The organism is Mycobacterium sp. IS-836, from assembly GCF_001954275.1.
Classification (GTDB): Bacteria; Actinomycetota; Actinomycetes; order Mycobacteriales; family Mycobacteriaceae; genus Mycobacterium.
The window spans coordinates 1-57,671 of the sequence record NZ_MBEU01000071.1; the positions used below are offsets into that span (position 1 = coordinate 1).

The window sequence follows — 57,671 nt, forward strand, 5'->3', positions numbered from 1 at the left end:
CCCCCCCCCCTCTCCGCCCCCCCCCCCCCCCCCCCCCCCCCCCCCCCCCCCCCCCCCCCCCGCGCCGCGCGCCCCGCCGCCCCCCCCCCCCCCCCCCCCCCCCCCCCCCCCCCCCCCCCGGCCGGGTCTTCGAGGGCTTCGTACGCAAACCGGTCGAACGGCCCGCGCATCGCTGGGTCGTGGTGGAGCCCGATCGACCCGCCGGGGCCGCGTCGTCCGGTCAGGTTGAGTTGCAGGGGCAGGAACCGGCAGCATAGGGGTATGACGTGGGCCGACGAGGTGCTCGACGGGCATCCCTTTGTCGTAGCCCATAGAGGGGCGTCGGCCGCTCGTCCCGAACACACGCTGGCCGCATACGATCTCGCGCTCAAGGAAGGCGCCGACGGCGTCGAATGCGATGTGCGGCTGACCCGCGACGGGCATCTGGTTTGCGTCCACGACCGTCGCCTGGATCGGACCTCGACCGGTGCGGGTCTGGTCAGCACGATGACCCTGGAGCAGTTGCGCGAGCTCGAATACGGTGCGTGGCACGACAGTTGGCGTGCGGACGGCACGCACGGCGATACCAGCCTGCTGACGTTGGACACGCTCGTCAGCTTGGTTCTGGACTGGCACCGGCCGGTGAAGCTGTTCGTCGAGACCAAGCATCCGGTTCGGTATGGCTCGCTGGTGGAAAGCAAGTTGTTGGCGCTGCTGCACCGGTTTGGCATCGCCGCGCCCGCCTCGGCCGCCCGGTCCCGGGCGGTGGTGATGTCGTTTTCGGCGGCCGCGGTCTGGCGGATCCGGCGGGCCGCGCCGATGCTGCCGACGGTGCTGTTGGGCAAGACCGCCCGGTACCTGGCCAGCAGCGCGGCCACCGCGGTCGGGGCCACCGCCGTCGGGCCGTCGCTGGCGGCGTTGAAGGAGTATCCGCAACTCGTCGACCGCTCCATCGCCCAGGGCCGGGCGGTCTACTGCTGGAACGTCGACGACTACGACGACATCGACTTCTGCCGGGAGGTCGGGGTGGCATGGCTGGCCACGCACCACCCGGGTCGCACGAAGGCCTGGTTGCAGAACGCCCGCACCGACCGAGTCGGCGACTAGTTCGGCCGACGGCGGTCGTTACTGCTGTCCCTGCAGCGCCTCGCCGGGCACCGGACTGTCGGAGGCCAGCGCGTCGAGCAATTTGGCGGCCACGTCGTGGTTCCACACCACCACCGCGCCGGTGTCGCCGCTGCTGAACTCACCGATCGGGACGGTCACCGAGGTGGTGGTCCCGTGCAGCGCCCAGCCGAGCCGGGCGAGGTCCCACACCTGATCCCCCTGATCAACGGTCAGGGCGTCGGCGGCCGCGCGCGGCACCGAGTACCAGCGCACCGGATCCAGCCACACGGCGGGGCTGGACGCGCGGCGCAACAGCGCCGACATGAACTGCCGTTGGTTGACCATCCGGTCCAGGTCCGCCCGCGGTGTGGCGCGGGACCTGACATACCCCAGCGCGTTGCGGCCCTCCAGCTTCTGGCAGCCGGCGGGCAGGTCAATGCCGGCCAGTGGGTCGGTGATCGGCGCGACGGGGCACACGGTGATGCCGCCGAGCGCGTCGACCAGCGCGGCGAAGCCGCCGAACCCAATCTCGATGTAGTGGTCGAGGCGCAGGCCGGTGGCTTGCTCCACGGTTTGAGTCAGCAGGGCCGCCCCGCCCATCGCGAACGCGGAGTTGATTTTGTCCCTGCCGTGACCGGGGATCGGCACGTACGAGTCGCGCGGTATCGAGACCATCGTCGCCGGGGTGCTCGAGCCGAACGACGGCACATGCACCAGCAGGATGGTGTCGGTGCGACCGGCGCCGACGTCGCCGCCGGTAGACAGATCCTGCTGCTGATCGGCGGTAAGGCCCTCGCGGCTATCCGAGCCGACGAGCAGCCAGTTCGTCCCGCGCCCGGCCGCGGGCCGGTCGGGGTAGTCCGCGAGCACCGCCGCGCGGTGCAGCGTTTTGTCGAACCAGATGGCCCCGCCGATGAGGCCCGCGCCGGCCAGCAGCGCGCCGATCAGCAGACCAAGGGCCAACCTCCGACCCCAGCGGCGCTTGCCGCGCTTGCGGCCGGTCCGCGGCGGGATGGGTCGCGGTGGGGGCTGGGACGGGTGCGGTGCGACGCGTTGCGGGGCGGCGGCGTTGACACGGGAGACGGGCGCGGGCATCCGGCGCTGCGGCACCGTCTCGGCGCTCGGCGACGGCGCACCGCGGTGGATTACCTGTGGTGGCTCCGGGCGGGCCGGGCGCGGCGGGACCGGGTTTTCAGGCCGTCGTGAGGGTCGGTCGCCGGTCACCCAGATAACTTACCGGCGGGCGCGCAGCCCGTTGATGAACGGGCAGCCCATCAGCACCCGGATCGCCTGTCTCAGCCCGACCATGTCGTCCACCGGTTTGTGGAAGGGCAGCCGGACGTCATGGTCGCCGTCGTTGCCTTCGATGCGAAACCGCATGCCGTAGCGATCCAGCCCGAGCGGCCGAACGCGGCCGCGGCGCAGCGGCGTCGGCAACCGGGACACCAGCCGCGCGACCACGTCGCCGTGGGCCTTGTCCAGGTGCCACAGCAAGCTCGACTCGACCTCGCAGAAGGGGTCGGGGCGAGCCGCGAGCAGGTCCGCCACGCTGATGGCCTCGGCTCCGGTGGCGTCGGTCACCACCACGGACGCGATCTCGAGTCGCAGCAGCGTATACCGCTGATCCGTCCCATCCGAAGGCATCGACCGGGGGGTATCGATTTGCAGCAATGCCGGATCCGGACACTCGGTGGCAATCAGATCGAGGACCTTTGTCACGGCGCCCGGCGGGACCTGCTGCAGGCGGCCGCGAACCCACACCAGGGACCGGACGGGTTCGCGCAGTGGCAGCGGCGCATAGTCGGTCAGCTCGAGCAGCGCCTGCGAACCATCGACGCCGGCGCCCCCGCCGTCCCGGTCGGCCGGCAGCGCCACGGCGAAGGACCCGTCGTGCATGAGGTGATGCACCGGCGTGGCGACGGGTTCCTCGCGCGCGTTCTCGTTCTCGATGGCCAGGAGCGCGCCGCCGGCCCGGGTGCAGGCGCTGCGAATGCGCTCGGCAGTCGTCGGCGCGGCACTGGTCAGCGGTAACATCATTCTCCAATCGAATTAGGCAAGCCTAAGTTAACTTAGATCACGGGGCGCCGCAAGCCTTGTTCGGCGGTGGCCGCCGTTAGGGTTGGAGCGTGGTCCGCATTGCCTATCTGGGTCCCGAAGGGACCTTCACCGAGGCGGCGCTGCTCCAGATGACGTCGGCGGGGCTGGTTCCCGACCAGGGGCCGGATGCCTTGCGCCGGTTGCCGATCGAGAGCACGCCGACGGCGCTCGACGCCGTCCGCAACGGCGACGCCGACTACGCGTGCGTGCCGATCGAGAACTCGATCGACGGGTCGGTGATGGCCACCCTGGACAGCCTCGCCATCGGTTCGCCGCTGCAGATTTTCGCCGAGACCACGCTGGACGTCGCGTTCAGCATCGTCGTCAAACCCGGGCGCAGCGCCGCCGACGTGGGGACGGTGGCGGCGTTCCCGGTGGCCGCGGCCCAGGTGCGGCAATGGCTCACCGCGCACCTGCCCAACACCGAATTGCGACCCGCCTACTCCAACGCGGACGCCGCGCGACAGGTGGCCGAGGGCAACGCCGACGCCGGGGTGACCTCGCCGCTGGCCGCCGCGCATTGGGGGCTCGCGGCCCTGGCCGATGGTGTCGTCGACGAACCCAACGCCCGCACGCGGTTCGTGCTGGCCGGACTGCCGGGACCGCCGCCGGCCCGCACCGGCGCCGACCGGACGTCGGTAGTGTTGCGCGTCGACAACCAACCCGGGGCGCTGTTGGGCGCCCTCGCCGAGTTCGGCATCCGCGGCATCGACCTCACCCGGATCGAGTCCCGGCCGACCCGCACCGAGTTGGGCACCTACCTGTTCTTCGCCGACTGCGTCGGCCACGTGGACGACGACGCCGTCGCCGAGGCACTCAAGGCGCTGCACCGTCGTTGTGCCAACGTGCGATACCTGGGTTCGTGGCCGACGGGCGAGGCCGCCGGGGTGGTTCCGCCGCCGGCGGACGAGGCATCACGCTGGCTGGCGCGCCTGCGGGCGGGCAAATCGGAACCGGCCCAGGATGCGGCGGCGGGGTTTGCGCAATGAGCGGTCGTCTGGTGCTGGTGCGACACGGCCAGTCCTACGGCAACGTCGAGCGCCGGCTGGATACCCGGCCGCCCGGTGCCGAGCTGACGCCGAAGGGCCGCGACCAGGCGCGGGCGTTCGCCCGCGGGTCCGGCCGGCCGGCGATGATCACGCACTCGATCGCCACCCGGGCGTCGCAGACGGCGGCGGTGATCGGTGCCGCGCTCGACGTCGCCGCGCACGAGGTCGCCGGCATCCACGAGGTGCAGGTCGGGCAACTGGAAGACCGCAGCGACGACGACGCCGTCGCGGAATTCAACGCCATCTACGACCGCTGGCACCACGGCGAACTCGACGTGCCGCTGCCCGGCGGCGAGACCGGCAGCGAGGTGTTGGACCGCTACGTGCCGGTGCTCACCGACCTGCGGATGCGCTACCTCGACGACGACGAGTGGGACGGCGACATCGTCGTCGTCAGCCACGGCGCGGCGATCCGGCTGGCCTCCGCGGTGCTGGCGGGAGTGGACGGAAACTTCGCGCTGGACAACCACCTGGACAACGCGCAGTCGGTGGTGTTGGCCCCGATCACCGACGGACGGTGGAGCTGTGTACGGTGGGGAACGCTGACGCCGCCGTTCTACCCGCAACCCGAAGCCACGCCGGTCGCGGACGCGGTGCGGTCAAGCACCGACCCGATGGGCTGACGGGGCGATCAAACGGCCAGGGCGACCGAGTCCTCGGCGCAGCCGCAGCCGACGGCGTCGCAGTCGATGACGAACGCGTGCGGCAACAGTTCGGGACTGGCGCAGTCCGGCTCGGTGCACTCCGAGCGATGCAGCCAATGGCGAATGATGGTTCCGTGGCAGTGATCTAGTCCTGCCCGGCAGTCGCGGCAGTCCGTGTTCATGAGTGAGTTCATAGCACCCGGCGCGGACAAATCCGGGATGCCGCGCCCGTCAGGCCCAGCCCAGTTCGTGCAATCTGTCGTCGTCGATGCCGAAGTGGTGGGCGATTTCGTGGATGACCGTGATCGCCACCTCCTCGACGACCTCCTCGTCGGATTCGCAGACGTCCAGCAGCGCCTCGCGGTAGATCGTGATGGCGTCGGGCAGCGCTCCGCCGTAGTCGGAGTCCCGCTCGGTCAGCGCCACGCCTTCGTAGAGGCCGAGCAGTTCAGTGTCCTCGGGATGGCGGGCTTCGACGAGCACGACGACGTTGTCCATCGCCGCCGTCAACTCGGGCGGGATGAGGTCGAGCGCGTCGGAGACCAACTCGTCGAACCGCTGCGGATCCATCCGCACGGCCACCGGTTACCCCGCGGGTGGTGCGGCCGGCGCGGGCGGCGGTTCCGGTGCGGGCGGCGGTGGCGGCGGAGGAGGTGGCGGTGGCGCCTCGGGAGCCGGAGGGGGCGGTGGCGGCGCTCCGCCGTCCGCCGGGGGCGGCGGGCCTTCCGGAGGTGCCTGCGTGGCCGGAGCCTGCGACGCCGGCTCGCGGGGCGGCGTCACGACCGGCTGTTGTTGCGGAAGGTGCTGATTGTTCGGCGGGATGGCGTCCGGCGGCGAGCTGGGCTCCGGCGCCTGAACCGGAATGGGCGGCATCGTGAGCCGCTCCTCGGGGATGTCCGGCGGTGGGACCGGGGCCTGACCGTTGATCAGCAGCTGCCCCTTGGCGTGGTTCACCAGCGTGGCCCAGCCCCCGTTGCCCAGGCTGGCGCCGATGCTGCAGGCCACCTCACGGCTGCCCGCCTGCCAGCTGGGCAGCGACACGGTGGGGTAGATCAGCGTCAGGGTGGTGGTGCGCAACTTGACGGGCGCGAGGAAGGCGTCGGTCATCTTGGTGCAGGAGTCTTTGATGAAGGCGTCCTGCTCGGGCTCGGCGGGCAGCGCACCGCGGAACCTCTCAGCAAGATTGACCGTGCCCGTGATCTCCATCGCGTGCGGCGCCGCGCAGTCGACGGGAACGTCGATGGGTTGGTTGGTCGCCGGGTCGATGCTCAGGCAGGTGCCGGCGGGCCAGACCTTGGACTGGTCGATGTCGGCGACCTTGCCCTTGAACGCGGCCTGTTGGTTGTTCAGCCCGGGCAGCTGCAGGCCGCACAGCATGCGGCGCTCGCCGGCCTGGCGCCACGCGCGGTCACCCGACCACAGCATGCTGACGATGAACTTGCCGTTGGGATCGAACTTGGGCCCGAGGTAGCGGTGCGCCGCTGCCTCGCACTGCTCCTGGCTGATCTGCTGAATACGCGCCGGCGACGGCGGGGCCGCGTTGGGCCCGTACTCCGAGCCGGGGAACGTCCGCATGTCGACGGACTCGGCGACCTCGAACTTGTGGTCGTCCGCGCAGTTGACGATGCTCGCCGACTCCGGCGTGATGTCGGGCCACATCAGGCAGTCACCACTCTTGGCGCGGTTGAAGGCGGCGTCGCTCTTGGCCCCGGTGCTGGGCACCGGACCGCTGTCGAGGTAGCCGGCCAGCCGCCCCTGCCCGCCGCCGACCGGGATCGCCGTCACCAGCCCGGCGATCAGCAGGCCGCCGAGCGCGAAGAGGAGCAACGCCCGCCTGGTCGCGGTCGCCTGCAAGCCGCGCGGCCACCGGAACGCGGCAGCCGGCTGTCCCGCCTCGCCGGCGGCGGGGCCGGGCGGGGAGACTTCCGCTTCGGGGGTATCCAACATCGGCTCCATTCTGACAGGAGCCGCGGAGCCGCGTGACGGATGTGGCGCATGTAGCGTCGTGTGATCGTCTGCGGCGGTGCTGTGCGGCGCCGCCGCCGGGCCAAAAGTAGTCTTCAGGCCGTGATCGACCTGAAGCTGCTTCGCGAGGACCCCGACGCCGTACGCCGTTCCCAACTCAGCCGCGGGGAAGACCCGGCGCTGGTGGACGCCCTGCTGACGGCCGACGCGAATCGCCGTGCCGCGATTTCGAACGGCGACGCACTGCGCGCCGAACAGAAGTCCGCGAGCAAGAGCGTGGGCGCGGCGTCGGCCGAGGAGCGGCCGGCCAAGCTCGCGCGCGCCAAAGAACTCGCCGAACAGGTGAAGGCCGCCGAAACCGCCCAGACGGAAGCCGAGGCGGCGTTCACCGCGGCACACATGGCGATCTCCAACGTCATCATCGACGGAGTCCCGGCGGGAGGGGAGGACGACTTCGCGGTCCTCGACGTCGTCGGCGAAGCCCGGGCGATCGAAAACCCTAGGGACCACCTGGAACTCGGTGAGGCACTGGGCCTCATCGACATGCAACGCGGCGCCAAGGTGTCCGGTTCGCGGTTTTACTTCCTGACCGGTCGGGGCGCGCTGTTACAGCTGGGCGTGCTGCAACTGGCGCTGCGGCTAGCCGTCGACAACGGGTTCATCCCGATGATCCCGCCGGTGCTGGTGCGCCCAGAAGTGATGGCGGGCACCGGATTTCTGGGCACCCACGCCGACGAGGTGTATCGGGTGGAAGCCGACGACCTCTACCTGGTCGGCACCTCCGAGGTACCGCTGGCCGGCTACCACGCCGACGAGATCCTGGACCTGTCCGGCGGCCCGCTGCGCTACGCCGGCTGGTCGTCGTGCTTTCGCCGCGAGGCCGGCAGCTACGGCAAGGACACCCGCGGCATCATCCGGGTGCATCAGTTCGACAAAGTGGAGGGCTTCGTCTACTGCACACCCGCCGACGCCGAGGCGGAGCATCAACGGCTGCTGGGCTGGCAGCGCGACCTGCTGGCGCTCATCGACGTGCCGTATCGGGTAATCGATGTGGCCGCAGGCGATCTCGGCTCGTCGGCCGCGCGCAAGTTCGACTGCGAGGCGTGGGTTCCCACGCAGGGGGCCTACCGCGAGCTGACGTCGACGTCGAACTGCACCACGTTTCAAGCGCGCCGGCTGGCCACCCGCTACCGCGACGACAACGGCAAGCCGCAGATCGCGGCGACCCTCAACGGCACGCTGGGCACCACCCGGTGGCTGGTCGCGATCCTGGAGAACCACCAGCAGCCCGACGGCAGCGTCCGGGTCCCCGACGCGCTGGTTCCCTTCGTCGGCACCGAGGTGTTGGAGCCCGCCGGCTAGTGGCGATCGCAAGCGCGGCGGAGCCGGGCGAAGCGGGTCGCCACCATTGATCAAGCGCGGCGCGCGCCCGGGGTATGCCCAAACGCGCGCCGGTAGGTGTCGATGAAGGCGCTGGGCGTGGCCCAGCCGCATTGCAGCGCCACCGAGGTCACGTCGTGGCGGTCGGCGAGCAGCATCAGTGCGTGATGCAGGCGTAATTGCGTGCGCCATTGCGGGAACGTCATGCCCAGCTCGTCGCTGAACAGGCGGCTCAGCGTGCGCTGACTGACGCCGATCCGACGGCCGATTTGCTGCAACGTCAGCGGCTCGGTCAGGTTGTCGGTGATCAGCGCGCACGCTTGGCGCAGGCGGCTGTCGACCGGTGTCGGAATCCACAGTGGCTCATGGATGTTCGAGTCCCGCACCTGATCGTGCAGCACGGCCAGCATCCGGTGGTGTTCGTCGGTGTCGGTGCCGTCTGTCTGCGAGCTGGCGATGATGAGTTCGCGCATCAGCGGATTGACGGCGAGCACGGTCGGTGTTGCCGGACCGCCACGGTAGCGGCGCGGGTCCAGGGCGACCCCGTGGAATTGCGTCTGGCCGTGAAACTTGTGCTCGTGCCAGCAGCCCGCCGGTATCCAGATGGCGCGATTCACTGGCGTGATCCAGGTTCCCGCGGGGGTGGTTACCGACACCGCACCGGAGGACGGGTAGACGATCTGGTGCAGGGGATGACAGTGGCGCTCGATTCGCGCGCCGGGCGCGAGCGACTGCGACGACGTGGCCCTCCCGTGATGGCGGTTTTCCGACATAACTCGACAGAATATCGGAAGCCCGCAACCTTGGCGTCCGCCTAGCGTTCTGTGTATGGCAATGAATCTCCTTCACCGGCGCCGGTGTAGCTCGGCGGACTGGGCCAAGATGGTGGCCGACAAGTTGCTGCCCTGGTCGCTGAGCGACGTCGAATTAGGCTCGCGCACACTGGAAATCGGCCCAGGCTACGGCGCGACGACACGCGCCCTCCTGGACCGGACCGACTCGCTCACCGCCGTCGAAGTCGACCGTTCGATGGCCGATGACCTGAACCGCCGCTATGGCGAACGGGCGCGCATCATCCACGCCGACGGCAGCAGCACCGGGCTGCCCGACGACCACTTCTCGTCGGTGGTGTGCTTCACGATGCTGCACCACGTGCCCAGCGCCCGGCTGCAAGATCAGCTGTTCGCCGAGGCTTTCCGGGTGCTGCAACCGGGGGGTACCTTCGCCGGCAGCGACGGTGTGCCGTCGCTGACATTTCGGCTGATCCACATCGCCGACACCTACAACCCGATCGCGCCGCCGGATCTCCGCCGGCGGCTTCGAGCGGCGGGATTCACCGACATCCGGGTCGACGCCAAGGGCGGCCGACAGAGATGGCGGGCGATCAAACCGCTTGCCGCGTAACGGGGCCTAAGCGCTCACCGGCTCGCGGGCCTGCTCGTGGCGGCGCTGGCGCTCTATGGTCGCGAAGTAGAAGGCGAACGCGAACGCGAAGCTGGTGAACAGGCTGGACACGAAGTACAGCCACGGGTGCCGCAGGCCCCGGCGATAGCCGTCGACAATCGTAAAAAGCGGCAGCAGAATGACATTCGCGATCGTGTAGTCCTGGCTGGCCGAGCTGGCGGCGGGGTTGGTGAACATCAACTTCATGTATTCGACCCAACTGCCGTGTTCGCCCCACAGCGGATTGGTCGATCCCCCATGCGAGTATTCCTCCACGTAGGTGATGTTGAAATACCAACCGAGCCCGACCGACGCGATGCCGACGACGTAGTACACGATTTCCATCGGCGAGAAGACGGGGCCGGTGGCGGGGCGGGCGAAAACCTTTGAGTTGGCCCTGACGATCCAGACGATGACCGCCAGTCCAAGTACCGCGTGCGAGAGTAGCGAGACCATGGGCGAAGTCTCGCTCGTGTTCCGAAGTTTTGTCAATATTGACACAACGTGAAGGGGTACCTTACTGGCATGGTCCGGCCCGCTCAGACGGCGCGCAGCGAGCGCACGCGCGAAGCGCTGCGCCAGGCCGCTGTGGTGAGATTCCTGGCCCAGGGGGTCGAGGAAACGTCGGCCGAACAGATCGCGGCGGACGCCGGGGTGTCGCTGCGGACGTTCTATCGCCATTTCCGCTCCAAGCACGATCTGCTGTTTGCCGACTTCACCGGGCTGCACTGGTTTCGCGCCGCGCTCAACGACAGGCCGGCCGGCGAACCGATCATCGATTCGGTGCAGGCCGCGATCTTCGCGTTTCCGTATGACGTTGAAGCGGTTACCAAAATCGCCGCGCTGCGGGGCGGCGAGCTGGACCCGGGCCGCATCGTCCGGCACATCCAGGAAGTCCAGGCCGACTTCGCCGACGCCATCCAGGCGCAGCTGCAGCGCCGTGGCCGGACGGGGCACCGGACGACGGACGAGCGGCTGCGCATCGCGGTGACCGCGCGCTGCATCGCAGCCGCCGTCTTCGGTGCTATGGAGGTCTGGATGCTCGGCGACGACCGGTCCCTGGGGGAACTGGCGCGGGTCTCCCACACGGCGCTGGAGTCGCTGCGCGCCGGCATCACCGATGCCTGGGCACCCGACAAAGTTTCGTCATAATTGACAAAACTTTGCGTCCGTGTCAGCCTGCGTGCGGAGGGACGGACATGACTGGATATGACGCGATAGTTATCGGCGCCGGGCACAACGGCCTGGCCGCGGCGGTGTTGCTGCAGAAGGCGGGCCTGCGGACCGTGTGCGTGGACCCCAAGCTGTACGCCGGTGGGATGGCCTCGACGGTGGAGCTGTTCGACGGGTATCAGTTCGAGATCGCGGGCTCGGTGCAATTCCCGACGGCTTCGGTGGTCGTCGAGGAACTCGGCCTCGACACCCTGGAGACCATCGACCTGGACGTGATGTCGGTGGCGGTGCGCGGTGTGGGCGACGACCCGCTGGTCCAATACAGCGACCCGGTCAAGCTGTTCACTCACCTCAACGAGGTGCACGGGGCCGACGCGGTCAACGGCATGGCGGGGCTGATGGCCTGGAGCCAGGCGCCGACGCGGGCACTCGGCCGCTTCGACGCGGGTGCGCCGCCCAAGACCCTCGACGAGATGTATGCCTGCGCCACAAACGAATTCGAACGCTCGGCGATCGATGACATGCTGTTCGGTTCGGTTACCGACATCTTGGACCGCTATCTCCCCGACCGCGAGAAGCACGGCGCCCTGCGCGGCTCGATGACGGTGCTGGCCGTCAACACCCTCTACCGCGGGCCGTCGACGCCGGGCAGCGCGGCCGCACTGGCCTTCGGGCTGGGCGTTCCCGACGGGAACACCATGCAGATGAAGAAGCTCCGCGGCGGCATCGGTGCGCTCACCGCGCACCTGTGCACACTGCTCGAGAGCCACGGCGGCGAAGTCCGGCTGCGCACCAAGGTGACCGAGATCGTCGTCGCCGACGGCCGCGTGAGCGGGGTGCGAACCGAGGCCGGGGAGACGCTCACGGCTCCGATCGTCGTCTCCGGCATCGCGCCCGATGTCACGCTCAACGAGCTGATCGATCCGGCCGCGCTGCCGGCCGACATCCGGGAACGCTATGCGCGCATCGATCACCGCGGCAGCTATCTGCAGATGCACTTCGCGCTCGACGAAGCCCCGGCGTTCAGCGCGCCGTACGAGGCCCTCAACGATCCGGCCATGCAGGCCTCGCTCGGTCTGTTCTGCACGCCGGAGGAAGTCCAGCAGCAGTGGGAGGATGCCCGGCGTGGGATCGTTCCGGCCGACCCGACGGTGGTGTTGCAGATCCCGTCGCAGAACGACCCGGACCTCGCGCCCGAGGGCAAGCACGCCGCATCGGCGTTCGCGATGTGGTTCCCCATCGAGGGCAGCGCCGACTATGGCAAGGCAAAGGTCGAAATGGGTCAGCGGGTGATAGACAAGATCACCCGGCTCGCACCGAATTTCGAACGCAGCATCATCCGGCACACCACCTTCACGCCCAGGCACATGGGCGTGATGTTCGGCGCCCCGGGCGGCGACTTCTGCCACGGGCTGCTGAATCCCAATCAGATCGGCCCGAACCGGCCCGGCCCGAAAGGCTTTCTCGGTCAGCCGATCCCGATCGAGGGACTGTACCTGGGCAGCGCGGGCTGCCATGGCGGGCCGGGAATCACGTTCATCCCCGGCTACAACGCCGCTCTCGCTGCGCTGGCCGACCGCTAGACTCTCGGCGAGCGTGTACTCAGTGCGAAAAAATGACCAAAATCTCGCCGTGAGTGCACGTTCGGCGCGCTGGTACTAACCCAGCCCGCTCAGCAACACGTCGAGCAGTGCGGTGAACTCGTCCGGTCGCGCCGGCGTGAACGCGGGGCTCGGCCAGGTTCCCGGGACGTCCAGGGTGATCAACGTCGACTTGAGTGGCCGTTGCACGTCCAGCGGCAGCCAGCGACGAAAGTCGGAGCTGCCCCAGATGCGGAACCGCTGCATGAACATGCCCAGCGATTCGACTTTGTACCCGCGGATCGTGTCCAACGCGATCACCTTGGACGTACCGGAGGGAAAGTGATAGCGGCGCAACGTGATCGCCCTGCGGTCCAGCTGGACCAGGCCGTCGTCGTACGTCTCGCTCATGCCCGGGAGCTCCGCAGCTGATGTCCCCGCGAGGTCAGGCACCGGCCGTCGTCCAGACGCCACTGCCATCCGTGCAGGTTGCAGGTCAGCGTGTTGCCTTCCACCACACCGAATTTCGATAGGTCGGCCTTCAGGTGCGGGCAGCGGCGCTGAATCTCCCAGCCGTCCAGGGTGACCGAGGCGGAGTCGTCGTGGGTCTCGGCGAACCAGCCGTCGGCATAGGCGATCCGTTCGTCGGTAAGGCACTTGAAGAAGGTGTAGAGGTATTCGTTGTAACCGCCGACCCGCCATGCGCTGAACCGGGTCGACAGGAAGATGGTGTTGACCCAGTCTGGCTCGTGGTCGCGCAGCACCGTGCGCACCAGCTCGGGCGCGATCGCAAAACCATAGCGGACCTTTTCGTCGGGAATCCGTTCGCGCACGGCACGTTTCGGAAAGTCCAGGATCACGGTCTCCGGGCCGATCACCAGTTCGACGGGGTAGCCGATGCCGTCGCAGATCTCGTCGCTTTGCAGCATGATCGGCTCGAACAGCGCGCGCAGCCCGTCCAGCAGCGGCTCGCCGGTGGCGGGGGCCCAGCTGGCCCGCTCGGCTGCCAGGACGGGCGCCATCCGCTCGGCGTAGTCGGCGATGTAGGCCGCCTTGCCCGTGGTGAAGATGTCGTCCACCTCGGCGGTGGGTAGCGGGTGGCGCAGTGAGTTCAGTTCCGTGCCGGTGAAGTCCGCGGTCGATCCGGGAATCATCAGCAGACCGCGATCGTGCCCGTGGCTGCGCATCTGGTCGAGGAACACCATTTGGTCGGGGAAGATGTTGGCCGGGTCGCCGTGATCGTCGTTGAGGTGGCGCAGCTCCGGGTCCAGGAAGCACGGCGGCCCCGCCGACGGCACCACCCAGGTCGCCCCCACCTGGGCGATGTATTGGCGGGCACGGTCCATTTGGCGCTGCCGCTTCTGGGTGCCGAACGACTCCTTGGCGCGGGCCGGCATGTCGTAGACCATCGGGTACCAGATCGCCCCCGAGTACTGCAGCAGGTGCACGTCGATGTGCCCGAACTCGGATGTCAGCACATCCAAATCCACCGGCCGCGCATCGTTCATGTTGAAAACCGTTGTGGCGCCGTCGGAAACCACCAGCGCCGAATCGCCGATCGGGCCGTCCGCGGGCGCGCGCAGCGCGATGACCATGACGTCAAGGTCGCCCTTCGGGCCGGTGATCCGGTGCTTGACAGAGTCGGTGGTCTCGAAGAACCTGTGAAAGCCCAACTCCTGCAGCGCATTTCGCAGGTCGGGCACCGGGTAGTCGGGCAACAGCACCACGGCGTCTTTGTTGACGTGCGCGCTGAGGTGCTTCGCGTCGAAGTGGTCCTTGTGCAGGTGCGAGACGTAGAGGTAGTCGCAGTCGCCGAGCGTGTCCCAGTCCAGTGCGCTGTTGTCCGGGAACGGGAACCAGGATGCGAAGTAGGCCGGGTTCACCCAGGGGTCACACAGGATGCTGCCCGCATGGGTCTGGATCAGAAATCCGGCGTGACCTACGCTCGTGACCTGCACAAATGCCTTTCTCGGGGTTCTGGGGATCGTCCCAAGTTTAGCGTGGGGCCGCTGCCGGGGCCCGGCGCACAGGCGGGAGCATTACGCTGAATGGCTGTGGAACCGGTATACGGGACTGTCATCCAGCTTGCCCGGTTGGTCTGGCGCATCCAGGGCCTGAAGATCACCGTGTCCGGGGTCGAGAACCTGCCGACCAGCGGTGGGGCGGTCGTCGCGATCAACCACACCGGCTACCTCGACTTCACCTTCGCCGGTTTGCCCGCCTACAAGCAGGGCCTGGGCCGCAAAGTGCGATTCATGGCCAAGCAGGAGGTCTTCGACCACAAGATCACCGGGCCGATCATGCGCAGCCTGCGGCACATCTCGGTGGACCGGCTGGATGGGGCCGCGTCGTACGAAGAAGCCGTCCGGATGCTGAAGGACGGCGAGCTGGTCGGGGTGTACCCCGAAGCCACGATCAGCCGCAGTTTCGAGATCAAGGAGTTCAAGTCGGGGGCCACCCGGATGGCGGTCGAGGCCGGCGTGCCGATCGTTCCGCACATCGTCTGGGGTGCGCAACGGATCTGGACCAAGGGCCATCCCAAGAAGCTGCTTCGCCCGAAGGTACCGATCACGGTGCTGGTCGGCGAACCTATCGCGCCGACGCTGGCGATCGAGGATTTGAAGGGCCTGCTGCACTCGCGCATGCAACACCTGCTGGAGCGGGCGCAGGAACAGTATGGGCCGCATCCCGCCGGGGAGTTCTGGGTGCCGCACCGGCTGGGCGGCGGCGCTCCGTCGTTGGCCGAGGCGTCCCGCATCGAGGCCGAGGAGGCGGCCGCGCGGGCGGCCCGTCGCGCCCAGGCCGCAGGAGCGTCGGAGTCGTAATCGATGGTGGAGCCGACCTTCCGCACGCTCGAGATCATGGCGCAGCTGGTCGTGATGGCGACGGGTACGCAGATCACCTACCGCGGCGAGGAGAACGTTCCCGCCCGCGGCGGCGCGGTCGTCGCGATCAATCACACCAGCTATGTCGACTTTCTGCCGGCCGCGCTGGCCATGCACCGCCGCGGCCGCCGACTGCGGTTCATGATCAAGGCGGAAATGCAACGGGTGAAGGTCGTCAACTTCCTGATCAAGCACACGAAGACCATCCCCGTCGATCGAGACGCCGGAGCCGCCGCCTATGCGGTGGCCGTACAGCGGCTCCGCGAGGGGGAGCTGGTCGGGGTCTACCCGGAGGCCACCATCAGCCGAAGCTTCGAGCTCAAGGAATTCAAGACCGGGGCCGCCCGCATGGCCCTCGAAGCGGATGTCCCGATCGTTCCCGTGATCGTCTGGGGCGCGCAGCGGATCTGGACCAAGGACCACCCGCGACACATCGGCCGCCACAAGGTGCCGGTGATCGTGCAGGTGGGACCGCCGCTGCGAGCCGCCGACGACATGGCGCGAACCAACGCCGCGCTTCGCGAGTCGATGAGCGCGCTGCTGGATCGGGCCCAGCACGGGTATCCGCGTCCGCCCGGCGCCTATTGGGTGCCGCGGCGGCTGGGCGGTGGCGCACCGACGTTGGCCGAGGCGGCTCAGATCGAAGCCGACGAGGCCGCGGCCCGACTGGCCGACAAGGCCGCAAACCATACCCCGCATCGATCGCGGTAGGGCGAAGGAGAAGGACATGGCAAACGCCTTTTACCGGTTCGGCGAATTGATCGTCCCGCCGGTCGTCGCGATGCAGGGAACCAAATTCAGCTACCGCGGCCTGGAGAACATTCCGCAGCGCGGCGGCGCGATACTCGCCCAGAACCACACCAGCTATCTGGACTGGCTTCCGACGATGCTCGCCGTTAAGGAACGCGGCCGTCGCATGTACTTCATGATCAAGGCGGAGATGGGCGAGGTGAAGTCGGTCAACTACGTGATCAAGCACGCCCGGCTCATCCCGGTGGACCGCAGGAGCGGACACGGCGCTTTCGACGTCGCCGTGCAGCGGCTGCGCGAGGGCGAACTCATCGGGATGCATCCGGAGGCGACCATCAGCCGCAGCTTCGAGCTCAGGGAATTCAAGAGCGGTGCCGCGCGGATGGCGCTGGACGCCCAGGCGCCGATCCTTCCCGTGGTCGTCTGGGGCGCGCACCGGATTTGGCCCAAGGATCATCCGAAAAAGGTGTGGCGCAACAAGGTTCCGATCACCGTGGCGGTCGGCCGGCCGCTGCCGCCTCGCGGCACCCCGGAGCAAATCAACGTCGCACTGCGCACCGCGATGAACGAGTTGCTCTATCAAGTGCAGGAGGAGTATCCGCACCCCGAGGGCGAGTACTGGGTTCCGCGGCGCCTCGGAGGCAGCGCGCCCAGCCGGGAAGATTCCCAGGCGATCCGGTTGTCCGAGTTGCAGGAGCGGATCAAGCGGCACGGAACCGACGGCGTGACCAGGCCGGGGCAACCCCAAAGCGGATTGCATTGACCGACCCAACATTGCCGGCGCTCATCGCATGCGACGTCGACGGCACCTTGTTCGACGGAAACGAAACCATCTCCCCACGCACCCGCGCTGCGATACGCGCCGCGGTGGCCGAGGGCGCTCAGTTCGTCGTGGCCACCGGCCGCCCCCCGCGCTGGATACGCCCGGTCGTCGACGCCCTCGGGTTCGCGCCAATGGCGGTGTGTGCCAACGGTGCCGTCGTCTACGACCCCGCGTCCGATCGGGTGGTGTCCGCGCGCACCCTGTCCGTCGACACCTTGGCCGAGTTGGCCGAGATAGCGAGGCGCTCCATCCCGGGCGTGGGCCTGGCCGTCGAGCGGATCGGTGAGCGCGCGCATGACACCGCAACGCCTCAGTTCATCAGCTCGCCGGGCTACGAGCACGCGTGGCTCAACCCGGACAACACCGAGGTGTCGATCGAAGACCTGCTCAGCGCCCCGGCGATCAAGCTGCTGATCCGCAAGGCCGGTGCCCGCAGCGAGGATATGGCGGCCGAACTGACCAAGCATGTCGGCATCGAGGGCGACATCACCTTCTCCACCAACAACGGGCTGGTGGAGGTCGTCCCGCTCGGGATCAGCAAGGCCACCGGCGTGGCGGAGGTCGCCAAACCGCTGGGCATCGCCGATCACGAAGTGGTGGCCTTCGGCGACATGCCCAACGACGTGCCGCTGCTGCTGTGGGCGGGGCACGGCGTGGCGATGGGGAATGCGCATCCGGATGTGCGGGCCGCCGCCGACGAGGTCACCGCGACCAACGACGACGACGGGGTCGGGCGGGTGCTGGAACGCTGGTGGCACTAGCGACCGACGGGCCGGGAAGTTCACCGCCCGCACGGGTAGCAAATGTGGCAGACTGCCCGCGTGCCCGCGGATCAAAAGCCGCCGAACGGCGGCGAGCCCGACGGCGATAAGCCCGCGCCGGTCGAGCCACCCGAGGGCGACGACGCCAGCTCGGAGGAAGACGACTCCGAGCAGTTCCCGTCCGGCGGCAGCATGGAGTTCCAGGACGCGGCGACGACCAAGCCGCGCCCCGCAACGCCAGCCGAGTTGCGCGCGCGGGAGAAGTTCGCCAAGAAGCAGCAGGAGGCCGAGGAGGCGCGACTAGAAGCGGAAGCCAAGCGGCGCCGGCAGCGCCGGGTGCTGATGGGTTCCGCGGCCGCCGTGGGCGTGGTGGGAGTCGTTGCGGCACTGGGATACTGGGCGTTGTCGACGCCCACCGTGACCGCCCAGTGCGTCCGGGATGACCCGAACGGCCAGCCGGTGATCGTGCCGGACAGCTACTGCACCGATCACACGGCCGGCCTCAACGGCTTCTTTTTCTACGGCGGACACCAGTACCGCTACTACTACGGCAGCTCGGGGTCGGTGGGTTCGCGCCCGATCGGTGGGACGACGAGCGCGCCCAAGGGCGCAACGGTCAAGACCAAGTCGGGCTCCACCATTTCCCGTGGCGGGCTGGGCGGCAAGCTCGGCGGCGGCAAGGGCAGCGGCTCGTGAAGCGTGGCAGGGAAAAGCCGCGGCCGAACTGGCGGTCGATCGTCGAATCGCAGGGGCTGGTGTACGGAACACCGGCCCGTGACGCCCGCGGCGCGGACCGACCGTATTGGGACGAGTCGGTGTATTACGAATTCGAGATGGACGAGATTCTTGCGCTGGAAGCCGACGTCGAACTGCTGCACTCGATGTGCCTGAACGCCGTCGAGCAGGTGGTGCTGATGGAGCGGTACGCGGATTTCGGCCTGCCGGAATGGAGTTGGCAGCCGATCGCAGAATCGTGGCGCCGCTCCGACCCCCATGTGTACGGCCGCTTCGACTTGCGCTACGACGGGAGACGGCCGGCGGTGCTGCTCGAGTACAACGCCGATACACCCACGACGCTGCTGGAAGCCGCCATCCTGCAGTGGTATTGGCTCAAGGACAAGTTCCCCGGCGACGACCAGTGGAACTCGTTGCACGAGCAGCTCGTCGCCCGCTGGAAGCAGTTGCGGGACCTGCTGCCCAACAACGAGCTGCACTTGAGTTGGTCCGGGGTGGAGGCCACCGGCGAAGACCAGATCACGACCACCTACATGCAGGAAACCGCGGCCGAGGCGGGCTTTTCGACCGTCGGCTTGATGATCGAGGACCTGGGTTGGGACTCCGCGCTGCAGCGTTTCGTCGACCTGGAAGAGGATCCGATACACGCGATCTTCAAGCTCTATCCCTGGGAATGGGTGCTCGACGACGAGTTCGGCCACCACGTCGTGTCGAGCCTGCCGCAGACGATGTGGATCGAGCCGCTGTGGAAGACGCTGCTGTCGAACAAGGCGATCCTCGCCATGCTGTGGGAGATGTATCCGGGCCACCCGAACCTATTGCCCGCATACATCGACGACCCGCACGAGCTCACCGAGTACGTCCGCAAGCCCAAGCTCGGCCGCGAGGGAGCGAACGTCACCGTCGTCGGCGCCGGATTGGAGACCGCCACCGGCGGGGTCTACGGCGAAGAGGGGTTCGTTTACCAATTGCTGGACCCGTTGCCGGAGTTCGACGACATGCGGCCCGCGCTGGGGGCCTGGATCGTCGGCGATTCGGCGGCCGGGCTGGGCATCCGCGAGACCGGCGGACTGATCACCGACGACGGCGCAGCCTTCGTCCCGCATCGAATCCTGCAGAAATGAACGGAGTTGATCATCGATGACAACAATCGCCGCGCTGAATTCGAGCTACTGGGATGCGGGCTACATGGCCGTGCTCGGCCGCGGTGCCGGGGCGATCTTCTTGTACGCGATCGTCGGCTTGGTGCTGATGATGATCGGGTTCTACGCGATCGATCTCACCACGCCGGGACCGCTGCGCAAGATGGTGGACGGGGGAAAACCGAACGCCATCATTGTCGCGGCGGCCGGCATGGTCAGCATGGCGCTCATCGTCGTGCTGGCCATCTACTCGTCGTCGGGAAAGCTGCTCGAGGGGCTGGTGGGCTCGGCGGTCTTCGGGATCGTGGGGATCGTGGCGCAGGTGGTGATGATGCGGATCGCGGCGATGGTGATCGGGATCGACATGGACGCCTTGTTCGCCTCCGAGGAGTTCAACTACGAGGCGCTGATGGTGGCCGCGGCGCAGTTCGCGCTGGGCATCGTGGTTGCCGTCGCGATTCTCTAACGCTGGCGAGCGGGCTTGTCCCGCAGCGACTTCGGCGGGATCGTGGCTCCGACGAGCGTGTCGGCATCGATCGTGCGGGGTCGATAGGCCAGCGACGCCAATCTCGCTGACATCACGGCGACGGGATCCTCGCAGACGTGGTCCAGCCCCGATAGGAATGCCCACTCGTGCTCGTCGCTCCCGAAATAGACGACGGTGTCGAATGTTTCGTGAAAGCGCCGCCACGACGCGTGCAGCGACTGGTTCCGCCACAGCGTCGGGCAGCCGGCCTGGCCGATGACGACGCTGCCGATCTTGCGGCATCGTGCCAGGAAGTCGGCGTCGTAGAGCCGGTTGTGCTGCGCGGGCGCCGTCCGCTCGTCGGGAAGGTCGACGACCACGATGTCGTACCGCGTACCGCACCGGGCGACGAAGTTCCAGCCGTCGCCGTAATGCATCGCGACCGGGCCGAGTCCGCTTTCCGCCCTGCGCAGTTCGTCCACCGTGTAGCCGTAGGGCAGATGCTGCGCGCACAGCCGGACCGCTTCGCGATCGATGTCGACGTGATCGACGTGCGTCGCCCCGGCGGCGACGGCGAGCTGGCTTGTCACGCCCTCGCCGGAGCCGATGACGAGTACCCGCTCGATGCGGGCAGCCAGCAGCAGCGCCGGCACCAGCAGCGCCTCGTGGTAGACGAGCTGGCTGAGCTCGGTGCTCTGACGCTCGCCGTCGGTGAACAGTGTGATGCCCTGTTCCGTGCGGCCGATCACCAGATGCTGAAACTCGGTGCGCACGTCGCAGCGGACATCCGACAGCCGCCAGTTTCGGGTCAGCCCCGGGGCCAGCGGCTCGATGATTTCGTGGCCGGGTAACCCTTTCACGGGCGCATTAACGAAATGGGTTGGCAGCGGCGGGAATCCGTTGAAGGCAACCGACGCGTAGCTCGCGGTGTACGCGCCGGCATCGTCGATCTCGACCCGGTCGCCGGGCCGCAGCGTCACGGGAAGCGGGTAGTGTCGGTAGAGCACGTCGTCGCCGTCGCACGTCGGGCCCGCGACCACGGCATCATCGAGTGGGTCGCCGTCCCGGCCGGTCCGCAGGCGGTACCGGATGTACTCGTTCTCGGTTTCGGCCAGGCCCCCGTAACGACCGACGTCGAGGTAGACCCAGCGCCGCTCGTCGGTACCGGTCCGGACCGCTACCACCTCGCACCGGATCGTGCCGGCCGAACCCACCAGCACTCGTCCCGGTTCGACCACGAGCCGCGGCGGATCGGCGCCGAAGTGGCGTGTCAGGACCGACGCCAAGGCCTCGGCGAACGCCTCGAGGGGTGGCGCGTCGGCGGCATACGCGAGGGGGAACCCGCCCCCGACGTTGATCGTCGCGAGGTCGCCCGTTGCATCGAATACCGTTGCAGCGGCGCGTATTCCGAGCTCCCACGCGGCCGGGTCGAGTTGTTGCGAACCGACGTGGAACGACACCCCGTCGGGCCGCAGCCCGAGGCGGCGGGCGTCGCCGAGCAGCTCCGCGGCCTGCGTGGGGGCGCAACCGAACTTGTCGCCGAACGGCGTCACCGACGACGGGAAGCCCGCGGCGATGCGGCATTCCACGGCCGCCCCGGGGGCGTGGGCGGCGATCGTCGTCAGACCGTGCTCGGTGTCGAACGCGAACCGCCGAACCCCGCGCGCATAGGCCCGAGCCACCTCTGCGGGTTTTTGGATGGTGTTGCCGAAGCTCAGCAGGCCCCCGTCGATGCCGGCGTTAACACACGCGTCGACCTCGCCGATGGAGGCGACGTCGAACGCGGCGCCCTCGCCCGCGAGCAGACGCAGGATCGGCTCGGCCGGGTTTGCCTTCACCGCGTAGCGGATCCGGGCGCCGGGCAACAACGCCCGCAGCGTCCGGAAGTTCCTTCGCACCCGGTCGAGATCGATCGTCAAATACGGCGTCTCGGGCACAGCTCGCAGACTAATGCTCCGCGCACGCGGGGGAAAACCTGGTCTAGGTGGCCGCCGGGTGCGCGGGCAGCGAGAAGTGTTCCGGCGGGACGGTCGGGCCGCTCGGCGACTCGGTCGACAACGGCGTGGTGATGCCGTCCACGACCTCGGTGATGTCTCCGGTGAGCCGCTCGAAGTTCAAGGTGCCATGCTGGAAGTTCTGCGTAATCCGCAGCGGTTCTTGGATTTCCGCGCTGGTCGGCAACCCTAGCGGACCTCGCTCGAAGCTCAGCGAGGCCCACGCCTCGTAGATCGCGCCGGTGACCGGCTGCGCGCCCGTCTCGGGTGACCAATACATCGCGCCCCTGGCGAAGGTGGCGTAACGGGAATCACCCTCGCCGCTGTCTTCCGGCGAGGTCGGCGCGCCGAGAACGCTGTTCATGCCGCCGATGGCCTGCCAGTGCTCATAGATCGCGCCACCCTGCAGTGCCTTGATCAACTCCTCGGGCGGATCGTTGAAATGCGATGCGATGTCCCGGATTTCGTCCATCAGCGCGTAGGCGGCGTTGCCTGGGCAGTCGGTGTTGCCGACGTCGCGGTGGGTGAAGATGGTGGGCAGTGTCGCGACGGCCCCGGCCGGAAAGGTGGTGTAGTGGCTGCCCGCCGATTCGAGCGCCACCGTGCCTTTGGGGTCGACGTCGTCCAGACCCAGCCGCCAGCCCAGCAGCCGGCCCACGGTTCGCAGCTGCACCGGCGTCGGCGGTACGTCGTCGAAGTTGCCGATCATGGCCACACCCCAGGTGTTGCGGTTGAATCCGCCGGTGTGGAAGCCCTCGACGGCCTTGGTCAGTCCGCCGGCGCTGCCCTCGAACACCTGGCCGTATTTGTCCACCAACACGTTGTAGGCGATGTCGCACCAGCCCAGCGTCTTGCTGTGGTAGGTGTAGATGGCCTTGACGATCCCCGCCGATTCCAGCGGCGAGTAGTCGTTGCTGCCCGCGGTGTGGTGGATGACCGCGGCGCGAATCCCGTTGTCGTACTGGGGACTACCGCACCGCAGCGCTTCGTCGGCGCCCCATTCGGCCCGGCTGATGATGGGAGGCGCCTGCCCCGGCATCACGACCCCGGACGGCGGCGTCCACTGCGTGTGGGCCGGCGCCTGCGGCGGAGAGATGAGGATCGCGGAGATGTTCTGGCCGAACGGCTGTTCCCTGGACGCCGGCTTGTATCCGAGGTCGTTTGACGCCGGCGGGTCGGTCGGCGGCGGGGCTTGGGTCACCCTCGCATCGAGGGGGCGGGTGACCGCGATCTGCACCGTGGTGGTGGTGCCGACGAACACCGGATCCGTGCTGCGGGGGCCTTCGGTCGGGCCGGCCGGCGGCGCCGACCCGGCGGATCCCGCGGCCGCACCGTCGTCGGGCGCGGCGGTCTCGTACTCGGTCTGATACCAGGGCCCCCACGACCCGTCGGCCCGCTTTGCCCGCACCCGCGTCGAGGTGCCGGCCAGGTCGCCGCTCAGCGCGACCAACGAGAAGGGCTGGTCCTGGCTGACTTCGCGGACCGTGACACCGGCCCCGAGCCCGATCAGCGGCTGCTCGCTCAGCTGGGTGTCGTGGGCCGGCGGCGTGGTGTGGACGCCGCGCTCGTGGTTTGCCTCCGCCACCGCCGAGACGATGACGACCGTCGCCGCGATGGCGGTGAGCAGCATCGTTGGCGTGCGACTACGAGACGACACCAGCTGATGTTACTTGTGTGTCTATTGTTATTTGTGAGGCGACACGAGTGTATGCGTGTGGAACCTCACGAAACCTGTTCGACGGCACCGCAGAGTCACGCGCGGATTCGGGAGCTAGCCACCCGCCCGGCGACAACACCTCTGCGGTGCCGTCAGGTGACAGGTCCCCCGAAGCTCTAGACCGGAGGCAACGCCGGCGCAGCGGCCGGCAAGGCACCGGCGGCCGCCGGCAGGGCACCGGCCGCGGCACCCGGCAGGGCACCCGCGGCACCCGGCAGGGCACCCGCGGCACCCGGTAGAGCACTGGCCGCACCCGGCAGGGCACTGGCCGCACCCGGCAGGGCACTGGCCGCACCCGGCAGGGCGCCGGCGGCGGCCGCTGGCGCGCCCGCGCCACCGTGCACACCCTGCATGATCGCGGGCATCACCAGGCCCTTGAGCAGGTCGATGGCCTGACCGGCGCCCAGCTGGTTGGCGGCTTGCATCACGTCGTTGACGAGCCCGCCACCGCCGCTGCTACCGCCGCTGGTGCCGGCACCACCGAGGCCGCCCGTCCCGATCGGGGAGGCGCCGCCCAGTGTCGACGGGTCACCAAGGATCGGGTAGGTGCCGTCGGCACCCGGGTCCAATCCGGCCGGCGCGGCACCGATCGGCACCTCGCTGGGAGTGGCCCCGGTGCCACCCAGGCCCGGCGCGAGTCCAGTCGGGCTGGTCAGACCCGGGTTAGACAGCGCGGGGTTCATCCCCGCGCCCGGCGTGGTCGGCAGCGCACCCGGCGCGGTCAGCCCGGGCGTCCCCGGCGTCGTGCCCGGGTTGGCCAGCCCCGGCGTGCCAAAACCCGGTGCGCCCAGGCCCGGGGTGGTCGGCCCCGGTGTACCCAGGCCCGGTGTACCCAGGCCCGGGGTACCAACGCCCGGGCTGGTCAGCCCAGGACTGGTCAGCCCGGGACTGGTCAGGCCCGAAGTTCCCAGCCCCGGGCTGGTGAGGCCCGGGCTGGTCAGGCCGGTGGTGGTGCCGCTGTTGCCGCTCAACGCGGGCACCGGCGGCAGGTTGATCCCGAACTGCGACAGCCCCTGCGACAACGCGCCCATCAGCTCGCTGGGCAGGTCGCTCATGACCGCCGCTTGCTTGAATTCGCGGTGCTCAGGCTTGCTGCCCGCAGTCGATTCGTAAACCAGGAAGTATGCGCAAGGACTCGCGACTGCCAGGGCGGCGACCGCGCTCATGGCTGTCGAGAGCTTGCGTCGGCGTCGGTTCGGCACGGAAGTCTCCTCAATCTGGACTATGTGTTTCCTCGGCGTGTGCTGCCTGTCCTATCCGGCATGAACCACACAGAGTCGATGGTACGAGTGAGATTGCTGTGACTAGAGTGGTGATATTGAATCGTGAGGCAATTGCGACCACGGCCGTAACCTCCGACACCGATTCCAGGGCGTCGCCGAATCGGGATACGCGCCGGGGTCAGATACCCTAGGCAACCGATGACAGCTCGTTTTGACCTCTTCGTCGTCGGCTCTGGATTCTTCGGCCTGACCATTGCCGAGCGCGTGGCTACCCAACTCGGCAAGCGCGTGCTAGTCGTCGAACGGCGTCCGCACATCGGCGGCAACGCGTATTCCGAGGCCGAGCCTCAGACGGGTATCGAGGTCCACAAGTACGGCGCGCACCTGTTCCACACCTCTAATAAGAGGGTCTGGGAGTACGTGCGCCAGTTCACCGACTTCACCGACTACCGGCACCGCGTGTTCGCGATGCACAACGGGCAGGCATACCAGTTCCCGATGGGGCTGGGCCTGGTGTCGCAGTTCTTCGGCAAGTACTTCACGCCGGCCGAGGCGCGGCAGCTCATCGCCGAGCAAGCCGCCGAGATCGACACCGCGGACGCGCAGAACCTGGAGGAAAAGGCCATCTCGCTGATCGGCCGGCCCCTCTACGAGGCGTTCGTCAAGGGCTACACGGCCAAGCAGTGGCAGACCGACCCCAAGGAGTTGCCCGCGGCCAACATCACCCGGCTGCCGGTCCGCTACACCTTCGACAACCGCTACTTCAGTGACACCTACGAGGGGCTGCCGGTCGACGGCTACACCGCCTGGTTGCAGAACATGGCCGCCGACGACCGCATCGAGGTCAGGCTCGACACCGACTGGTTCGACGTCCGGGATGAGCTGCGCCGGGAGTCCCCGTCGGCCCCGGTCGTCTACACCGGCCCGCTGGACCGCTACTTCGACTACTCCGAAGGCCGGCTGGGTTGGCGCACACTGGACTTCGAAGTGGAAGTGTTACCCATGGGCGATTTCCAGGGGACGTCGGTGATGAACTACAACGATCTCGACGTGCCCTACACCCGCATCCACGAGTTCCGGCACTTCCACCCCGAACGGGACTATCCGGCCGACAAGACCGTGATCATGCGGGAGTACTCCCGGTTCGCCGGCGACGACGACGAGCCCTACTATCCGATCAATACCGAGTCCGACCGCGCCTTACTGGCCGCCTATCGGGAGCGGGCGAAATCCGAAACCGCGTCGTCGAAGGTGTTGTTCGGCGGCCGGCTGGGCACCTATCAGTATCTGGATATGCACATGGCCATTGCCAGCGCACTGAACATGTACGACAACGTCCTCGCGCCGCACCTGCGCGACGGCACGCCACTCGAGGAGGGTGCGCGCGGATGACCCGTGCCGGCGACGACGCAGAACGAACTGACAATGAGGAGCGGCACAGATGACCGCCGTGAGCCTGCTGTCCCGAATCATCCTGCCGCGTCCGGGTGAGCCCCTCGACGTGCGCAAGCTCTACCTGGAGGAGTCGAAGACCAACTCGCGGCGCGCCCACGCCACGAGCCGCACCTCGCTGGAGATCGGCAAAGAGTCCGAGGTGTCGTTCGCGACGTATTTCAACGCGTTCCCGGCCAGCTACTGGCGCCGCTGGTCGATCTGCACCTCGGTGGTGCTGCGCGTCGAGCTGACCGGAACCGGTCGCGTCGACGTCTACCGGTCGAAGGCCAACGCGGTGCGGATCTCGGTCGACGGACGCCAATTCGTGGGCACCGAGGACCAGCCGGCCGTCGTCGAGATCGAGGTGCCGCTCAAGCCGTTCGAGGACGGCGGCTGGATCTGGTTCGACATCACCACCGATACCAACGTCAACCTGCTCAGCGGCGGCTGGTATGCCACCGAGCCCGCGCCGGGCACGGCCAACGTCGCCGTCGGCATCCCGACCTTCAACCGGCCGGCCGACTGCACCAATGCGCTGGCCGCGCTCACCGCGGATCCGTTGGTGGACGAGGTAATTGGTGCGGTGATCGTGCCGGATCAGGGTGTGCGCAAGGTCCGCGACCACCCGGACTTCCCCGCCGCGGCCGCCCGGCTGGGCGATCGGCTGTCGATCCACGACCAGCCCAACCTCGGCGGGTCCGGTGGATACAGCCGGGTGATGTACGAGGCGCTGAAAAACACGGATTGCCAACAGATTCTGTTCATGGACGACGACATCCGCATCGAGCCCGACTCGATCCTGCGGGTGTTGGCCATGCACCGATTCGCCAAGAGCCCGATGCTGGTGGGCGGCCAGATGCTCAACCTGCAGGAGCCCTCGCACCTGCACATCATGGGCGAGGTCGTCGACCCGTCGAACTTCATGTGGACCGCGGCGCCGCACACCGAATACGACCACGACTTCGCCGAAAATCCGTTGAACGACAACAACCCTCGCAGCAAGCTGCTGCACCGTCGCATCGACGTCGACTACAACGGCTGGTGGACCTGCATGATCCCGCGGCAGGTCGCCGAGGAGTTGGGCCAGCCGCTGCCGCTGTTCATCAAGTGGGACGACGCCGACTACGGCCTGCGGGCCGCCGAGCACGGATACCCGACGGTGACGCTGCCCGGGGCGGCGATCTGGCACATGGCCTGGAGCGACAAGGACGACGCCATCGACTGGCAGGCCTACTTCCATCTGCGCAACCGCCTCGTCGTCGCGGCGATGCACTGGGACGGTGACGTCACCGGCCTGGTACGCAGCCACCTGAAGGCAACACTGAAACACCTTGCCTGCCTTGAATATTCGACGGTGGCTATCCAGAACAAGGCCATCGACGACTTCCTGGCCGGCCCCGAGCACATCTTCTCGATCCTGGAATCGGCGCTGCCCGAGGTGCATCGGATGCGCAAGGAGTTCCCGGATGCCGTCGTCCTGCCGGCGGCCAGCGAGCTGCCCCAGCCGATGCACCAGAGCAAGGCGATGAATCCCCCGGTGAACCCGCTGTCGATCAGTTACCGGCTGGCCCGCGGGATACTCCACAACGCGACCAAGGCCGACCCGGCGGCCCACCAGCGTCCGGAGTACAACGTGCCGACCCAGGACGCGCGCTGGTTCCGGCTGTGCACGGTCGACGGGGTGACCGTCACGACGGCCGACGGGTGCGGTGTGGTCTATCGACAGCGCAACCGACGCAAGATGTTTTCGTTGCTGTTCAAATCGCTGCGCCGCCAGCGTCTGCTGTTGAGCCGGTTCGACGAGATGCGCCGCGTGTACCGCGGCGCGCTTCCGGTTCTGTCCAGCAAGCAGAAGTGGGAGACGGCGTTGCTGCCAGCAGCGGACAATGGCTGAAATCCCTCTTTCGGGGCCGCCGCGCGGCGAAGTCGCCGCGATGGTCGCCGTCCAGGCGGCGCTGGCCGACCGCCCCGGGGTGCTGACCACGGCCCGCGGGCTGTCGCACTTCGGCGAGCACAGCATCGGCTGGGTGGCCGTGTCGCTGCTCGGTGCGCTGCTGGTGCCGCGGCATCGCCGGGACTGGCTGGTGGCCGGCGCCGGCGCGTTCGCCGCACACGCGGCCGCCGTGTTGATCAAGCGCGTGGTGCGGCGCCAGCGACCGAACCATCCCGCCGTCGCGGTGAACGTCGGCACGCCGAGCCGGCTGAGCTTCCCGTCGGCGCACGCCACCTCCACCACCGCCGCGGCAATCCTCATGGCCCGCACTACCGGGCTGCCCCTGCCCGTGTTGCTCGTCCCCCCGATGGCGCTGTCGCGGATACTGCTGGGGGTGCACTATCCCAGCGACGTGGCCTTCGGCATCGCGCTGGGCGCCGGCGTCGCGGGGATCGCACGCAGCAGCGGCGAAAGGTTGCGAAAGAGGTTCGCCGAATGAGTGAAGACGTGGTGGTCGGACCGCCGGGCAATGTGATCGTCGGGGTGGTCAAGGCAATCCGCCCGCGGCAATGGGTGAAGAACGTGCTGGTGCTGGCCGCACCGCTGAGCGCGGCCGGCCGCGGCCACCAGTACGACTACGGCCAGCTGGGCATCCAGGTGGCGGTGGCCTTCGTGGTGTTCAGCCTCGCGGCCTCGTCGATATACCTGATCAACGACGTCCGCGACGTCGAGGCCGACCGCGAACACCCCACCAAGCGGTTCCGTCCGATCGCCGCCGGCGTGGTGCCCGAATGGCTGGCCTACGCTCTGGCCGCGTTCCTGGGCGTGGCCTCCGTGGGTATTGCATGGTGGCTGACGCCGAACCTCGCGGTGGTGATGGCGGTCTACATCGCCGTGCAGCTGGGCTACTGCTTCGGCCTCAAACACCAAGCGGTGATGGACATTTGCATCGTGTCGTCGGGGTTCTTGCTCCGGGCCATCGCCGGCGGGGCGGCCACCGACACCCGGCTGTCGCAATGGTTTTTGTTGATCATGGCGTTCGGGTCGCTGTTCATGGCGGCCGGCAAACGCTACGCCGAGCTGCAACTGGCCGAGCGCACCGGCGCGGCGATCCGCAAGGCGCTGGAGAGCTACACGGGCACCTATTTGCGGTTCGTCTGGACGATGTCGGCCACCGCGGTGGTGATGTGCTACGGGCTGTGGGCGTTCGAGCGCGACCACGGGTCCGCGCGCTGGTTCACGGTGTCCATGGTCCCGTTCACCATCGCGATCCTGCGCTACGCGGTCGACGTCGACGGCGGGTTGGCCGGGGAGCCGGAAGACATCGCGCTGCGTGACCGGGTGCTGCAGCTGTTGGCCCTGGCCTGGATCGCGACGGTCGGAGCCGCGGTTGCCTTCGGCTAGCCCCGGTCTGGAGGCCATCAAGCGTGAAGTGATGCGCCGCCGCGCGGCGGTCAGGCGGGTCGGCCGGCCGGTGTTCGCATACGCCACCATGGTCCGGGTCAGCCTGTGGATCAGCGTGGCGGTGGTCGCGGTGCTGTTCGGGTGGGGCAGCTGGCAGCGGCGCTGGATCGCCGACGACGGGCTGATCGTGCTGCGCACGGTGCGCAACCTGCTGGCCGGCAACGGGCCGGTGTTCAATCAGGGCGAGCGCGTCGAGGCGAACACCTCCACGGCATGGACCTACCTGATGTACGTGGGCAGCTGGGTCGGTGGCCCGATGCGCATGGAGTACGTGGCACTGGCGCTGGCCCTCGGGCTGTCGGTGCTGGGCGTGGCGCTGCTCATGCTGGGCACCGGGCGGCTCTATGCGCCCAGCCTGCGGGGCGCGCGCGCGATCATGCTGCCCGCCGGCGCGTTGGTCTACATCGCGCTGCCGCCGGCGCGTGACTTCGCCACCTCCGGCCTCGAAAGTGGTTTGGCGCTGGCCTATTTGGGGTTGCTGTGGTGGATGATGGTCCGCTGGGGGCAGCCGCTGCGGACCCGCCCGGATAACCGGTTCTTCCTCGCCGCGCTGGCCTTCGTCGCGGGATTCAGCGTCCTGGTGCGGCCCGACTTCGCGTTGATGGGCGGCCTGGCACTGATCATGATGCTGATCGCGGCCCGCACCTGGCAGCGTCGCGTGCTGATCGTGGTGGCGGGCGGATTCCTGCCGGTCGCCTACGAGATCTTCCGGATGGGTTACTACGGACTGTTGGTGCCCGGCACCGCCCTGGCGAAGGACGCGGCCGGCGACAAGTGGTCGCAGGGCATGATCTATCTCTCGAACTTCAACGCGCCCTATGCGATATGGGCGCCCGTCGTGCTGCTGGTGCCGCTGGGCCTGCTGTTGATGGCCGCGCGGCGGCGGCCGTCGTTCCTGCGGCCCGCCCTGGCGCCCAATTACGGACGGTTCGCCCGGGCCGTCCAAAGCCCGCCCGCCGTGGTGGTTTTCGTCCTGGTGAGCGGTCTGCTGCAGGCGCTCTATTGGATCCGGCAGGGCGGCGACTTCATGCACGCCAGGGTGTTGCTGGCGCCGCTTTTTTGTTTGCTGGCTCCGGTCGCCGTCATCCCGGTGGTCATCCCCGACGGCAAGGTGTACCTGCGCGAGACCGGCCTGTGGCTGTCCGGTGCGGCCGGGGTCTTGTGGCTGGGAATCGCGGGCTGGTCGCTGTGGGCAGCAAACTCACCCGGGATGGGTGACGACGCCACCCACGTCACCTATTCGGGCATCGTCGACGAGCGGCGCTTCTATGCGCAGGCCACCGGGCGCGCACACCCGCTGACCGCCGCCGACTACCTCGACTACCCGCGGATGGCGGCGATCCTGACCGCCCTCAACAACACCCCGGACGGGGCGTTGCTGCTGCCGTCGGGCAACTACACGCAGTGGGACCTGGTGCCAATGGGTCAGCCACCGAGCGGCAAGCCGCCCCAAAAGCCGCAACACACGGTGTTTTTCACCAATCTGGGCATGGTCGGCATGAACGTCGGGCTCGACGTGCGGGTGATCGACCAGATCGGGCTGGCCAACCCCATCGCGCAACACACGGGGCGACTGCAACACGGCCGGATCGGGCATGACAAGAACCTCTTCCCCGACTGGGTCATCGCCGACGGCCCCTGGGTGAAGGTCTATCCGGGCGTTCCGGGCTACCTGGACGCGAATTGGGTCGCCCAGGCGACCGCGGCGCTGCAATGCCCCGAAACCCAGGCGGTGCTGAGCTCGGTGCGGGCCCCGATGACGCCGCACCGGTTCGTCTCAAACTTCTTGCATTCCTTCAAATTCACCCAGTATCAGATCGACCGCGTGCCGATCTACGAGCTCGCCAGGTGCGGGCTGCCGGTGCCCGAGGCCGGTCCGCCACCGCCCCGCGAGTGAGTTCCCGGGCAGATTTTTTCGGCGGGTCTCAAACTGCTCGCGTCGCGGGGGCGCGGCAGATTGACAGCAAAATCACATCTATCGCGCCACCAGCGTGCGGCATCGGGTGGGCACATGCGGAAACGCCCTTCACCGCCGCCGCGTTCGGCGCGGAAATCAGCGGAAATGACGGCCGGTGGACGGTTTGCGGGAGCTCCTCGATGCGACCCGCTGCCCGATGTTGTGATTGACTACACGGGCACTGCTGCGCCTAAACGCATGCAGTCGGACCCAATCGATCATGCGCGGGGACGAAAGATGCGCCCGAAAGGATGAGGAAGCAAGGATGAAGCTTGTTGACAGAGTTCGCGGTGCCGTAGCGGCTATGCCGCGCCGGCTCGTGGTGGGTGCTGTTGGGGCAGCCCTACTGTCGGGCCTGATCGGCGTCGTGGGGGGCCCGGCGACCGCCGGGGCGTTCTCTCGCCCGGGTCTGCCGGTGGAGTACCTGCAGGTCCCGTCCGCGGCCATGGGCCGCGACATCAAGGTTCAGTTCCAAAGCGGTGGCGCCAACGCGCCGGCCCTGTACCTGCTCGACGGCATGCGCGCGCAGGACGACTTCAACGGCTGGGACATCAACACCCCCGCGTTCGAGTGGTACAACCAGTCGGGCATCGCCGTGGCCATGCCGGTCGGCGGTCAGTCCAGCTTCTACTCCGACTGGTACAAGCCCGCCTGCGGTAAGGCCGGCTGCACCACCTACAAGTGGGAAACCTTCCTGACCAGCGAGCTGCCGCAGTACCTGTCGGCGCAAAAGCAGGTCAAGCCCACCGGCAGCGCCGCGGTCGGCCTCTCGATGGCCGGGTCGTCGGCGTTGATCCTGGCCGCCTACCACCCCGACCAGTTCATCTACGCCGGTTCGCTCTCGGCGCTGCTGGACCCGTCGCAGAGCATGGGCCCGTCGCTGATCGGCCTGGCCATGGGTGACGCCGGCGGCTACAAGAAGGACGACATGTGGGGCCCGTCCAGTGACCCGGCATGGCAGCGCAACGACCCGTCGCTGCAGGTCGGCAAGCTCGTCTCGAACAACACCCGCATCTGGCTCTACTGCGGTAACGGCAAGCCGTCGGACCTCGGTGGCGACAACCTGCCCGCGAAGTTCCTCGAGGGCTTCGTGCGGACCAGCAACCTGAAGTTCCAGGAGGCCTACAACGCCGCCGGCGGTCACAACGCCGTGTGGAACTTCGACGCCAACGGCACCCACGACTGGCCGTACTGGGGAGCGCAGCTGCAGGCCATGAAGCCTGACCTGCAGCAGGTGCTCGGTGCCACGCCCGGCGCCGGCCCCGCGACCGCTGCCGCCACCAACGCCGGTAGCAGCACCACCGGCACGTAGCAGCCAGCCGAAAGCAACACCGCTAATGGCGGCGATCCCTCGGGGTCGCCGCCATTAGTGATTTACGTCGCCCATCGGGTGTGGATAGTGTGCTCACAGCGACTAGACGATGGAGGGTGGACATGAGGGGTCTGTCAGCGCTGCTGCGGGTGTTCTGCATTGCCGCACTATCGGTCGGGTTCGGCGGTGCGGCTCTGGGGATGGTGACGCCCGGAACCATCGGCAAAACCAAGGCCGCGGGCTACGAAAGCCTGATGGTGCCGTCGGCGGCCATGGGCCGCGACATCCCGGTGGCCTTCCTGGGCGGCGGCCCACACGCGGTGTACCTCCTGGACGCCTTCAATGCGGCCCCGGACGTCAGCAACTGGGTGACCGCGGGTAACGCGATGAACACGCTGGCCGGCAAGGGCATCTCGGTGGTGGCGCCCGCCGGAGGCGCCTGGAGCATGTACACCAACTGGGAGAACGACGGCAGCAAGCAGTGGGACACGTTCCTGTCCAGCGAGCTGCCCAACTGGCTGGCCGCCAACAAGGGCCTGGCGCCCGGTGGCCACGCCGCGGTGGGCGCCTCACAGGGCGGCTACGCCGCGATGGCGCTGGCCGCCTTCCACCCCGACCGCTTCGGCATGGCCGGTTCGCTGTCCGGCTTCCTGTACCCGTCGAGCACCAACTACAACGGCGCGATCCTGGCCGGCCTGCAGCAGTTCGGCGGTGTGGATGGCAACGGCATGTGGGGCGCGCCGCAGCTGGGCCGGTGGAAGTGGCACGACCCGTACGTGCACTCCACGCTGCTGGCGCAGAACAACACCCGGGTGTGGGTCTACAGCCCGACGAACATGGGCGGTGACGACGCCGCCATGGCCGGCCAGGCCGGCGCGGCGATGGGCAGCTCCCGGGAGTTCTACCAGCAGTACCGCAGCAACGGCGGCCACAACGGGCACTTCGACTTCCCGGGCGGCGGCGACAACGGCTGGGGTTCGTGGGCGGGGCAGCTGGGCGCCATGTCGGGCGACATCGTCGGCGCCATTCGCTAGCGGGCGCACGGACGGTACCGGTGCGACGAGCCGGTACGGTGGTGGGTGCAGCAGAGGGCGGGACGGCCGCCTACCTCTATACGAGCTGCGACTTCCGACTCTGCTAGCAGGAGAAGATGGCCACCAACGCCCGGCGTAGACGCCGAATCCTCGCCTGGGTTGCCGCCCTCTCGATGGCCGGTGTCGTATTGCTGGTGATCGTGGGCGTGGTGATGCTGCTGCGCAGCCCCTCGTCGCCGCCCAGCGCGGTGCCGCCCGGCGTGTTGCCCCCGTCGTCGACGACGGCCCACCCGCACAAGCCGCGACCCGCCTCGCAAGACGCCTCGTGTCCCGACGTGCAGTTGATCAACGTCCCGGGCACGTGGGAATCGTCGGTGCAGGACGACCCGGGCAATCCGATGCAGTTCCCGAATGCGTTGCTGCACAAAGTGACTGCCCAGCTCGGTCAGCAGTTTCCGGCCGCCCGGGTGTCGTCGTACACCACCCCCTACACGGCGCAGTTCCACAACCCGATGAGCGGGGACACGCAGATGTCCTACAACGACAGCCGCGCCGAAGGCACCCGCGCGACCGTCCAGGCGATGACCGACATGAACAACAAGTGCCCCTTGACCAGCTATGTGCTGATGGGTTTTTCGCAGGGTGCGGTAATCGCCGGGGATATCGCCAGCGACATCGGCAACGGCCGCGGTCCCGTCGACGACGACCTGGTGCTCGGTGTGACATTGATCGCCGACGGCCGTCGCCAGCAGGGGGTGGGCAACGACATCGGGCCCAACCCGCCCGGCGAGGGCGCCGAAGTCACGTTGGCGGAGGTGCCGATGTTGTCCGGTCTCGGATTGACCATGACCGGGGCGCGACCGGGCGGCTTCGGCGCGCTCAACGACAAGACCAACGAGATCTGCGCGCCGGGCGATCTGATCTGCGCCGCCCCGAACGAGGCGTTCAGCATCGCCAACCTGCCGACCACGCTGAACACGCTCGCCGGCGGCGCCGGCCAGCCGGTGCACGCGCTGTACGCCACCACCCAGTTCTGGAACCTGGACGGGATCCCCGCAACGGATTGGACGTTGAACTGGGCCCACGGGCTCATCGACAACGCGCCGCATCCCAAACACGGCTGATATGGCCGCGCGTGAGGCCGATACGTGACGGAATCGGCGGTACGTTGTGATTTGGTCTGCCGCGTGCCGCCCCTTAACATTAAGAGAAAAGTAAGAGCATTGGATCGTGACCCGTTTGGGTCGAAGCTGGCACCCAATCGACGCGCGCCTCAGCATGCGCCGTGACAGGGCCGGCTTGCGCGCGGTTATAACGTCGGAGCAGCCGACCGAATTGTGTTGTGACAGGAGAAACCGGCATGGCGTACCACAACCCGTTCATCGTCAACGGAAAGATCAGGTTCCCGGACAACACCAACCTGGTCAAGCACGTTGAGAAGTGGGCGCGGGTGCGCGGCGACAAGCTGGCCTACCGGTTCGTCGACTTCTCCACCGAACGCGACGGTGAATACAAGGACATCTCGTGGTCGGAGTTCAGCGCCCGCAACCGTGCGGTGGCCGCCCGGCTGCAGCAGGTCACCCAGCCCGGTGACCGCATCGCGATCCTGTGCCCGCAGAACCTGGACTATCTCGTCGCGTTGTTCGGCGCGCTGTACGCCGGCAGGATCGCGGTGCCGTTGTTCGACCCCTCCGAGCCGGGGCACGTCGGACGTTTGCACGCTGTGCTCGATGACTGCACGCCATCGACGATCCTGACCACGACCGAGGCCGCCGAGGGTGTGCGCAGGTTCATCCGCGCCCGCGCGGCCAAGGAGCGCCCCCGCGTCGTCGCCGTCGACGCGGTGCCCAACGAGGTGGCATCCACCTGGGAGGAGCCGGTGGCCGACGAGAACACCATCGCCTACTTGCAGTACACCTCGGGCTCCACCCGCACCCCGACCGGCGTGCAGATCACCCACCTGAACCTGCCCACCAACGTGCTGCAGGTGCTGGAGGGGCTCGAAGGTAAGGAAGTTGACCGCGGCCTGTCCTGGCTGCCGTTCTTCCACGACATGGGCCTGATCACCGCGCTGTTGTCGCCGGTGATCGGTCACAACTTCACCTTCATGACGCCCGCCGCGTTCGTGCGCCGGCCCGGCCGGTGGATCCGCGAGATGGCACGCAAGCCCGACGACGCACCGGACTGTGAGGTCATCACCGTCGCGCCGAACTTCGCCTTCGAGCATGCCGCGCTGCGCGGTGCGCCGAAGGAAGGCGAACCGCCGCTGGACCTGAGCAACGTCAAAGCGATCCTCAACGGCAGCGAGCCGGTGTCCCCCGCGTCGATGCGCAAGTTCTACGAGGCGTTTGCGCCCTACGGCCTGCGCGAGACGGCGATCAAGCCGTCCTACGGTCTGGCCGAGGCGACGCTGTTCGTTTCCACCACACCGATGGACGAGGCGCCCAGGGTCATCCACGTCGACCGTGCCGAGCTGAACAACCAGCGCTTCGTCGAGGTGGCCGCGGATTCGCCGAGCGCGGTGGCGCAGGTTTCCGCGGGCGTCATCGGCGTCGACGAGTGGGCCGTCATCGTCGACCCCGACACGGCCAGCGAGCTGCCCGACGGCCAGATCGGCGAGATCTGGCTGCACGGCAACAACATGGGCAGCGGCTACTGGGGCAAGGAAGCCGAAACCACCGAGATCTTCCGCAACATCCTCAAGTCGCGGATCAGCGAGTCGCACGCCGAGGGCGCCCCCGACGACGGCATGTGGGTGCGCACCGGCGACTACGGCACCTACTACAAGGGGCACCTCTATATAGCGGGCCGCATCAAAGACCTGGTCATCATCGACGGCCGCAACCACTACCCGCAGGACCTCGAGTACTCGGCGCAGGAAGCCAGCAAGGCGCTGCGCACCGGCTACGTGGCGGCCTTCTCGGTGCCGGCGAACCAACTGCCGCAGGAAGTCTTCGACAACCCGCACGCCGGCATCAAGTACGACCCCGACGACGCCTCCGAACAACTGGTGATCGTCGCCGAGCGCGCCGCCGGCTCGCACAAGCTGGACTACCAGCCGATCGCCGACGACATCCGCGCGGCCATCGCCGTGCGCCACGGCGTCACGGTCCGCGACTTGCTGCTGGTGCAGTCGGGAACGATCCCGCGTACCTCCAGCGGCAAGATCGGGCACCGCGCCTGCCGCGCCGCCTACCTTGACGGCAGTCTGCGCAGCGGCGTCGGGTCCCCGACCGCCTTCGCCGGCGCCAACGACTGAATCAGGAACCATGGCTGACACAGACGAACCTCAGGAGAACCTGCCCGCCGACAAGACCGACATGACGGTCGCCGAGATGCGCGAGTGGCTGCGCAACTGGGTGGGCCGGGCCGTCGGGAAATCACCCGACGACATCGACGAGTCGGTGCCGATGGTCGAGCTGGGTCTGGCGTCGCGGGATGCCGTGGCGATGGCCGCCGACATCGAGGACATGACCGGCGTCACGCTGTCGGTCGCGGTGGCGTTCCAGCACCCGACCATCGAGTCGCTGGCGACCCGCATCATCGAGGGTGAGCCCGAGGTGGCCGACGAGCTGGACGACGCCGATTGGTCGCGCCCCGGCCCCGCCGAGCGCGTCGACATCGCGGTGGTGGGCCTGTCCACCCGGCTGCCCGGCGACATGAACAGCCCCGACGAAACCTGGCAGGCGCTGCTGGAGGGTCGCGACGCGATCACCGATCTGCCCGAGGGCCGCTGGTCGGAATTCCTCGAAGAGCCGCGCATCGCCCAGCGCGTCGGCACCGCCCGCACCCGGGGTGGCTACCTGAAGGACATCAAGGGCTTCGACTCGGAGTTCTTCGCGGTGGCCAAGACCGAGGCCGACAACATCGACCCGCAGCAGCGGATGGCGCTGGAGCTCACCTGGGAGGCGCTCGAGCACGCCCGCATCCCCGCGTCGAGCCTGCGCGGCGAGGCCGTCGGCGTGTACGTCGGCTTCTCCAACAACGACTACCAATTCCTGGCGGTCTCCGACCCCACCGTCGCGCACCCGTACGCGATCACCGGCACCGCCAGCTCGATCATCGCCAACCGGGTGTCCTACTTCTACGACTTCCGCGGCCCCTCGGTCGCGCTGGACACCGCCTGCTCGAGCTCGCTGGTGGCGACGCATCAGGCGGTGCAGGCGCTGCGCAACGGCGAGTGCGACGTGGCGGTCGCCGGTGGTGTCAACGCGTTGCTCACCCCGTTGGTGACGCTCGGTTTCGACGAGATCGGTCAGGTGCTTTCGCCCGACGGCCGGATCAAATCCTTCTCGTCCGACGCCGACGGCTACACCCGCTCCGAGGGTGGCGGCATGTTCGTGCTCAAGCGGGTTGACGACGCCCGCCGCGACGGCGACCAGATCCTGGCCGTGATCGCCGGCAGCGCGGTCAACCACGACGGCCGGTCCAACGGCCTGATCGCCCCCAACCAGGACGCGCAGGCCGAGGTGCTGCGCCGGGCCTACAAGGACGCCGGCATCGATCCGCGCACCGTCGACTACATCGAGGCGCACGGCACCGGCACCGTGCTGGGCGACCCGATCGAGGCCGAGGCGCTGGGTCGTGTCGTCGGGCGGGGCCGTCCCGCGGATCGCCCGGCACTGCTGGGCGCGGTGAAAACCAATGTGGGACACCTGGAGTCGGCCGCCGGCGCGGCCAGCCTGGCCAAGGTGGTGCTGGCCTTGCAGCACGACAAGCTGCCGCCGTCGATCAACTTCGCCGGGCCTAGCCCCTACATCGACTTCGACGGCATGCACTTGAAGGTCATCGACTCCCCGGCCGATTGGCCGCGCTACGGCGGTTACGCGCTGGCCGGGGTTTCCAGCTTCGGCTTCGGTGGGGCCAACGCGCACCTGGTGGTGCGCGAGGTGCTGCCCCGCGACGTCGTCGAGCGGGAGCCGGAGCCCGCGCCGGAGGTCGAGTCGGGCCCCGAAACCGAATCGGCCGAAGCCCCTGGGCTGGAAAGCCACTCGCTGCGGTTCGACGATTTCGGCAACATCATTCCCGACGCCTCCGAGGCGCCGGAGGAAGAATACGAGCTGCCCGGCGTCACCGACGAGGCGCTGCGCCTCAAAGAGATCGCGCTGGAAGAGCTTGCGGCACAAGAAGAATCAGCGCCGCTGATCCCCCTCGCGGTGTCGGCGTTCTTGACGTCGCGCAAGAGGGCCGCCGCCGCCGAGCTCGCCGACTGGATGGAAAGCCCGGAAGGCCAGGCGTCGTCGCTGGAATCGATCGGCCGCGCGCTGTCGCGTCGCAACCACGGCCGCTCCCGCGCGGTGGTGCTGGCCCACGACCACGAAGAGGCGATCAAGGGCCTGCGGGCGATCGCCGAGGGCAAGCAGAAGCCGAACGTGTTCAGCACCGACGGGCCGGTGACCAGCGGCCCGGTGTGGGCGATGGCCGGTTTCGGTGCGCAGCACCGCAAGATGGGCAAGAGCCTGTACCTGCGCAACGAGGTCTTCGCCGAATGGATCGAGAAGGTCGACGCGCTGATCCAGGACGAGCGGGGTTACTCGGTGCTCGAGCTGATCCTCGACGACTCGCACGAATACGGCATCGAGACTTCCAACGTCGTCATCTTCGCGATCCAGATCGCCCTGGGCGAGCTGCTCAAGCACCACGGCGCGAAACCCGCCGCGGTGGTTGGCCAATCGCTCGGTGAGCCCGCGTCGGCCTACTTCTCGGGCGGGCTGTCACTGGCCGACGCGACCCGCGTCATCTGCTCGCGCTCGCACCTGATGGGCGAGGGCGAGGCGATGCTGTTCGGCGAATACATCCGGCTGATGGCCCTCGTCGAGTACTCCGCCGACGAGTTGAAGACAGTGTTCGGTGATTTCCCCGGCCTGGAGGTGTGCGTCTACGCCGCACCCAGCCAGACCGTGATCGGCGGTCCGCCCGAGCAGATCGACGCGATCGTCGCCCGCGCCGAGGCGGAGGGCCGCTTTGCCCGCAAGCTGCAGACCAAGGGCGCCGGCCACACCTCGCAGATGGACCCGCTACTCGGCGAGTTCTCCGCGGAGCTGCAGGGCATCGCGCCGCAGAGCCCGGCCGTCGGAATCTTTTCGACGGTGCACGAGGGCAGCTACATCAAGCCCGGCGGCGAGCCGATCCACGACGTCGCCTACTGGGTCAAGGGCATGCGGCATTCCGTCTACTTCACCCACGGCATCCGCAATGCCGTCGACGCCGGCCACACCACGTTCCTGGAGCTCGCCCCCAACCCGGTGGCGCTGATGCAGATCGGCCTAACCACCGCCGCCGCGGGTCTTCATGACGCCCAACTGATTCCGACGCTGGCCAAAAAGCAGGACGACGTCGAGTCGATGATCTCGGCCATGGCCCAGCTCTACGTCCACGGCCACGATCTGGACATCCGGACCCTGTTCAGCCGCGCCCAGGGGCCCGAGGATTACGCGAACATCCCGCCGACCCGGTTCAAGCGCAAAGAGCACTGGCTGGACGTGCACTTCTCCGGCGACGGCTCGGTGATCATGCCGGGAACCCATGTCGCGTTGCCGGATGGCCGCCACGTCTGGGAATTCGCGCCGCGCAACGGCGACACGGACCTGGCCGCGTTGGTGAGATCCGCTGCGACACAAGTGCTTCCGGATGCGCAGCTGGTGGCGTCCGAGCAGCGCGCGGTGCCCGGCGCCGGCGCCCGGCTGGTGACCACGATGACCAGGCACCCCGGCGGCGCCTCGGTCCAGGTGCATGCCCGCATCGACGAGTCCTTCACCCTGGTTTACGACGCGCTGGTGTCCCGGGCGGGTTCGGATGTCGCCGCGTTGCCGACCGCGGTGGGCGCCGGCGCGACGATCGCCGCCCCGACCGCGACCGCTGCGCCTGAGGCCCCGGCCGCGCCCGTCGAGGAGTCCGACGCCGAAACGCTGTCGGACAGCCTGACCAACCGCTACCTGCCGAGCAACGTGGGCCGATGGTCACCGGATTCCGGCGAGACCATCGCCGAGCGGCTGGGCCTGATCGTCTCGGCGGCCATGGGGTATGAGCCCGAGGACCTGCCGTGGGAGGTGCCGCTGATCGAGCTGGGCCTGGACTCGCTGATGGCGGTGCGGATCAAGAACCGCGTCGAGTACGACTTCGACCTTCCCCCAATCCAATTGACGGCCGTGCGGGACGCCAATCTGTACGCCGTCGAGAAGCTGATCGAGTACGCGATCGAGCACCGCGACGAGGTCGAGCAGCTGCACGAGCACCAGAAGACGCTGACGCCCGAGGAGATCGCACGGGAGCAGGCCCAGTTGCTCAGCGGGGCAACGCCGGCATCGGTCGCCGCGCCGGATCCGGACCCACAGGCGGAGCCCGAGACTCAGCCCGCGCCGCCGCCCTCGGATGTGACGATTCCCCCGCCACCGACGGACCCGTCCGGTCCGAAGGCCGCGGCCACCAATGGTGGCCAACCGAACCTGGCGGGAGCGCTCAGCCAGGAGGCGGTGGCCAAGGCGCTCAACTCCGACGTGCCCCCGCGCGACGCCGCCGAGCGCGTCACCTTCGCCACCTGGGCGATCGTCACGGGCAAGTCGGCGGGCGGCATCTTCAACCCGCTGCCCAAGCTCGACGAGGGCACCGCCGCCAAGATGGCGCAGCGGCTTTCGGAGCGGGCCGAGGGTCCGATCACCGCCGAGGACGTGCTGACGTCGGAGACCATCGAGGCGCTGGCCGAGAAGATCCGCGGCTACTTCGAGGCCGGACAGATCGACGGCTTCGTCCGCACCATCAGAGCGCCGCAGGACGATTCGCAAATACCGGTGTTCGTGTTCCACCCGGCCGGCGGTTCGACCGTGGTCTACGAGCCGCTGCTCAACCGCCTTCCGGCGGATACCCCGATGTACGGGTTCGAGCGGGTCGAAGGCTCCGTGCAGGAAAGGGCCGCCCAGTACGTGCCCAAACTCCTGGAACTCAACGGGGACAAGCCTTTCGTCCTGGTCGGTTGGTCGCTCGGCGGCGCACTGGCGTACGCCTGCGCCATCGGGCTCAAGCGGATGGGCGCCAATGTCGCGTTCGTCGGGTTGATCGACACGGTGCGCGCCGGCGAGGAGATCCCGCAGACCCGGGAGGAAACCCGCAAGCGCTGGGACCGGTACGCGAAGTTCGCGGAGCGCACCTTCAACGTCGAGATTCCGGCGATCCCCTACGAGCAGCTCGAGGAGCTCGACGACGAGGGTCAGGTCAAGTTTGTGTTGGACATCGTCCAGCAGAGCGGCGTGCAGATTCCGGGCGGCATCGTCGAGCACCAGCGGACGTCCTATCTGGACAACCGGGCGCTGGAGACCGTCGAGATCGAGCCGTACGACGGCCACGTGACCCTCTACATGGCCGATCGCTACCACGACGACGTCATCGAGTTCGAGCCGCGGTACGCGATCCGTCAGCCCGACGGCGGCTGGGGCGAGTACGTGGCGGACCTGGAAGTGGTTCCGATCGGTGGCGAGCACATCCAGGCCATCGACGAACCGATCATCGGCAAGGTCGGTGCCCACCTCACCGACGCGCTGAATAAGGTGGAAGCGCAAGCCAGTCAGACGAGTGAGGTAGGCAAGTAGTGACGGAGATGGCGCCAGCTCCCATCCAGCACACCACCGCGGAGAAGCTGGCCGAGCTCCACCGTCGCCTGGAATTGGCCAAAGAGCCCGGTGGTGAGAAGGCCGTCGCCAAGCGCAACAAAAAGGGCATCCCCAGCGCCCGCGCCCGCGTGCACGCGCTGGTCGACCCGGGCACCTTCTTAGAGACCGGGGCGCTGGCCAAAACGCCGAACGACCCGAACGCGCTCTACGGCGACGGTTGCGTCACCGGGCACGCCATGATCGACGGCCGGCCGGTCGGGGTGTTCTCCCACGACCAGACGGTGTTCCAGGGCACCGTCGGTGAGATGTTCGGCCGCAAGGTCGCCCGGCTGATGGAATGGTGCGCCATGGTCGGTTGCCCGATCATCGGCATCCAGGACTCCGGTGGGGCCCGGATTCAGGACGCGGTCACGTCGTTGGCGTGGTACGCCGAACTGGGCCGCCGCCACGAGGCGCTGTCCGGGCTGGTGCCGCAGATCTCCCTGATCTTCGGCAAATGCGCTGGGGGAGCGGTGTATTCGCCGATCCAGGACGACCTGCTGGTCTCGGTGCGCGACCAGGGCTACTTCTTCGTCACCGGGCCCGACGTGATCCAGGAAGTCACCGGCGAGGAGGTCACCCTCGACGAGCTCGGCGGCTCGGACGCGCAGGCCCGCTACGGCAACATCCACCAGGTGGTCGACTCCGAGGCCGAGGCGTTCCAGTACGTCCGCGACTTCCTGTCGTTCCTGCCGTCGAGCGCCGTCGGCCAGCCGCCGATCATCAACCCCGGCCTCGAGCCCGAGACCACCCCGACCGATCTGGAGCTCGACTCGATCGTGCCGGACTCGGACAACATGGCCTACGACATGCACGAGATCCTGTTGCGCATCTTCGACGACGGCGACTTCCTGGACGTCGCCGCGCAACACGGCCCGGCCATCATCACCGGGTTCGCCCGGGTCGACGGACGCCCGGTGGGCGTGATCGCCAACCAGCCCATGCACCTGTCCGGGTCGATCGACAACGAGGCCTCCGACAAGGCCGCGCGATTCATCCGGTTCTGCGACGCGTTCAACATCCCGCTGGTCTTCGTCGTGGACACCCCGGGCTTCCTGCCGGGTGCCGAGCAGGAGAAGAACGGCATCATCAAACGCGGCGGCCGGTTCCTGTATGCGGTGGTCGAGGCCGACGTGCCGAAGGTGACCATCACCGTTCGCAAGTCCTACGGCGGCGCCTACGCCGTCATGGGATCGCGGCAGCTGACCGCCGACTTCAACTTCGCCTGGCCGACCGCGCGCATCGCGGTGATCGGCGCCGAGGGGGCCGCGCAGCTGCTGATGAAGCGGTTCCCGGACCCCACCATCCCCGAGGCGCAGCAGATCAAGAAGGACTTCATCGAGGGTTACAACCTCAACATGGCGATCCCGTGGACGGCCGCCGAGCGCGGATTCATCGACGCGGTCATCGACCCGCACCAGACCAGGCTGCTGCTGCGCCGGTCGCTGCATCTGTTGCGGGACAAGCAACTCTGGTTCCGCACCGCACGTAAGCACGGGCTGATCCCGGTTTAGGGTGCCTCGCGCGCGATCGATCGCGGCAGCCCGAACCTCGCGAGCACGCTGTTGTCGAAGCGGGTCATGGCGCAGATGCGCTCGCCGGCGAGGCCCAGGACATACAGGCCGACCCCGTGGCTGATTCCCGTGGGCGTGCGCAGGTACGCGCCGAACGCCGGTTGGCCGTTGGCGCGCGTCGGCACGAGGTCGAACCTGCGGCCCGCATCGAACAGGGCCGCGCAGAAGCGGGCCACGACGTCGCGCCCCTCGTATTCGAAGGGCATCGGCGGCATCGACATGAACACGTCGTCGGTCAACAGGGCCACGAGCGCATCGAGGTCGGCCGACTCCCACGCGCGGACAAACTTCGCCACGATCGCTTCCTCGGCCGGCGAGCCGCGGGCCGGTGGGAGTTCGCCGGCGGTCGGCAGGCTGCGGCGAAGCCCGGCACGCGCCCGCTTGAGGGCGCTCTTGACCGCTTCGACGCTGGCGTCGAGCATGTCGGCCACCTCGTTCGTGTCGAATCCGAGGACGTCGCGCAGCACCAGCACGGCGACCTGACGAGGCGGCAGAACCTGAAGGGCGGCAATGAAAGCCAGTGAGATGGATTCGGTCTGCTCGTAGCGAGCTTCCGGCCCATCGGGAAAGGGCTCTAGCCAGACGACTTCACCCAAACGGGTGGGCCCCGGCGGTTCGACATCGGGCACGTCCCACTCCTTGGCCGCGCGCCGGCTCGCCGAACGACGGGCGTTGAGGCAGCGGTTGGTGGCGATCCGGTACAGCCAGGTGCGCAGCGAGGCGCGTCCCTCGAACCCCGCCAGCCCCTGCCACGCGGCCAGCATCGTGTCCTGCAGGGCGTCCTCGGCGTCCTGCAGGGATCCGAGCATCCGGTAGCAGTGCACCTGCAGTTCCCGGCGGTACGGCTCGATCAGCTCCCGATACGGATCGCCGACCACCACCTCGCGTCACCTCCATCCGTACAGACACCGACCCGACGACGCACGGGGCGGTGTCTCCATTAGTGGTAGCCGACAACACGGGCTAGGAGGGCAAGGATGGGAAAGATCATCGTCAGCGAGAACGTCTCGCTCGACGGAATCGGGCAGGACCCGACCGGCGACGAGGGCTTCAGGGCCGGCGGCTGGTTCGGCCAGATCGACCAACGCGACCACGACGCGTGGGCCGAAGCCGAGCTCGACGAGGCGCTGGGCGCCGAGGCCCTGCTGTTGGGCCGGCGGACCTATGAGTTCTTCGCCGCGCGCTGGCCGTCGCGCACCGGCCGGTGGGCGGACCGATTGAACAGCCTGCCCAAGCACGTGGTGTCGGCGACCCTGCCCGACCCGCAGTGGAACAACACGACGGTGCTGACGGCCGACCCACTGCGTCAGGTCGGCGCGTTGCGCCGAAACGTCAACGGGGACATCGTCGTTTACGGGAGCTTCCGGCTGGTGCACGCGCTGGTGGAACACGACCTCGTCGACGAGTTGCGATTGATGGTCTTCCCGTTCATGCTCGGCGCCGGCGATCGCCCGTTCGGCGACACCAGCGCCACGAAACGCCTGCGCCTCGTCGAGGTCCGCACGGTCGGCGACGGCCTGGTGCTACTCACCTACGAGCGCCGGCCGGGCCGATGAATCCGGCCAGCGCGTCGCCCACCGCCGTCGCGCCAAAAGCGGTGGGGTGCAACGGAACCGCGGGGTCGGCCACCCCATAGCCGGAAACGTAGCGATCGGCGGGCGAGGCGCAGATGTCGTGGCCCTGGAACATCGGCCTGGTGTCGAAGTACTCGATCCCCTTATCGGCGGCCAGTTGACGTTGCCGGTCGTCGAGTTCGTTGAATTTGGCCTGCAGGTAGTCGGAGTCGTGCGGCAACACCGGCTGCCCGGGAAAGCAGCCCCCGGGCCGGATCAGGGTCCCGTAGCCCACCAAAACGATCCGCGCCTTCGGCGCCTCGGCGCGGACCTGGTCGATCAGCATGCTCCACCCGCGGACATGCCTGTCGATCGCCGCCGAAATCCGGTCGACCGCGCCGGACACGAAATCCTCGGTGCAGGGTGCCGGGTTGGGGGATTTGACCTCGCATCCCTCGGCGTCGGCGGCCAGTCCGACGTCATTGGCCCCGATGGTGATGGTGATCAGGTCGGTGGCCGCGCGGACCGCGTCCATCTGGCGTCCGACCATCCCATCCTTCGTCTCTTGTGCGTGATCGGTGATGTCCTCGGTGATCGCGCCGCTGCAGGTGACGTCGGTGAACCCGGTCGCGCCGAGCCGCCGCGCGAGCACCGACGGGTAGTCGTTGGTCGACTTGCGGCAGCCGGTGGGTGGCGCCGGGTCCGGCACACCCGGCGCGGCGGCCATCGAGTCGCCCAGCGCCACATAGTTCAGCCGGCCAAGCGGCGGGGTGGCTGCATGGGGTCCGGCGCAAGCGACCGCCGCGGCACCGACCAGCGATGCGAGGCACAGGCGTGTCGAGAGCATATGCCCCAGTGTTTCATCCCGCGTTGGGCCGCCATGGCACCGCCGCGGGTTCAGTGCCGGTTACACCGGTACCAGATACTCGGAGGTGTAGAACTCGGCCGGATTCTGCGAGTGCGGGTCCCCGCGTTCGACGACCACCCAGACGCTGGTCGTGCCCTGCCGAATGGCGTCCTGAATGGTCACCGTCGCGTTGCCCGCGCCGTCGGTGTCCATTCCGGTAAAGGCGGTGCCGGGATCGCCGGGCCCGCAACCGGCCGACGAGGGACGGGGTTCCTGAATGAGGCCGACGTCGAAATGCGTGCCCGGCCGGGGGGAATCCGCCAGATGCACTTCCGCGGTCACGGTCGACCCGGACCTCTGTACCAGCACCGTGCCGCTGCCCAGTCGTGGAAACTGCACCGGGGGCCCGTTGGCCACCAGGCTGAAATCGCAGCGCCGGAGATCGGCATTCAGGGCGACCGTCGTACCGCTTTCCGCGGCGGCCTTGACCATTGCAAATGTCGCCGCGGGAGTGATCACCACGCCCAGCGTTGCCGCGCATGCGCCCAGACGAGTCAGTGTGTGCATTGGGTCACCTTTTCCCGCATATGTTGGCCAGCTCACAAGGGAACTAAGTATTGACCGCCGCGGGCCGAAATTAAACCCCGGCCCGCGAGTACTGAACGGCAATCAGGGCTTGATGCGGATCTCGCCGGGCGACCACCATCCCGTGCGGGTCGCGGTGCCCAGGTCGAGCTGCGCCGGATGGGCGTCGGCAATGGTGTCGAACTTGCGCAACGAACCCCAGTCGCGGCCCCAGTCACGGGACAGGTAGGTCGACATCACGTGGGCCCGCAGCAGCAAGTCGGTAATGCCCAGCAGCCCGCCGTTGGTGCCGTCCTCCCACGTGTCGGTGTCCATCTTCTTGGCCGTGTAGTCCGGGGTGATCCGGAACTTCGGGATTTCGGTGACGCCGTTGACGTGCAGCATCGGCTGTTGGCAGGGGAAGGCAAGCCCGACGGCCCAGTCCAGCAGCACGGGCTGCGACGAGCCCACGTACTCCTGCAGCGAGCGCAGCTCGGGTACCCGCGGCGGCGTCACCGCGATCCAGTCCTCCGGGGTTAGCGACAGGTCCTCGGCCACTACCCGGACCGCAACCGCGCCGGCGGGCATCTGGGACCGCGCGAAGCGCAGGTTGCGCCACACCTTCGGCTGTTCGCCGTAGAGGTCGTACGGCACCAGCCTGCCGGCGGGCACGACGTCGCCGCCGGGGCCGGGCATGCCGTATTCCAGCACGACCGTCTGCCCGGTGGTATGACCGTGCAGCACACTGTTTCCGGCGATCTTGCCCGCGGCCGTCACCACAACCAGCGGATGCCCGTCGTCCGGCTTGGGCAGCTGGTACCACGCCGACGTCAGCCTGCTCTGCTGTTGCGCACCGGTGGTGTAGCTGCCGGCCAGCGGCACCCGGGCGGGGTCCAGTCCATAGGGCAGCGGTACCACCGATCCGTTGACGCCCGGCGTGGTCAGCTTCGTCGGCGCGTCCCAGTCGTAGTCCGTGCCGGGCTGGTTGGGCGTCATCCGAATCGCCTCGGCCACAGTATGTTCCGGCACCCCGTCGGGCGTAAACCCGACCGGGTTGACGCCGCCCAAGGGGCCCAAGGGGCCCCAAGAACCTGAGTTGCCCGGCAGGGGCGCCATGAAGCCCGCGTTGCTGTCCGGCTCGACGAGCACATCGTCGGCCAGGCCGCAGCCGCCGGCGAACTCCCGCAGGTTGTCCCAGCCGTTGGAGTAGGTGGGGTATTGACGCACGATCCCGGCCACCATCGACGCGATGAACACCAGCGCCATGAAGCCGGCCGCGATCGGGATCGGCGCGGTCGTCAACGCCCGGGCCAGCCGGCCCTCGCCATGGCTCCTCGATGCGAAGTGCAACCAGACCGCGTAGAGCGCGGCGATGACGAACAGGACGAAAAAGATTGTGCTGATGCTGATTCCAGCGATCTTCGGCATGATGCTGTTGAACGGCACGCCGTAGCTGGAGACGTACCACCAACCGTTGGTGGTGGCGAAGCACAACGCCATCAGGAACAGCACGGCGGCCAGGAACGCCATCCTGTTGCGCGACCAGCGCAACACCGACGGTGACACGAGCACGGTGGTTAGCGCCGCCATCGCCGCGCCCACCGCGGCGAACAGCCCGAAGTGGTGCACCCACTTGGTCGGGGTGAACATCAGGAAGAACATGGTGGCGAAGATGACGCCCATCAGCCGCCACGCCGGCCCGCGGGCGACGCCGGGAATCCGCTTGCGCCGCAACATGATGAACACGGCGGTGAACAGGCTCAGCGCGGTGATCAGAAAACCGAAGCGGCGCGACAACGAACCGTCGACGGTCGGCAGGATGAGGTAGTAGTAGCGCAGGTTCTCGGTGTACCAGGCCTGGCTGGGCCCGATCGCGGTGCGAATCCTGGTGGCTTCCAACACCGTTGCCAGGGTTTGATCGGCGAACACGACGGTGAGGATCACGAATCCCGCCGCCAGCATCGGGGCCACCAACGGCCAGGTACCGACCACGCGGTGGCGATGGACCAGGATGCGCAGGATTGGCCGGCCACCGGCGACCAGTGCGGCGACCGCGATCAGGCCGGTGGGTTGCACCCCCAGCGTGAACGCGGCGGTCACCACGGCCAGTGCCGCCGGCGTCAACCGGGAGGCGCACATCGACCGCTCGATGAGCACCCAGGTGAGCAGCGAACCGAGCGCGATGATCGGCTCGGGGCGCAGGCCGTTGTTGAACGGCATCCACGCGGTCAGCAGCACCATGCCCGCCGCCCAGTTCGCGGCCGTGCTGGACGTCACCGCCGGCCCCAATCGGGGCAGCACCTCACGCGACAGCAGCAGCCAACACACCAGCCCCGCGAGGAGGTCCGGCAACCGCATCCACAGGCTGCCGTCGCTGACGTGAGTCATCAACGCCAGCAGGTTGTAGTACCAGCCGAACGGGTCCTCCGGGCTGCCAAACCAGCGGAAGTAGTTGGACATGTAGCCGGCGTGGTCGGCGACCCGGGCCATGCCCAGGATGTAGCCGTCGTCGGAGGAGTTCGCGCCGATGATGTGCCAGAGCAGGAACCCGAATATCATCGCGGCGTCCACGAGCGTGAACTTGCGCCATCGGGTCGGGATCCAGCGGCGCATCCGGCGGCCGTCCAGCTGGTCCAGGCGCCACAGCGCGATCAGCGCCACGATCGTCGACACGATCGCCAGTACCATCGCAAGCAACTTCAGCGTCGTCGGCGTGGTGGAAAAGCGGGTGTCGATCGTCGCCGACAGCCGCAGCCCGGGCGGCGCGGGACCACTCAGATCGGTGAAGACCCCGACGATCTGCGGGCGCAGGTTGGGATCGGCGAAACCGCCGCCCGCCGGCTTGCCCGCGGCGTCGGTCAACCCGACGAAGGTCGCGAACGTGCCGGCGCGTGTGGAGGTGACTTCGATGCGCTGGCATTGCGGGGATGCGGCCTGATCCCGCGACACGCTCGCGATCACCACGTTGCGGTCGGTGACGTCGACGCGCTGGCCGTTGACGACGATGAACAACGCGTTGAGCGCGGCGTCCTTGCCCTTCTTGGGTGCGGTGCTGAGCACTACCCCGCCCTCGGGCGGCAGGTCGCGCACCACCGAACAGGGCGCGGTTGCCGTCACATCGACCGGGTTCAGCGAAATCAACGGCGCCGTAACGTTATTCAGCTCGCCGTTTTGCGGCCAGTTCAGCGTCGCGGTGGTCTGCACGACGGGCAGTAGCGGTGTCGCGACCGACAGGATGAACCCGATCAGCCCGGCGATCGTCGCGACCCAGCGCGTCATCCGGACGTTGCCCTCAACGGCGGTCACGCTCATGGGAGGGCCCTAATCGGTCCTTGCCGGCTCCAGCCGTGCACTGTGATCACACCCTGTTCGACGACGGCGTCCGGCGCCTGCTGCGTCGGCACCAGCGGGTAGTACTGCTCGACCGATCCCCAGTCCCGGTACCAGTCGCCGCGCAGGTAGGTCGAGATTGTCGACGTGCGCAGCATCGCCTGCAGGAACAGGAACGGGCCGCCGGCCTCGCTGGACTGCCACAGGTTCGACGACACCGCCGTCTGTTTACGCTCGGGCAGGATGCGGTAGCGCGGAAGTTCCGCAACGCCAAGGTGTTCCGAGAAGGGCCGCTGGCACGGGAAGTTGGCGGCGGTGGCGATGTCCATCAGCACCGGTGTCTGCGATCCGATCAGCTGCTGCAGGGTTTCCAGCACCGGGACCCGCGGCGGCGTGAACGCGAACCACTGCTCGGAACTCAGGTTCGGGTCGTAGGCGACGATGCGCGCCACATTGGCCTCCGGCGGCGCCCACGTCAACGGGAAGCGCAGGTTGCGCCACGCCGGCTGCGGCCCGAAGTCGATCGGGTACACCTCACCGAGCGGTTGGGTGGTGCCGTCGGGACGGCTGATGCCCCACTGCAGTTTCAGCGACTGCCCGTAGGTAAAAGTTCCGTCCTCCTTGTACGACCAGATCGCGCCCGCGGCCGAGACCACCACCAGCGGCCGGTCCGCGGTGCGCGGCGGCAGTTGGTACCACGTCGACGTGGCGGTGGCGGCCAGCGTGTTCTCGCCGTAGCTGCCCATCACCGGGGTGCGGGCCGGGTCGAGGCCGAACGGCAGCGCCGCGTGCGATCCGTTCACCCCGACCGGACCCTTGCCGCCCGCGGTGCCCGCGGAGTCGCTGTACGCGACGTTGGGCTTGTTGGGCGAGGCGTCGGAGTTCACCACTCCCGGCTTGCTCACCACCGGGTCGGACTGCAGGTCGTCGCCCACACCCTCGGGCTTGAAGCCGACCGGCTTGACGCCCCCGAGCGGGCCGTCGGGGCCGAAGCTCTGTCCCGGAACCGGTTGCAGCAGACCGGCATTGGGGTCGGGCTCGGTCAGCACGTCGTCGGCCATGGCGCAACTGGTCGGCGAAAGGCCCGAGGTGATCGCGGCCAGGTTGGCCTTGCCGGTGGTGTAGAGGGGGTAGCGGATCGCCGCACCCTTGGCCAGCGAGGCGACCTCACCGACCACCATGATCGTCGCGACCACCAGCAGCGGGGTGGAGGCCAGCACGCGGTTGCGCCGGTTGTCCTTGACCTCGGTGTGCCCGGCGTAGTCCATGCGGAAGTGGTACCAAGCCGCCAGCAAACCGGTCACGATCGACAAGGTCAAGAACATCGACGTCACCGGGTGGCTCGCGATGACCGGCTGGATGTCGTACCACGGCACCCCGTAGTTGCCGACGTAGAACCAGCCGTTGATGCCCGACGTCGCCCACGCCAGCACGAACAGCAGCGCGGTGACGTACAGCGTTAGGTTGCGCCGGCTGTGCAGGCCGATCCGCATGAACGTGAACGCGGCGAGCGCGCCGAGCGCGCCGGCCAACCCGGCGAACGCACCGAACTGCACGGCCCACTTCGTCGGCGTGAAATGCAGTAGCAGCAGGCCGACCGCGGTGGTGCCGATCAGTCGCCACGCCGGACCGCTGGCCAGACCCGGCACCCCGCCGCGCCGCAGCAACACCACCAGCCCGCCGAACAGGCAGAGCAGCATCACCAGCACGGCGAATCGCCGCGACATCGACCCGTCGGGATTGGATTCCACGGTCAGGAAGTAGTAGCGCAGGAAGTCCTGATACCAGGCGATCGTCGGGCCGACCTTGTATTTGATGCGTGCCGACTCGGCCACCGTGGCCAGCGTTTGGCTGCGGAACACCACCAGGGTGATCAGCGACAGCGACGCGCCCAGCACCAGGAGCGGCGCGAGCAGGCCGTCGGTCGCCCGGCGGCGACGGATCGTGCGGGCGATGGCCCGGGCGCCGGTGAGCAGCGCGGCGACGGCGATCAATCCCTGCGGCGCCAGCGTCACGGTCAGCATTGCGACGATGATCGCGACCGCGGCGGGGGCCAGGCGCCCCAGCGCGATGGCGCGCTCCACCAGCATCCAGGTGACCAGCACGCCGAGCGCGATGAGCGGCTCGGGCCGCAGGCCGTTGTTGAACGGCAGCCACGCGGCCAGAAACACCACGCCCGCGGTCAACACCGCCACCCGGTTGGAGGCCAGGCCTCCCCGCGCGGGGCCCAGCCGTCGCAGCACCCAGTGCCCGATGATCAGCCAGCAGGCGATCCCGGCCAGCAGGGCCGGCAAACGCATCCACACGCCGGCGGTGCTGACCGATGCCAGTTTGGACAGCACCGCGAGATACCAGTCGAACGGCGCGTCCGTGGTGCCGAAGTACCGGTAATAGTTGGCGACATAGCCGGCCTTCGGCGCGACCCGGGCGATGGTCAGGTTGTAGCCGTCGTCGGACGAGGTGGCGCCGATGACATGCCAGAGCAGCAGGGTGCCGATGACCCCGAGGTCAGCGAGCCACGTCGCTGCGCCCACCCGCCACCACGTCGCCCACTGCGCGCGCGGGCGGTATCGCGACAGCCACGCGATCGGCGAGCGCCAGTTGATCAGCGTGTCGTCGCGGCTGCGCCGGTCCAGGGTCGCGATCGCCAGGATGGCGACGAGTACCGCGAGCGCGCCCACGACCATCGCCGTCTTTTTCATAAGGGTGGGCGCCGTGATGAAGCGGGTGTCGATGTCGATGCGGGCGGACAACCCCGGCTGTGCGGGCACTTTCATGTCGGTGAAGATCCCGCCGACCTGCGGCTTCTTTTCCGACGGCAGTAGTCCCGAGGCGCCGGGGATGCCGACGAAATCCGCGCCGGCCACCCCGGCATCGGCCCAGATGTGCAGCACGCTGCAGGCGCCGGCGGCGATCGCCGAGCGCTGTGCGACCGCGGCTACCGTGTCCCGGAAGGCGACGACGACGGTGTCCTTGTTGGCGCGCACGAACAACCCGTTCTTGCCGGCGTCCACCCCGCCGGCCGGCAGCGTCGACAGCACCAGGCCACCGTCGGCGGGCAACGTGGCGATCGCCGGGCAGGGGATGGAGACGTCCAGGGCCCGCGGCGCGCCGGAAACCAGCGGCGCGGTGATCTGGGTGACGTGTCCGTCCGCGCTGCCCTGGGGCCACAGCACGGTCGCCGTCGTCTGTTTGACCGGCAGCAACGGAACGATGACGCACAACACCAGACCCACGAATCCCGCGACGGCGGCGATCAACCGGGGGGTCCGCTGCGATCGCTGATTACCGTCGTGGGGCACGAGGCTCGATCGTAGGGGACGGCGCTATGGACCCCGGCGACGGACGCGGGGATGACCGCTTTGTAAAAAGCCCTACGCCGGCGCGGGCAGTCGAGCGGCCAGCGTGGCGCGGCCGGGGCCGTCGAGGTCCGCCAGGGCCGCGGGGCGGCCGGACATCGCCATCAGCAAGGCTTCGCCGGTGCCGGTGACCTCCGGGCCGCGGCCATGCGCCCAGTCGACGTCGGTGGCGCGTAGTCGCAATCCCCTGATCCGGCGTCCGGCACCCAGTCTGGGATTGCCGGGCACCAGGCCGAGAACCCGCTCCAGCCGATCCGCCGGGATGGTGCGCGGCCGCCCCAGCGAGCGCCGGATGTCTTGGTGATGGATCGTGCCGTCGACGAGCGCGATCATGCCGCCGAAACCTGCCGTCAGTCCACGTGGTTCGAGGTGAGCGCGCAGAAATTCCAGCAGCTGTTGCGGGCTCAGCGCCTTGAATTCGTCGACCCCCACCTGGTTGGCCCGCACGATCCGGCCCCTCGCGAAGCGCTTCAGCAGGCCCAGGGTGCCGAGCTCTTCGTAGCTGATCACGTGGGCGACAACGTCTTTGACGGTCCACTTGGAACACAGGCTGGGCGCCTCCCAGTCCGCCGGGGTCAGAGTGGCCAGGAATTCCGCGAGCTCGGCTCGTTCGGCGCGGGCCATGCTCATCAGGGACTGCGCCCCGGTCATCGCCGCACCCCGGCGGCGAAGAGGCCGACGTAGCGGGCCAGATACAGCGGCCAGCCGGCGTCCCCGTCGACTCCCTCGGCCAGCGACTGCCAGCCCGCAGCGTGCCGGTCCAGGTGGCGGTGCTCGAGGTCGACGCGGGTGCGCTGGTCGGACTCCGCCGTGAAGCGCACCTCGACCTCGCTGGTCTTCGACGGGTCGGGTTCGAGCTGCCAGGTCGGACCGATGTCCCAGCTGAACACCAGCCGGCTGGGGGGCTCGTAGACCAGTACACGCGCCCATTGGCACACGCTGCCGTCGACCCCGCGGTCATAGATGTGCCCGCCGACGTGGGGCTCGAATATCGTCTCGGCGATCGGGACGGCCAGCAGGTTGTGCTCGCGTGGTTTGAAGTCGCCGAACCGCTCGGTGAAGACGGCGAACGCGCGCTCGATCCCGGCGTTGACGACGACGTGGTGCCGGATGCTCGGAGTTCGGGTCATGAGGCGTCTCCTTCGATCTCAACGGCGGCCGCATAGTTGGCCAGCGCCCGCGTCCAGAACCGGTCCAGGTCGGCGCGCAACGCCTCGAGGCCGGTCGGGTCGAGCTGATAGACGCGCCGGGTTCCCGCCGCGCGGTCGCGCACCAGCCCGGCGCACTTGAGCACTTTGAGGTGCTGCGAAACGGCCGGCCTGCTGACCGGGAGGTCGCGGGCCAATTCGCCGACCGCCGCGGGGCCATGCGCTAGCCGCTCGACGATGGCCCGTCGCGTCCGATCCGCCAGGGCCAGCCAGGCATCGCCACCGGCTTGGTAAGTGACCACGAACCGTAAGTGTAGGCTTACCGATCCGTGGCTTCAATACCTGATTTGGGATCGGTAGCAACCTTGACCGTATGCACTCGCGGCATGAACATTTCTCACCACATGAACCGCATGCTCGCGGGGGCGTTGGTCTCGGGTGGCTGCGCCGTCGTCGGGTTGGGCCTGACGGCGGGAACCGGCCACGCCCGGGCCGCCCCGATGGTGTGCCAGGACGGCGGCACGGTACCTAGCCCGACGAACAGCTGCACCTACCAATGGTGCCCGGGTTCGCCGGTGATGAAGAACATGCCGGACTGGGACAGAAACGCCTGTCACCCATGGTATTTCGATCAGAACAGCCCGGTGACCAATTCGACGATCGTCGAAGGGTTTCCGCCGCCGCGTCCGCCGTCGCCGCCGTGCATACCGTTCATCAATTGCCTGCCCGGGCTGTAATGCGCGCTAACCCCTGCGCAGCGGCGCCGGGCTCCACAGGCCGCCGCGCGTCGCCGTGCCCAACTGGAGGCGGGCGGCCTGGGCGTTGGGGTAGTAGGGCGTCAGCCGCTGCAAGCTGCCCCAGTCCCTGGACCAGTCGTCCTTCAGATAACTGGCCACCGTGGTCGCCTTGACCAACAGCTCGGTGACGCCCAGCGGGCCGCCGCCGTTGTTGTCCATGACCGGTGAGTTCGCCTCGGCGCCGAACCGGTCCGGCAGGATCCGCCATTTCGGCGTTTCGTCGACACCGTTTTGATGGCCGAACGGCCGCTGGCACGGGAACGCGAGACCCACCAGCCAGTCCAGGAACACCGGATCGTGCGAGCCCACCACTTCCTGCAGCGTGCGCAGCTGCGGAATCCGCGGCGGCGTGACCGCGATCCAGTGCTGCGGCGCGAGATCCTCGTCGTCGGCGACCAGGCGAATCTGGGTGGCGTTGCGCGGAATCCACGACATCGGCAGTCGCAAGTTGCGCCACGCCGGCGACGCCCCGACGTCGAAGAACTGGAACGACCCGCCCGGGTGTCCGCTCGCCGCCCCGTCGTCGGTGGCCCATTGCAACTGCACCTCGCGCGCGTCGAAGCGGCCCGCCGCCGACACCACCAGCAGCGGTCCCGCCTGGTCGCGCGCGGGAAGTCGGTACCACGCCGAGCGCAGCCGGGCGGGCACCTGGATACCGGACTGCCAGCTGCCCAGCACCGGCGTGCGGGCCGGATCCAAGTTGTAGGGCAGCTGGGCGCGGGAGCCGTTGATTCCCGGTGCGGCGCTGGTACCACCCTCGGTGCCGGCCTGGTTGGTGGTGCCCTTCTCCTCGTCGGTGACGAAACTGCGGTCGCCGGGACGTTCCATCACCGGGTCGGCGCGGACGTCGGCGGGAATACCGTTGGGCGTGAACGCTTCCGACAATCCAGCCCCCAGGGCGTCGGCCGCCGGGGCGGTCACCGGCGCCAGCATGCCGGCGTTGGGATCCTGCTCGACCAGCACATCCTCGGCCAGGCCGCAGGATTTGCCGGTCAGCGCCTCGAGATTGGACCGCCCCACCGACCAAGCCGGATACTGAGCGGTCATCGCGAGGGTCAGCGATGCCACCTCGAAAACCACCAGCACCCACGCGGCAATTGCCAAGGGGGACTGAATGATTGCGGCCACTCGGTTGCCGGGGGGCGCTTGGGTCCTCAAGGAGTCCGGGGCGACGAAGTGGAACCACGCGGCCAGCAGCAGCACCAGCACGGTCAGCCCGAGCAGCGTCGTGGCGAATGCGTAATGCCATTGCGGGAACGAATTCGACCATGGCACACCGAAATTGGACACGTACCACCAGCCGTTGACGCTGGCGAACGACAACGCCACCAAGAACAGCACCACGGAGGCGAACACGGTTCGGTTGCGGCGCGAACGCATCGCGACGGACGTCACCGCCACCGCGGCCAGCGCCCCCAGGGAACCGGCGAGTCCGGCGAACACCCCGAAGTGGTGCGTCCACTTGGTGGGAGTGAACATGATCGCCACGAAGGAGATGATGGTGATGCCGACGATGCGCCGGCTCGGTCCGGCGGCGGTGCCCGGAATTCGCCCCTTGCGCAACGACATTGCCACCGTGATGCCGAGCGCGAGGACCAGCGCCAGCACGGCGAAGCGGCGCGCGACCGACCCGTCGGGACTGGCCATGAACAGCCGCTCGTAGCGGATGTGCTCGTCAAACCAACTGAGGCTGGGCCCGAGGGCCCGCTTGAGGGCGGTGGCCTGCATCTCGCCGGCCAGGGTCTGATCGCGGAAGATCAGGATCACGGTGACGGTGACCGCGGCGGCGATCGGCGCCAGCAGTGGCAGC

Annotated in this window: 47 protein-coding genes and 1 pseudogene (1 of these 48 running past the window's edge); 27 read left to right on the plus strand and 21 right to left on the minus strand. The window is 68.3% G+C overall.

Annotated features, from left to right (window positions below; translation table 11 throughout):
• Nucleotides 1-261 precede the first annotated feature (261 nt).
• Entirely contained in the window at nucleotides 262-1,086 is an 825-nt protein-coding gene (locus tag A5747_RS19720) for a glycerophosphodiester phosphodiesterase (protein WP_076127376.1), read from the plus strand.
• An 18-nt stretch (nucleotides 1,087-1,104) separates the two neighbouring features.
• On the opposite strand, the gene A5747_RS19725 is transcribed toward A5747_RS19720, so the two are convergent.
• On the minus strand, nucleotides 1,105-2,310 hold the full coding sequence (locus A5747_RS19725; RefSeq protein ID WP_076127378.1) for an LCP family protein: 1,206 nt from the start codon (nucleotides 2,308-2,310) through the stop codon (nucleotides 1,105-1,107).
• 9 nt (nucleotides 2,311-2,319) lie between these two features.
• On the minus strand, nucleotides 2,320-3,120 hold the full coding sequence (locus A5747_RS19730; protein ID WP_142245655.1) for a DUF2470 domain-containing protein: 801 nt from the start codon (nucleotides 3,118-3,120) through the stop codon (nucleotides 2,320-2,322).
• 92 nt (nucleotides 3,121-3,212) lie between these two features.
• On the opposite strand from A5747_RS19730, the gene pheA reads away from it, so the two are divergent.
• Nucleotides 3,213-4,172, plus strand: a complete 960-nt coding sequence (gene pheA / locus A5747_RS19735) for a prephenate dehydratase (RefSeq protein ID WP_076127384.1) — start codon at nucleotides 3,213-3,215, stop codon at nucleotides 4,170-4,172.
• Nucleotides 4,169-4,855 carry a histidine phosphatase family protein gene (locus A5747_RS19740; protein WP_076127385.1) on the plus strand — a complete coding sequence of 229 codons (687 nt, stop codon included), beginning with the start codon at nucleotides 4,169-4,171 and terminating at the stop codon, nucleotides 4,853-4,855. Before pheA ends, A5747_RS19740 begins: the two co-directional genes overlap by 4 nt.
• Nucleotides 4,856-4,863: 8 nt before the next feature.
• Here the strand turns inward: A5747_RS19740 and A5747_RS19745 are convergent, their stop codons facing one another.
• The 3 genes and pseudogenes from A5747_RS19745 to A5747_RS19755 form a co-directional block, all read right to left on the minus strand.
• Nucleotides 4,864-5,058 carry a hypothetical protein gene (locus A5747_RS19745; RefSeq protein ID WP_076127388.1) on the minus strand — a complete coding sequence of 65 codons (195 nt, stop codon included), beginning with the start codon at nucleotides 5,056-5,058 and terminating at the stop codon, nucleotides 4,864-4,866.
• Nucleotides 5,059-5,458: pseudogene (locus tag A5747_RS19750) on the minus strand (metallopeptidase family protein); the annotation flags it as partial.
• 3 nt (nucleotides 5,459-5,461) lie between these two features.
• Nucleotides 5,462-6,823, minus strand: coding sequence for a septum formation family protein (locus tag A5747_RS19755; RefSeq protein ID WP_198938226.1), 1,362 nt, complete (start codon nucleotides 6,821-6,823; stop codon nucleotides 5,462-5,464).
• Nucleotides 6,824-6,943: 120 nt separating this feature from the next.
• Between A5747_RS19755 and serS the strand changes: the two genes are divergently transcribed.
• The gene (serS, locus tag A5747_RS19760; RefSeq protein ID WP_076127397.1) at nucleotides 6,944-8,203 is read left to right on the plus strand and encodes a serine--tRNA ligase; all 1,260 of its coding nucleotides are present in this window, start codon (nucleotides 6,944-6,946) and stop codon (nucleotides 8,201-8,203) included.
• A 50-nt stretch (nucleotides 8,204-8,253) separates the two neighbouring features.
• Here the strand turns inward: serS and A5747_RS19765 are convergent, their stop codons facing one another.
• Complete coding sequence (locus tag A5747_RS19765; RefSeq protein ID WP_076127399.1) at nucleotides 8,254-8,994, minus strand: helix-turn-helix domain-containing protein; 741 nt, start codon at nucleotides 8,992-8,994, stop codon at nucleotides 8,254-8,256.
• Nucleotides 8,995-9,049: 55 nt separating this feature from the next.
• On the opposite strand from A5747_RS19765, the gene A5747_RS19770 reads away from it, so the two are divergent.
• Nucleotides 9,050-9,625 carry a class I SAM-dependent methyltransferase gene (locus A5747_RS19770; protein WP_076127400.1) on the plus strand — a complete coding sequence of 192 codons (576 nt, stop codon included), beginning with the start codon at nucleotides 9,050-9,052 and terminating at the stop codon, nucleotides 9,623-9,625.
• A 6-nt stretch (nucleotides 9,626-9,631) separates the two neighbouring features.
• On the opposite strand, the gene A5747_RS19775 is transcribed toward A5747_RS19770, so the two are convergent.
• Nucleotides 9,632-10,120, minus strand: a complete 489-nt coding sequence (locus A5747_RS19775) for a DUF2834 domain-containing protein (protein WP_076063076.1) — start codon at nucleotides 10,118-10,120, stop codon at nucleotides 9,632-9,634.
• Between the two features lie 69 nt (nucleotides 10,121-10,189).
• On the opposite strand from A5747_RS19775, the gene A5747_RS19780 reads away from it, so the two are divergent.
• Both A5747_RS19780 and A5747_RS19785 read left to right on the plus strand, forming a co-directional pair.
• Entirely contained in the window at nucleotides 10,190-10,816 is a 627-nt protein-coding gene (locus A5747_RS19780) for a TetR/AcrR family transcriptional regulator (RefSeq protein ID WP_076127403.1), read from the plus strand.
• Nucleotides 10,817-10,863: 47 nt separating this feature from the next.
• Nucleotides 10,864-12,420, plus strand: a complete 1,557-nt coding sequence (locus tag A5747_RS19785) for an NAD(P)/FAD-dependent oxidoreductase (protein ID WP_076127406.1) — start codon at nucleotides 10,864-10,866, stop codon at nucleotides 12,418-12,420.
• A 75-nt stretch (nucleotides 12,421-12,495) separates the two neighbouring features.
• Here the strand turns inward: A5747_RS19785 and A5747_RS19790 are convergent, their stop codons facing one another.
• Nucleotides 12,496-12,828, minus strand: coding sequence for a hypothetical protein (locus A5747_RS19790; RefSeq protein ID WP_076127409.1), 333 nt, complete (start codon nucleotides 12,826-12,828; stop codon nucleotides 12,496-12,498).
• Nucleotides 12,825-14,375 carry an MBL fold metallo-hydrolase gene (locus A5747_RS19795; RefSeq protein WP_076127412.1) on the minus strand — a complete coding sequence of 517 codons (1,551 nt, stop codon included), beginning with the start codon at nucleotides 14,373-14,375 and terminating at the stop codon, nucleotides 12,825-12,827. The genes A5747_RS19790 and A5747_RS19795 overlap by 4 nt, the downstream gene beginning before the upstream one ends.
• Before the next feature lie 96 nt (nucleotides 14,376-14,471).
• On the opposite strand from A5747_RS19795, the gene A5747_RS19800 reads away from it, so the two are divergent.
• Genes A5747_RS19800 through A5747_RS19830 form a run of 7 tightly spaced genes read left to right on the plus strand, consistent with a single transcriptional unit; the run spans nucleotide 14,472 to nucleotide 19,979 of the window.
• Nucleotides 14,472-15,242: a 1-acyl-sn-glycerol-3-phosphate acyltransferase gene (locus A5747_RS19800; protein WP_139333490.1), complete on the plus strand. Its 771-nt coding sequence runs from the start codon at nucleotides 14,472-14,474 to the stop codon at nucleotides 15,240-15,242.
• A 3-nt stretch (nucleotides 15,243-15,245) separates the two neighbouring features.
• On the plus strand, nucleotides 15,246-16,013 hold the full coding sequence (locus tag A5747_RS19805; RefSeq protein WP_076127417.1) for a 1-acyl-sn-glycerol-3-phosphate acyltransferase: 768 nt from the start codon (nucleotides 15,246-15,248) through the stop codon (nucleotides 16,011-16,013).
• Between the two features lie 16 nt (nucleotides 16,014-16,029).
• Nucleotides 16,030-16,815, plus strand: coding sequence for a 1-acyl-sn-glycerol-3-phosphate acyltransferase (locus A5747_RS19810; protein WP_076127420.1), 786 nt, complete (start codon nucleotides 16,030-16,032; stop codon nucleotides 16,813-16,815).
• Nucleotides 16,812-17,636 carry a Cof-type HAD-IIB family hydrolase gene (locus A5747_RS19815; RefSeq protein WP_076127423.1) on the plus strand — a complete coding sequence of 275 codons (825 nt, stop codon included), beginning with the start codon at nucleotides 16,812-16,814 and terminating at the stop codon, nucleotides 17,634-17,636. The genes A5747_RS19810 and A5747_RS19815 overlap by 4 nt, the downstream gene beginning before the upstream one ends.
• Before the next feature lie 60 nt (nucleotides 17,637-17,696).
• Nucleotides 17,697-18,332, plus strand: coding sequence for a hypothetical protein (locus A5747_RS19820; protein WP_233148091.1), 636 nt, complete (start codon nucleotides 17,697-17,699; stop codon nucleotides 18,330-18,332).
• Nucleotides 18,329-19,495 (plus strand): glutathionylspermidine synthase family protein, encoded by a 1,167-nt coding sequence (locus A5747_RS19825; RefSeq protein ID WP_076127425.1) that lies wholly within the window; start codon nucleotides 18,329-18,331, stop codon nucleotides 19,493-19,495. Before A5747_RS19820 ends, A5747_RS19825 begins: the two co-directional genes overlap by 4 nt.
• Before the next feature lie 16 nt (nucleotides 19,496-19,511).
• Complete coding sequence (locus tag A5747_RS19830) at nucleotides 19,512-19,979, plus strand: DUF350 domain-containing protein (RefSeq protein ID WP_076127429.1); 468 nt, start codon at nucleotides 19,512-19,514, stop codon at nucleotides 19,977-19,979.
• Here A5747_RS19830 and A5747_RS25540 read toward each other — a convergent pair.
• From A5747_RS25540 to A5747_RS25545, 3 genes are all read right to left on the minus strand, one after another.
• Entirely contained in the window at nucleotides 19,976-21,916 is a 1,941-nt protein-coding gene (locus tag A5747_RS25540) for an alanine racemase (RefSeq protein ID WP_083700551.1), read from the minus strand. The two genes, A5747_RS19830 and A5747_RS25540, sit on opposite strands and share 4 nt — an antisense overlap.
• A gap of 43 nt (nucleotides 21,917-21,959) precedes the next feature.
• Nucleotides 21,960-23,630 carry an N-acetylmuramoyl-L-alanine amidase gene (locus A5747_RS19850; protein ID WP_369805150.1) on the minus strand — a complete coding sequence of 557 codons (1,671 nt, stop codon included), beginning with the start codon at nucleotides 23,628-23,630 and terminating at the stop codon, nucleotides 21,960-21,962.
• Nucleotides 23,631-23,806: 176 nt separating this feature from the next.
• Complete coding sequence (locus A5747_RS25545) at nucleotides 23,807-24,892, minus strand: PirG (protein WP_233148092.1); 1,086 nt, start codon at nucleotides 24,890-24,892, stop codon at nucleotides 23,807-23,809.
• A 219-nt stretch (nucleotides 24,893-25,111) separates the two neighbouring features.
• Here A5747_RS25545 and glf point away from each other — a divergent pair, with 219 nt between their 5' ends.
• From glf to A5747_RS19915, 11 genes are all read left to right on the plus strand, one after another.
• Entirely contained in the window at nucleotides 25,112-26,305 is a 1,194-nt protein-coding gene (gene glf, locus A5747_RS19865) for a UDP-galactopyranose mutase (protein ID WP_076127438.1), read from the plus strand.
• Nucleotides 26,306-26,354: 49 nt separating this feature from the next.
• Nucleotides 26,355-28,241 carry a glycosyltransferase gene (locus tag A5747_RS19870; RefSeq protein ID WP_076127441.1) on the plus strand — a complete coding sequence of 629 codons (1,887 nt, stop codon included), beginning with the start codon at nucleotides 26,355-26,357 and terminating at the stop codon, nucleotides 28,239-28,241.
• Nucleotides 28,234-28,779: a phosphatase PAP2 family protein gene (locus A5747_RS19875; protein WP_076127444.1), complete on the plus strand. Its 546-nt coding sequence runs from the start codon at nucleotides 28,234-28,236 to the stop codon at nucleotides 28,777-28,779. The genes A5747_RS19870 and A5747_RS19875 overlap by 8 nt, the downstream gene beginning before the upstream one ends.
• A complete protein-coding gene (locus tag A5747_RS19880; protein WP_076127446.1) occupies nucleotides 28,776-29,684 on the plus strand; it encodes a decaprenyl-phosphate phosphoribosyltransferase in 909 nt (302 codons plus the stop codon). Before A5747_RS19875 ends, A5747_RS19880 begins: the two co-directional genes overlap by 4 nt.
• On the plus strand, nucleotides 29,671-31,641 hold the full coding sequence (gene aftB / locus A5747_RS19885; RefSeq protein WP_304528789.1) for a terminal beta-(1->2)-arabinofuranosyltransferase: 1,971 nt from the start codon (nucleotides 29,671-29,673) through the stop codon (nucleotides 31,639-31,641). Before A5747_RS19880 ends, aftB begins: the two co-directional genes overlap by 14 nt.
• 325 nt (nucleotides 31,642-31,966) lie before the next feature.
• Complete coding sequence (locus A5747_RS19890; protein WP_076127450.1) at nucleotides 31,967-33,013, plus strand: esterase family protein; 1,047 nt, start codon at nucleotides 31,967-31,969, stop codon at nucleotides 33,011-33,013.
• A 122-nt stretch (nucleotides 33,014-33,135) separates the two neighbouring features.
• Nucleotides 33,136-34,047, plus strand: coding sequence for an esterase family protein (locus A5747_RS19895; protein ID WP_076127452.1), 912 nt, complete (start codon nucleotides 33,136-33,138; stop codon nucleotides 34,045-34,047).
• Between the two features lie 116 nt (nucleotides 34,048-34,163).
• On the plus strand, nucleotides 34,164-35,171 hold the full coding sequence (locus A5747_RS19900) for a cutinase family protein (RefSeq protein WP_076127455.1): 1,008 nt from the start codon (nucleotides 34,164-34,166) through the stop codon (nucleotides 35,169-35,171).
• A gap of 236 nt (nucleotides 35,172-35,407) precedes the next feature.
• On the plus strand, nucleotides 35,408-37,306 hold the full coding sequence (fadD32, locus tag A5747_RS19905; protein WP_076127458.1) for a long-chain-fatty-acid--AMP ligase FadD32: 1,899 nt from the start codon (nucleotides 35,408-35,410) through the stop codon (nucleotides 37,304-37,306).
• Between the two features lie 10 nt (nucleotides 37,307-37,316).
• On the plus strand, nucleotides 37,317-42,629 hold the full coding sequence (pks13, locus tag A5747_RS19910; protein WP_076127460.1) for a polyketide synthase Pks13: 5,313 nt from the start codon (nucleotides 37,317-37,319) through the stop codon (nucleotides 42,627-42,629).
• Between the two features lie 8 nt (nucleotides 42,630-42,637).
• The gene (locus A5747_RS19915; RefSeq protein WP_139333173.1) at nucleotides 42,638-44,203 is read left to right on the plus strand and encodes an acyl-CoA carboxylase subunit beta; all 1,566 of its coding nucleotides are present in this window, start codon (nucleotides 42,638-42,640) and stop codon (nucleotides 44,201-44,203) included.
• Here A5747_RS19915 and A5747_RS19920 read toward each other — a convergent pair.
• Nucleotides 44,200-45,144: a sigma-70 family RNA polymerase sigma factor gene (locus tag A5747_RS19920; protein ID WP_076127465.1), complete on the minus strand. Its 945-nt coding sequence runs from the start codon at nucleotides 45,142-45,144 to the stop codon at nucleotides 44,200-44,202. The two genes, A5747_RS19915 and A5747_RS19920, sit on opposite strands and share 4 nt — an antisense overlap.
• Nucleotides 45,145-45,240: 96 nt before the next feature.
• Here A5747_RS19920 and A5747_RS19925 point away from each other — a divergent pair, with 96 nt between their 5' ends.
• Entirely contained in the window at nucleotides 45,241-45,819 is a 579-nt protein-coding gene (locus A5747_RS19925) for a dihydrofolate reductase family protein (RefSeq protein ID WP_076127468.1), read from the plus strand.
• Here the strand turns inward: A5747_RS19925 and A5747_RS19930 are convergent.
• The 7 genes from A5747_RS19930 to A5747_RS19960 form a co-directional block, all read right to left on the minus strand.
• Nucleotides 45,791-46,663: an SGNH/GDSL hydrolase family protein gene (locus A5747_RS19930; protein WP_083700557.1), complete on the minus strand. Its 873-nt coding sequence runs from the start codon at nucleotides 46,661-46,663 to the stop codon at nucleotides 45,791-45,793. The two genes, A5747_RS19925 and A5747_RS19930, sit on opposite strands and share 29 nt — an antisense overlap.
• A 60-nt stretch (nucleotides 46,664-46,723) precedes the next feature.
• Complete coding sequence (locus A5747_RS19935; protein WP_076127470.1) at nucleotides 46,724-47,230, minus strand: hypothetical protein; 507 nt, start codon at nucleotides 47,228-47,230, stop codon at nucleotides 46,724-46,726.
• Between the two features lie 102 nt (nucleotides 47,231-47,332).
• Entirely contained in the window at nucleotides 47,333-50,539 is a 3,207-nt protein-coding gene (embB, locus tag A5747_RS19940; RefSeq protein ID WP_076127472.1) for an arabinosyltransferase EmbB, read from the minus strand.
• Nucleotides 50,536-53,859, minus strand: coding sequence for an arabinosyltransferase domain-containing protein (locus tag A5747_RS19945; RefSeq protein WP_076127475.1), 3,324 nt, complete (start codon nucleotides 53,857-53,859; stop codon nucleotides 50,536-50,538). The genes embB and A5747_RS19945 overlap by 4 nt, the downstream gene beginning before the upstream one ends.
• 72 nt (nucleotides 53,860-53,931) lie before the next feature.
• Complete coding sequence (locus A5747_RS19950) at nucleotides 53,932-54,567, minus strand: maleylpyruvate isomerase family mycothiol-dependent enzyme (RefSeq protein ID WP_076127477.1); 636 nt, start codon at nucleotides 54,565-54,567, stop codon at nucleotides 53,932-53,934.
• Nucleotides 54,564-55,046, minus strand: a complete 483-nt coding sequence (locus tag A5747_RS19955) for an SRPBCC family protein (protein ID WP_076127479.1) — start codon at nucleotides 55,044-55,046, stop codon at nucleotides 54,564-54,566. The genes A5747_RS19950 and A5747_RS19955 overlap by 4 nt, the downstream gene beginning before the upstream one ends.
• Nucleotides 55,043-55,366 carry a helix-turn-helix transcriptional regulator gene (locus tag A5747_RS19960; protein ID WP_076127481.1) on the minus strand — a complete coding sequence of 108 codons (324 nt, stop codon included), beginning with the start codon at nucleotides 55,364-55,366 and terminating at the stop codon, nucleotides 55,043-55,045. Before A5747_RS19960 ends, A5747_RS19955 begins: the two co-directional genes overlap by 4 nt.
• Nucleotides 55,367-55,450: 84 nt before the next feature.
• Between A5747_RS19960 and A5747_RS19965 the strand changes: the two genes are divergently transcribed.
• The gene (locus A5747_RS19965) at nucleotides 55,451-55,801 is read left to right on the plus strand and encodes a hypothetical protein (protein ID WP_076127484.1); all 351 of its coding nucleotides are present in this window, start codon (nucleotides 55,451-55,453) and stop codon (nucleotides 55,799-55,801) included.
• A 6-nt stretch (nucleotides 55,802-55,807) separates the two neighbouring features.
• On the opposite strand, the gene A5747_RS19970 is transcribed toward A5747_RS19965, so the two are convergent.
• Nucleotides 55,808-57,671, minus strand: partial view of an arabinosyltransferase domain-containing protein gene (locus A5747_RS19970; protein WP_076127487.1) — the 3' portion only. It continues 1,403 nt past the right edge of the window; the window shows 1,864 of its 3,267 coding nt (coding positions 1,404-3,267); its start codon lies off the right edge, out of view — the gene reads right to left on this strand; its stop codon occupies nucleotides 55,808-55,810.

Bases quoted from the DNA above. Each gene is read 5' to 3' on its own strand.
- A5747_RS19720 (WP_076127376.1), top strand. From the start codon at position 262: ATGACGTGGGCCGACGAGGTGCTCGACGGGCATCCCTTTGTCGTAGCC.
- A5747_RS19730 (WP_142245655.1), bottom strand. From the start codon at position 3,120: ATGTTACCGCTGACCAGTGCCGCGCCGACGACTGCCGAGCGCATTCGC.
- A5747_RS19740 (WP_076127385.1), top strand. From the start codon at position 4,169: ATGAGCGGTCGTCTGGTGCTGGTGCGACACGGCCAGTCCTACGGCAAC.
- A5747_RS19745 (WP_076127388.1), bottom strand. From the start codon at position 5,058: ATGAACACGGACTGCCGCGACTGCCGGGCAGGACTAGATCACTGCCAC.
- A5747_RS19755 (WP_198938226.1), bottom strand. From the start codon at position 6,823: ATGTTGGATACCCCCGAAGCGGAAGTCTCCCCGCCCGGCCCCGCCGCC.
- A5747_RS19765 (WP_076127399.1), bottom strand. From the start codon at position 8,994: ATGTCGGAAAACCGCCATCACGGGAGGGCCACGTCGTCGCAGTCGCTC.
- A5747_RS19770 (WP_076127400.1), top strand. From the start codon at position 9,050: ATGGCAATGAATCTCCTTCACCGGCGCCGGTGTAGCTCGGCGGACTGG.
- A5747_RS19775 (WP_076063076.1), bottom strand. From the start codon at position 10,120: ATGGTCTCGCTACTCTCGCACGCGGTACTTGGACTGGCGGTCATCGTC.
- A5747_RS19780 (WP_076127403.1), top strand. From the start codon at position 10,190: ATGGTCCGGCCCGCTCAGACGGCGCGCAGCGAGCGCACGCGCGAAGCG.
- A5747_RS19785 (WP_076127406.1), top strand. From the start codon at position 10,864: ATGACTGGATATGACGCGATAGTTATCGGCGCCGGGCACAACGGCCTG.
- A5747_RS19790 (WP_076127409.1), bottom strand. From the start codon at position 12,828: ATGAGCGAGACGTACGACGACGGCCTGGTCCAGCTGGACCGCAGGGCG.
- A5747_RS19805 (WP_076127417.1), top strand. From the start codon at position 15,246: ATGGTGGAGCCGACCTTCCGCACGCTCGAGATCATGGCGCAGCTGGTC.
- A5747_RS19810 (WP_076127420.1), top strand. From the start codon at position 16,030: ATGGCAAACGCCTTTTACCGGTTCGGCGAATTGATCGTCCCGCCGGTC.
- A5747_RS19830 (WP_076127429.1), top strand. From the start codon at position 19,512: ATGACAACAATCGCCGCGCTGAATTCGAGCTACTGGGATGCGGGCTAC.
- glf (WP_076127438.1), top strand. From the start codon at position 25,112: ATGACAGCTCGTTTTGACCTCTTCGTCGTCGGCTCTGGATTCTTCGGC.
- A5747_RS19870 (WP_076127441.1), top strand. From the start codon at position 26,355: ATGACCGCCGTGAGCCTGCTGTCCCGAATCATCCTGCCGCGTCCGGGT.
- A5747_RS19875 (WP_076127444.1), top strand. From the start codon at position 28,234: ATGGCTGAAATCCCTCTTTCGGGGCCGCCGCGCGGCGAAGTCGCCGCG.
- A5747_RS19880 (WP_076127446.1), top strand. From the start codon at position 28,776: ATGAGTGAAGACGTGGTGGTCGGACCGCCGGGCAATGTGATCGTCGGG.
- A5747_RS19890 (WP_076127450.1), top strand. From the start codon at position 31,967: ATGAAGCTTGTTGACAGAGTTCGCGGTGCCGTAGCGGCTATGCCGCGC.
- A5747_RS19895 (WP_076127452.1), top strand. From the start codon at position 33,136: ATGAGGGGTCTGTCAGCGCTGCTGCGGGTGTTCTGCATTGCCGCACTA.
- A5747_RS19900 (WP_076127455.1), top strand. From the start codon at position 34,164: ATGGCCACCAACGCCCGGCGTAGACGCCGAATCCTCGCCTGGGTTGCC.
- fadD32 (WP_076127458.1), top strand. From the start codon at position 35,408: ATGGCGTACCACAACCCGTTCATCGTCAACGGAAAGATCAGGTTCCCG.
- pks13 (WP_076127460.1), top strand. From the start codon at position 37,317: ATGGCTGACACAGACGAACCTCAGGAGAACCTGCCCGCCGACAAGACC.
- A5747_RS19915 (WP_139333173.1), top strand. From the start codon at position 42,638: ATGGCGCCAGCTCCCATCCAGCACACCACCGCGGAGAAGCTGGCCGAG.
- A5747_RS19925 (WP_076127468.1), top strand. From the start codon at position 45,241: ATGGGAAAGATCATCGTCAGCGAGAACGTCTCGCTCGACGGAATCGGG.
- A5747_RS19930 (WP_083700557.1), bottom strand. From the start codon at position 46,663: ATGCTCTCGACACGCCTGTGCCTCGCATCGCTGGTCGGTGCCGCGGCG.
- A5747_RS19935 (WP_076127470.1), bottom strand. From the start codon at position 47,230: ATGCACACACTGACTCGTCTGGGCGCATGCGCGGCAACGCTGGGCGTG.
- embB (WP_076127472.1), bottom strand. From the start codon at position 50,539: ATGAGCGTGACCGCCGTTGAGGGCAACGTCCGGATGACGCGCTGGGTC.
- A5747_RS19950 (WP_076127477.1), bottom strand. From the start codon at position 54,567: ATGACCGGGGCGCAGTCCCTGATGAGCATGGCCCGCGCCGAACGAGCC.
- A5747_RS19955 (WP_076127479.1), bottom strand. From the start codon at position 55,046: ATGACCCGAACTCCGAGCATCCGGCACCACGTCGTCGTCAACGCCGGG.
- A5747_RS19965 (WP_076127484.1), top strand. From the start codon at position 55,451: ATGAACATTTCTCACCACATGAACCGCATGCTCGCGGGGGCGTTGGTC.